This window comes from Streptomyces sp. NPDC005774, assembly GCF_042871645.1.
Taxonomy (GTDB): domain Bacteria; phylum Actinomycetota; class Actinomycetes; order Streptomycetales; family Streptomycetaceae; genus Streptomyces; species Streptomyces pratens.
Window position 1 is genome coordinate 1 of sequence record NZ_JBIAIV010000031.1, and the last position, 56,983, is coordinate 56,983.

General features: G+C 71.0%; 48 protein-coding genes and 5 pseudogenes (1 of these 53 cut by a window edge). 26 read left to right on the top strand and 27 right to left on the bottom strand.

The genetic code is table 11. The features are described from left to right. Positions 1–164: 164 nt before the first annotated feature. The 6 genes from ACFYQA_RS25025 to ACFYQA_RS25050 all read right to left on the bottom strand — a co-directional run bounded on the left by ACFYQA_RS25025 (position 165) and on the right by ACFYQA_RS25050 (position 4,930). Complete coding sequence (locus tag ACFYQA_RS25025) at positions 165–1,496, bottom strand: DUF692 domain-containing protein (RefSeq protein WP_388921903.1); 1,332 nt, start codon at positions 1,494–1,496, stop codon at positions 165–167. Positions 1,497–1,975: 479 nt separating this feature from the next. Continuing rightward, positions 1,976–2,452, bottom strand: a complete 477-nt coding sequence (locus ACFYQA_RS25030; protein ID WP_388921906.1) for a hypothetical protein — start codon at positions 2,450–2,452, stop codon at positions 1,976–1,978. Between the two features lie 157 nt (positions 2,453–2,609). Further along, the gene (locus tag ACFYQA_RS25035; RefSeq protein ID WP_388921909.1) at positions 2,610–3,008 is read right to left on the bottom strand and encodes a hypothetical protein; all 399 of its coding nucleotides are present in this window, start codon (positions 3,006–3,008) and stop codon (positions 2,610–2,612) included. Positions 3,009–3,067: 59 nt separating this feature from the next. Further along, on the bottom strand, positions 3,068–3,796 hold the full coding sequence (locus ACFYQA_RS25040; RefSeq protein WP_388921912.1) for a peptidyl-tRNA hydrolase: 729 nt from the start codon (positions 3,794–3,796) through the stop codon (positions 3,068–3,070). A 33-nt stretch (positions 3,797–3,829) separates the two neighbouring features. After that, complete coding sequence (locus tag ACFYQA_RS25045) at positions 3,830–4,027, bottom strand: hypothetical protein (protein WP_388921915.1); 198 nt, start codon at positions 4,025–4,027, stop codon at positions 3,830–3,832. A gap of 48 nt (positions 4,028–4,075) precedes the next feature. After that, positions 4,076–4,930 carry a polysaccharide deacetylase family protein gene (locus ACFYQA_RS25050; protein WP_388921918.1) on the bottom strand — a complete coding sequence of 285 codons (855 nt, stop codon included), beginning with the start codon at positions 4,928–4,930 and terminating at the stop codon, positions 4,076–4,078. Positions 4,931–5,076: 146 nt separating this feature from the next. Between ACFYQA_RS25050 and ACFYQA_RS25055 the strand changes: the two genes are divergently transcribed. Both ACFYQA_RS25055 and ACFYQA_RS25060 read left to right on the top strand, forming a co-directional pair. Then, the gene (locus tag ACFYQA_RS25055; RefSeq protein ID WP_388921921.1) at positions 5,077–5,463 is read left to right on the top strand and encodes an ArsR/SmtB family transcription factor; all 387 of its coding nucleotides are present in this window, start codon (positions 5,077–5,079) and stop codon (positions 5,461–5,463) included. Next, positions 5,460–5,954: an SRPBCC domain-containing protein gene (locus ACFYQA_RS25060; protein ID WP_388921924.1), complete on the top strand. Its 495-nt coding sequence runs from the start codon at positions 5,460–5,462 to the stop codon at positions 5,952–5,954. The genes ACFYQA_RS25055 and ACFYQA_RS25060 overlap by 4 nt, the downstream gene beginning before the upstream one ends. Before the next feature lie 57 nt (positions 5,955–6,011). Here the strand turns inward: ACFYQA_RS25060 and ACFYQA_RS25065 are convergent, their stop codons facing one another. The 3 genes from ACFYQA_RS25065 to zapE all read right to left on the bottom strand — a co-directional run bounded on the left by ACFYQA_RS25065 (position 6,012) and on the right by zapE (position 9,732). Then, a complete protein-coding gene (locus ACFYQA_RS25065) occupies positions 6,012–7,412 on the bottom strand; it encodes an alkaline phosphatase PhoX (protein WP_388921927.1) in 1,401 nt (466 codons plus the stop codon). Between the two features lie 105 nt (positions 7,413–7,517). Further along, complete coding sequence (locus tag ACFYQA_RS25070; protein WP_388921931.1) at positions 7,518–8,513, bottom strand: slipin family protein; 996 nt, start codon at positions 8,511–8,513, stop codon at positions 7,518–7,520. Between the two features lie 115 nt (positions 8,514–8,628). Next, positions 8,629–9,732 carry a cell division protein ZapE gene (gene zapE / locus ACFYQA_RS25075; protein ID WP_388921934.1) on the bottom strand — a complete coding sequence of 368 codons (1,104 nt, stop codon included), beginning with the start codon at positions 9,730–9,732 and terminating at the stop codon, positions 8,629–8,631. 37 nt (positions 9,733–9,769) lie between these two features. Between zapE and ACFYQA_RS25080 the strand changes: the two genes are divergently transcribed. The 4 genes from ACFYQA_RS25080 (at position 9,770) to msrB (ending at position 13,425) form a co-directional block, all read left to right on the top strand. After that, the gene (locus tag ACFYQA_RS25080; protein ID WP_388921937.1) at positions 9,770–10,660 is read left to right on the top strand and encodes a pyrimidine reductase family protein; all 891 of its coding nucleotides are present in this window, start codon (positions 9,770–9,772) and stop codon (positions 10,658–10,660) included. Between the two features lie 251 nt (positions 10,661–10,911). Beyond that, positions 10,912–11,385, top strand: coding sequence for an indole-3-glycerol phosphate synthase (locus tag ACFYQA_RS25085; RefSeq protein WP_388921940.1), 474 nt, complete (start codon positions 10,912–10,914; stop codon positions 11,383–11,385). Positions 11,386–11,504: 119 nt separating this feature from the next. Beyond that, the gene (gene murC / locus ACFYQA_RS25090; RefSeq protein ID WP_388921943.1) at positions 11,505–12,920 is read left to right on the top strand and encodes a UDP-N-acetylmuramate--L-alanine ligase; all 1,416 of its coding nucleotides are present in this window, start codon (positions 11,505–11,507) and stop codon (positions 12,918–12,920) included. 97 nt (positions 12,921–13,017) lie between these two features. Further along, positions 13,018–13,425 (top strand): peptide-methionine (R)-S-oxide reductase MsrB, encoded by a 408-nt coding sequence (gene msrB, locus ACFYQA_RS25095; RefSeq protein ID WP_388921945.1) that lies wholly within the window; start codon positions 13,018–13,020, stop codon positions 13,423–13,425. A gap of 165 nt (positions 13,426–13,590) precedes the next feature. On the opposite strand, the pseudogene ACFYQA_RS25100 reads toward msrB, so the two are convergent. Then, positions 13,591–13,902: pseudogene (locus ACFYQA_RS25100) on the bottom strand (sensor histidine kinase); the annotation flags it as partial. 2 nt (positions 13,903–13,904) lie between these two features. Continuing rightward, positions 13,905–14,279: pseudogene (locus ACFYQA_RS25105) on the bottom strand (response regulator); the annotation flags it as partial. A 288-nt stretch (positions 14,280–14,567) separates the two neighbouring features. On the opposite strand from ACFYQA_RS25105, the gene ACFYQA_RS25110 reads away from it, so the two are divergent. From ACFYQA_RS25110 to ACFYQA_RS25125, 4 genes are all read left to right on the top strand, one after another. Then, entirely contained in the window at positions 14,568–15,692 is a 1,125-nt protein-coding gene (locus ACFYQA_RS25110) for an ABC transporter ATP-binding protein (protein ID WP_386392477.1), read from the top strand. Next, positions 15,689–16,396, top strand: coding sequence for an ABC transporter permease (locus ACFYQA_RS25115; RefSeq protein ID WP_388921948.1), 708 nt, complete (start codon positions 15,689–15,691; stop codon positions 16,394–16,396). Before ACFYQA_RS25110 ends, ACFYQA_RS25115 begins: the two co-directional genes overlap by 4 nt. Continuing rightward, positions 16,393–17,058: an ABC transporter permease gene (locus ACFYQA_RS25120; protein WP_388921951.1), complete on the top strand. Its 666-nt coding sequence runs from the start codon at positions 16,393–16,395 to the stop codon at positions 17,056–17,058. Before ACFYQA_RS25115 ends, ACFYQA_RS25120 begins: the two co-directional genes overlap by 4 nt. Positions 17,059–17,188: 130 nt before the next feature. Then, positions 17,189–18,193 (top strand): ABC transporter substrate-binding protein, encoded by a 1,005-nt coding sequence (locus ACFYQA_RS25125; protein ID WP_388921955.1) that lies wholly within the window; start codon positions 17,189–17,191, stop codon positions 18,191–18,193. A gap of 130 nt (positions 18,194–18,323) precedes the next feature. Here ACFYQA_RS25125 and ACFYQA_RS25130 read toward each other — a convergent pair whose 3' ends face one another. The 5 genes from ACFYQA_RS25130 to ACFYQA_RS25150 all read right to left on the bottom strand — a co-directional run bounded on the left by ACFYQA_RS25130 (position 18,324) and on the right by ACFYQA_RS25150 (position 23,415). Continuing rightward, positions 18,324–18,920, bottom strand: a complete 597-nt coding sequence (locus ACFYQA_RS25130; RefSeq protein ID WP_388921958.1) for an ATP/GTP-binding protein — start codon at positions 18,918–18,920, stop codon at positions 18,324–18,326. Continuing rightward, positions 18,907–19,266 (bottom strand): DUF742 domain-containing protein, encoded by a 360-nt coding sequence (locus tag ACFYQA_RS25135; RefSeq protein ID WP_388921961.1) that lies wholly within the window; start codon positions 19,264–19,266, stop codon positions 18,907–18,909. Before ACFYQA_RS25135 ends, ACFYQA_RS25130 begins: the two co-directional genes overlap by 14 nt. Position 19,267: 1 nt before the next feature. Beyond that, the gene (locus ACFYQA_RS25140; RefSeq protein WP_388921964.1) at positions 19,268–19,696 is read right to left on the bottom strand and encodes a roadblock/LC7 domain-containing protein; all 429 of its coding nucleotides are present in this window, start codon (positions 19,694–19,696) and stop codon (positions 19,268–19,270) included. 50 nt (positions 19,697–19,746) lie between these two features. Continuing rightward, entirely contained in the window at positions 19,747–22,215 is a 2,469-nt protein-coding gene (locus tag ACFYQA_RS25145; RefSeq protein ID WP_388921967.1) for a nitrate- and nitrite sensing domain-containing protein, read from the bottom strand. 186 nt (positions 22,216–22,401) lie between these two features. Continuing rightward, complete coding sequence (locus tag ACFYQA_RS25150; RefSeq protein WP_388921970.1) at positions 22,402–23,415, bottom strand: substrate-binding domain-containing protein; 1,014 nt, start codon at positions 23,413–23,415, stop codon at positions 22,402–22,404. Positions 23,416–24,108: 693 nt separating this feature from the next. Between ACFYQA_RS25150 and ACFYQA_RS25155 the strand changes: the two genes are divergently transcribed. The 5 genes from ACFYQA_RS25155 (at position 24,109) to ACFYQA_RS25175 (ending at position 30,467) form a co-directional block, all read left to right on the top strand. After that, complete coding sequence (locus ACFYQA_RS25155) at positions 24,109–24,756, top strand: ScbR family autoregulator-binding transcription factor (RefSeq protein WP_388921973.1); 648 nt, start codon at positions 24,109–24,111, stop codon at positions 24,754–24,756. A gap of 128 nt (positions 24,757–24,884) precedes the next feature. Further along, positions 24,885–26,063, top strand: coding sequence for a damage-control phosphatase ARMT1 family protein (locus ACFYQA_RS25160; protein ID WP_388921976.1), 1,179 nt, complete (start codon positions 24,885–24,887; stop codon positions 26,061–26,063). Positions 26,064–26,233: 170 nt separating this feature from the next. Continuing rightward, entirely contained in the window at positions 26,234–28,396 is a 2,163-nt protein-coding gene (cyc2, locus tag ACFYQA_RS25165) for a germacradienol/geosmin synthase Cyc2 (protein ID WP_388921979.1), read from the top strand. 75 nt (positions 28,397–28,471) lie between these two features. After that, positions 28,472–29,134: a PDZ domain-containing protein gene (locus ACFYQA_RS25170; RefSeq protein ID WP_388921981.1), complete on the top strand. Its 663-nt coding sequence runs from the start codon at positions 28,472–28,474 to the stop codon at positions 29,132–29,134. A 388-nt stretch (positions 29,135–29,522) separates the two neighbouring features. Beyond that, a complete protein-coding gene (locus tag ACFYQA_RS25175; RefSeq protein ID WP_388921983.1) occupies positions 29,523–30,467 on the top strand; it encodes an aminoglycoside phosphotransferase family protein in 945 nt (314 codons plus the stop codon). An 85-nt stretch (positions 30,468–30,552) separates the two neighbouring features. Here ACFYQA_RS25175 and treZ read toward each other — a convergent pair whose 3' ends face one another. After that, on the bottom strand, positions 30,553–32,298 hold the full coding sequence (treZ, locus tag ACFYQA_RS25180) for a malto-oligosyltrehalose trehalohydrolase (RefSeq protein ID WP_388921985.1): 1,746 nt from the start codon (positions 32,296–32,298) through the stop codon (positions 30,553–30,555). A gap of 179 nt (positions 32,299–32,477) precedes the next feature. Between treZ and ACFYQA_RS25185 the strand changes: the two genes are divergently transcribed. The 3 genes from ACFYQA_RS25185 to ACFYQA_RS25195 all read left to right on the top strand — a co-directional run bounded on the left by ACFYQA_RS25185 (position 32,478) and on the right by ACFYQA_RS25195 (position 33,990). Further along, positions 32,478–33,029: an FHA domain-containing protein gene (locus ACFYQA_RS25185; protein WP_388921988.1), complete on the top strand. Its 552-nt coding sequence runs from the start codon at positions 32,478–32,480 to the stop codon at positions 33,027–33,029. A 239-nt stretch (positions 33,030–33,268) separates the two neighbouring features. Continuing rightward, on the top strand, positions 33,269–33,553 hold the full coding sequence (locus ACFYQA_RS25190) for a hypothetical protein (RefSeq protein WP_388921992.1): 285 nt from the start codon (positions 33,269–33,271) through the stop codon (positions 33,551–33,553). Beyond that, positions 33,550–33,990 (top strand): SSI family serine proteinase inhibitor, encoded by a 441-nt coding sequence (locus tag ACFYQA_RS25195; RefSeq protein WP_388921995.1) that lies wholly within the window; start codon positions 33,550–33,552, stop codon positions 33,988–33,990. Before ACFYQA_RS25190 ends, ACFYQA_RS25195 begins: the two co-directional genes overlap by 4 nt. Positions 33,991–34,009: 19 nt before the next feature. On the opposite strand, the gene ACFYQA_RS25200 is transcribed toward ACFYQA_RS25195, so the two are convergent. The 3 genes from ACFYQA_RS25200 to glgX all read right to left on the bottom strand — a co-directional run bounded on the left by ACFYQA_RS25200 (position 34,010) and on the right by glgX (position 40,189). Beyond that, a complete protein-coding gene (locus ACFYQA_RS25200; RefSeq protein ID WP_388921998.1) occupies positions 34,010–35,290 on the bottom strand; it encodes a M14 family zinc carboxypeptidase in 1,281 nt (426 codons plus the stop codon). A 143-nt stretch (positions 35,291–35,433) separates the two neighbouring features. Then, positions 35,434–37,851: a malto-oligosyltrehalose synthase gene (treY, locus tag ACFYQA_RS25205; protein WP_388922001.1), complete on the bottom strand. Its 2,418-nt coding sequence runs from the start codon at positions 37,849–37,851 to the stop codon at positions 35,434–35,436. Between the two features lie 103 nt (positions 37,852–37,954). After that, positions 37,955–40,189: a glycogen debranching protein GlgX gene (gene glgX / locus ACFYQA_RS25210; RefSeq protein ID WP_388922004.1), complete on the bottom strand. Its 2,235-nt coding sequence runs from the start codon at positions 40,187–40,189 to the stop codon at positions 37,955–37,957. Between the two features lie 367 nt (positions 40,190–40,556). Between glgX and ACFYQA_RS25215 the strand changes: the two genes are divergently transcribed. Together ACFYQA_RS25215 and ACFYQA_RS25220 are read left to right on the top strand one after the other, a co-directional pair. Continuing rightward, complete coding sequence (locus ACFYQA_RS25215) at positions 40,557–41,795, top strand: SAV2148 family HEPN domain-containing protein (RefSeq protein ID WP_388922115.1); 1,239 nt, start codon at positions 40,557–40,559, stop codon at positions 41,793–41,795. A 193-nt stretch (positions 41,796–41,988) separates the two neighbouring features. Then, on the top strand, positions 41,989–42,792 hold the full coding sequence (locus ACFYQA_RS25220) for a 3'-5' exonuclease (protein ID WP_388922007.1): 804 nt from the start codon (positions 41,989–41,991) through the stop codon (positions 42,790–42,792). Positions 42,793–43,036: 244 nt separating this feature from the next. On the opposite strand, the gene ACFYQA_RS25225 is transcribed toward ACFYQA_RS25220, so the two are convergent. Further along, positions 43,037–43,903 carry a phosphotransferase enzyme family protein gene (locus ACFYQA_RS25225; protein ID WP_388922010.1) on the bottom strand — a complete coding sequence of 289 codons (867 nt, stop codon included), beginning with the start codon at positions 43,901–43,903 and terminating at the stop codon, positions 43,037–43,039. A gap of 145 nt (positions 43,904–44,048) precedes the next feature. Here ACFYQA_RS25225 and mgt point away from each other — a divergent pair. The 4 genes and pseudogenes from mgt to ACFYQA_RS25245 all read left to right on the top strand — a co-directional run. Beyond that, positions 44,049–45,285, top strand: a pseudogene (gene mgt, locus ACFYQA_RS25230) (macrolide-inactivating glycosyltransferase). Positions 45,286–45,415: 130 nt separating this feature from the next. Continuing rightward, complete coding sequence (locus tag ACFYQA_RS25235; RefSeq protein WP_388922013.1) at positions 45,416–45,775, top strand: DUF4277 domain-containing protein; 360 nt, start codon at positions 45,416–45,418, stop codon at positions 45,773–45,775. Then, positions 45,696–47,123: pseudogene (locus ACFYQA_RS25240) on the top strand (IS1634 family transposase); the annotation flags it as partial. The gene ACFYQA_RS25235 and the pseudogene ACFYQA_RS25240, both read left to right, overlap by 80 nt. Positions 47,124–47,263: 140 nt before the next feature. Continuing rightward, a pseudogene (locus tag ACFYQA_RS25245) lies at positions 47,264–47,323 on the top strand (hypothetical protein); the annotation flags it as partial. Here the strand turns inward: ACFYQA_RS25245 and maeA are convergent. The 5 genes from maeA to ACFYQA_RS25270 all read right to left on the bottom strand — a co-directional run bounded on the left by maeA (position 47,307) and on the right by ACFYQA_RS25270 (position 55,552). After that, positions 47,307–48,884, bottom strand: coding sequence for an oxaloacetate-decarboxylating malate dehydrogenase (gene maeA, locus ACFYQA_RS25250; protein WP_388922016.1), 1,578 nt, complete (start codon positions 48,882–48,884; stop codon positions 47,307–47,309). The pseudogene ACFYQA_RS25245 and the gene maeA sit on opposite strands and share 17 nt — an antisense overlap. Before the next feature lie 550 nt (positions 48,885–49,434). Further along, complete coding sequence (locus ACFYQA_RS25255) at positions 49,435–50,490, bottom strand: alpha/beta fold hydrolase (protein WP_388922019.1); 1,056 nt, start codon at positions 50,488–50,490, stop codon at positions 49,435–49,437. Positions 50,491–51,550: 1,060 nt separating this feature from the next. Then, the gene (locus ACFYQA_RS25260; protein ID WP_388922022.1) at positions 51,551–52,417 is read right to left on the bottom strand and encodes an alpha/beta fold hydrolase; all 867 of its coding nucleotides are present in this window, start codon (positions 52,415–52,417) and stop codon (positions 51,551–51,553) included. A 166-nt stretch (positions 52,418–52,583) separates the two neighbouring features. After that, positions 52,584–52,661: a hypothetical protein gene (locus ACFYQA_RS25265; RefSeq protein ID WP_386401988.1), complete on the bottom strand. Its 78-nt coding sequence runs from the start codon at positions 52,659–52,661 to the stop codon at positions 52,584–52,586. Positions 52,662–53,266: 605 nt separating this feature from the next. Then, positions 53,267–55,552: an FUSC family protein gene (locus tag ACFYQA_RS25270; protein ID WP_388922025.1), complete on the bottom strand. Its 2,286-nt coding sequence runs from the start codon at positions 55,550–55,552 to the stop codon at positions 53,267–53,269. Positions 55,553–55,698: 146 nt separating this feature from the next. On the opposite strand from ACFYQA_RS25270, the gene ACFYQA_RS25275 reads away from it, so the two are divergent. Beyond that, positions 55,699–55,938, top strand: coding sequence for a hypothetical protein (locus ACFYQA_RS25275; RefSeq protein ID WP_388922028.1), 240 nt, complete (start codon positions 55,699–55,701; stop codon positions 55,936–55,938). A gap of 163 nt (positions 55,939–56,101) precedes the next feature. Here ACFYQA_RS25275 and ACFYQA_RS25280 read toward each other — a convergent pair whose 3' ends face one another. Then, positions 56,102–56,341: a hypothetical protein gene (locus ACFYQA_RS25280; RefSeq protein ID WP_388922031.1), complete on the bottom strand. Its 240-nt coding sequence runs from the start codon at positions 56,339–56,341 to the stop codon at positions 56,102–56,104. A gap of 411 nt (positions 56,342–56,752) precedes the next feature. Here ACFYQA_RS25280 and ACFYQA_RS25285 point away from each other — a divergent pair, with 411 nt between their 5' ends. Continuing rightward, on the top strand, positions 56,753–56,983 hold the start of the coding sequence (locus tag ACFYQA_RS25285) for an NAD(P)H-binding protein (RefSeq protein WP_388922033.1). It continues 675 nt past the right edge of the window; the window shows 231 of its 906 coding nt (coding positions 1–231); the start codon lies at positions 56,753–56,755; the stop codon falls past the right edge of the window.

Consider the following 56,983-nt stretch of genomic DNA (forward strand, 5'->3'; position numbering starts at 1 on the left):
AGCCGCCTGGATCAACAAGCCGGCACCGGACGGCCCACTGATCCCGGCACAACGTTAGAACGATCTACCTGCCTTGATCGCTTTGACAGGTTCCGGTTTGACGGGCCGGGTGCCGGGTGCCGGGTGCCGGAGACGGGTCCCGCTCCGACGCGCGTGCTCCGGCCTCAACGCCGCAGCAGCACCCGCCGCGTGGCGCGCGCCAGCCGCACCACGGGCCGACGTGACCGCGGCACCGGCCCGGACCGCTCGAGCCACCACTCCCGCAACTCCCGCAAGGTCACCTGCTCGTCCTGCCGCTCCCGCTGCCCGGAAGCGAGCAGAAACTGCTCGACGAAGTCCAGGGCGTCCTGCCGGTAACCCCCGGTCATCGGCCACTTCTGCGCATGGGCGAGGAAGGCCGCCCGGTACCGCCGGCCGAGCATCACCGGCAACTCGGGCGCCACCTTGGCGACGACATCCGCCCGCTTCGCGGCGAGCGCCCGCGCCTGCACGGCCATCCGCACCCGGTCGAACCCCTCGGGCACGGGCGTCCCGGCGACCAGCGAGGACAGCACCGCCGCCTGGGCGAGCGCGACCCGCTGCCGCGCGGGCTCGCAGGAGCCGGATTCCCTCACGGAGCCGGAGTGGGAAGGGGAGCCGGAGCTTTTCGCCTGTGCCGTGCTCCGCGCGGCCGCACCCTTCTCCACCGCCTCCCGAATGGACGTCAGCTCCCGCTCCAGCTCGCCCGGTTCGGGGAAGTTCTCGTCCCGTTCCAGGAGCACGCCGGGAGGGGAGACCCGGGAGGCGAGGTCGGTGAGGATGTCCAGTACCGGCCGGGGCACGGGGTGGGCGTGGCTGTCGTGCCAGACACCGTCCCGCTCGACGCCGCCCGCGACATGGACGTACGCGATGGCCTCCAGGGGAAGTTCGGCGAGCGCCTTCGCCGGGTCCTCACCGCGGTTGACGTGGTTGGTGTGCAGATTGGCCACGTCGATGAGCAGCCGTACGCCGGTGCGGTCGGCCAGGTCGTACAGGAACTGGCCCTCGGACATCTCTTCACCGGGCCAGGAGAACAGCGCCGCGATGTTCTCCACGGCGAGCGGTACGGGCAGGGCGTCCTGGGCGATCCGGACGTTCTCGCACAGCACGTCGAGCGCGTCCCTGGTACGCGGCACCGGCAGCAGGTGACCGGCCTCGAGCCGGGGGGAGGCGCTGAGCGGCCCACCCGCCCGCACGAACGCGATGTGCTCGGTGACCAGCGGCGACCGGAGCGCCGTGGCCCGCTCGGCGAGCGCCTCCAGCCGTCCCGCGTCCGGTCGCTCGGCCCCGCCGAGTCCGAGCGCGACCCCGTGCGGTACGACGGTCACCCCGCGGTCGCGCAGCCGCAGCAGCGACTGGGGGACATGCCCGGGACACACGTTCTCGGCCACCACCTCGACCCAGTCGATCCCCGGCATCCGCTCGATGTCCCTGGCGATCTCCGGCCGCCACCCGATCCCCGTCCCGAGTCGCTCCATGCCCCTGTCCCCCTTCTCGACCGGCCACCCCGTCGGCCCCCGTCGGCCCCCGTCGGGCGTCCGACGGGACGTGACAGGGGTATGGCCCCGAAGCCCACGCCCGAACCGTGCCACGGTCACCTTCAGAGCAACATTTGAGCTTCCGGGAAGAAGCCGCCGGACGGATTTCGGAGAGTACGAGCGGCGGTCGGCTCGGTCGCACGACTCGAAGTGCACCGAGGAGACCAGCGACGGGCTCGGGCGCCTGACCATGCCCGTCCGCATCATGTGGGGCGTGGAGGACCAGTGGCAGTCCCTCCACTGCGCGAAGCGGCTCAGCGACCGTATGCCCGGTGCCGAGTTCGTCGTCCCCGGGGCCGGCCACTTCCTCATGGAAGACGCCCGAACGTGTCGTCCCCGGCATCGGCGACTTCCCCACCGCCCCGTCCCGGTGTCCGCACGCCGGTGACGCCCCGGCGTGATCGTCTCTTCGGGCACCCCTAGCGATGGTCGTACAGGGGAAGGCCGGGCGCGAAGTGGGTCACGGCGGCCGTCAGCCGCCCCTGGTCGAGGCGCCACCCGGACACCGGCCGGGAGGTCATCGCGACATCGGCCGGAACCGGCACGAGATGCTCCAGGACGGCACGGGCCTTCGGGCCGTCGCCGGGCAGGGCCGGAGCGCCCTCCCGTCGGACGACCCCGACGTGGAGCAGGGAGGAGCGGCCCGTGGCCTGCCGCCAGAGCACCACGCCGGTGGTGTCGCCCCAGGGCACATGGGCGGTGGAGGCCCCGTACCGGGCGGGGTTTTTGCCGAGCAGCACACCCGTCTCGTCCACCCGGAACGCGACCTTGCCACTCAGCGCCACGTACGCCATGAACAGCCCGCCCACGCCGAAGAGCGGCGGACCCAGGACGCGCGTGTACAGAGGCATGTCGGAGAACAGCAGGAGCGTGGTGAAGACGGCGCAGACGGCCACGACTCCCGTGGTCCTGAGGTCCCAGCCGTAACGCGCCCGGTATATGGGTGAGGTGGTATCGGCCGTGGCCGAATCATGACAGTGCCCGTCTCCCGGAAAGGGGCCGGGGGCGGCGCCCCCGGCCGTCTCGGCCGGCCCACCGGGCAGGGCCGCCCGCTCAGGTGGGCTCCGGGAGCCGGCCCAGGTGCTTGGTGACGCGCTCGCGCAGCAGGAGGTACTCCTCCCAGCGGCGTGGCAGGGGTCCCGACGGACGCTCGACGACACGGGTGGCCGTGACGGTCTGTCCGCGCTGGAACTGCTCGCGGGTCAGGTCGAGTTCCACGCCGCTGGACAGGCGGTTCCACCAGTGGAAGCCGCGCTGGGCCCCCTCGAGGTACACCTCGCCGACCATGAGGTCGCCGCCGAAGACATCGTTGACGATCAGGGCCGTGATGTCACATTGTCCGCAGGCCGGGTTGGCCGGCTGCCAGTCGGCCATGTCGTCGGGCGAACAGGTGTCGGCGGCCCAGCTCGCCCGCAGGGCTCTGTCGAGATCGAGTAAGTTCCACGGAATCATGTCGGCAGCATCGCAGGCACCGCTGACACCGCAGTCACCGCTGACACCGGGCACGGGCGTCAGCGGAGGGCCGGGTGGTCCGCCACCACCGTGCTGGAGCCCGGGGCGATCTCCGTGAAGCCCGCGTCGCGGACCAGGGGGAGACCGCTGGTGACCAGGGCGGCCCAGTGGGACGGGACGGCGGGACGGACGGAGAGGGGGAAGCCGGCGTCGCGCCAAGCGGTGCGGTCCTTGTCGGACAGCTTCCACCAGGCCAGTTGGGCCGCGTGGCCCGCCTGAGCCATGGTTTTGCCGGCCGACATGTCGAGGTCGGGGTTCAACCAGAGGGCGGGGGCCGTGGGATCGGCCGGGGGCGGGGGTTCCGGGTCGTCCAGGTCGGTGCCGGAGACCTGGAGGCGGGCCAGGTCCTTGGGCCAGCCGTCCAGTGGGACGGGCGGGAAGACACGGACCTCCGCCGATGTGCCGGTGACCGTGATGCCGGGCAGGGCCTCCGCGCGGCGCCACTCCGCGCCGCGGGCCCTGCGCACCACCTTGCGGATGCGGGCGTCCTGCCAGTCGCGCATCACCCGCGCCCACTCGCCCTCGCCCACCGACCGCTCGTCCGACAGGATCGTCAGCACCGCGCGGGCCGCCGTCTCCAGCGCGTCCGTGCGGGCCGGGGGCACCGACTTCTCGATGCGCGCCACCAGGGGCAGCACGAACTGGGGGGCCTCGTCGCGGGCGCCGGGCTCGGAGCGGAAGGGGCTCGCGGCGGCGGATGTCCGGTCAGAGGTCTGATCGTTGTTCATCCCGGCAGTCTGCCAAGCCGTGCCGCGCTTACGTCAGCCCGAGCAGGCCGTGCGCTGTGCCTCCTGCCACTCACAGGCCGGACACATGGTGATCCCCTTGTGCGACTCCGGATACTCCGTGGGCTCCCGGCACAGCACGCACTCCGCGTACGGAGGTCCCTCGGCCCTGGGCGGCCTGGCCGTGTCGATCAGGCAGTAGTCCGTGTCGGTCCCGGTGTCGGTGTCGGTCATGCCTCCAGGGTAGGACCGTGTCCGGCGGAGTGCCGGGGCCCGGTTCCGTCAGCCCGGCAGCGGTGCCGTCGGCACGGTCGCGATCAGGTCGGAGACCTTCGTGAAGCGGTAGCCCTGGCGGCGCAGCTTCGGGACGATCGTCCGTACCGCGCGCTCGGTCGCCGGGGCCGCGCTGCGGGTGCAGTGCAGGACGACGACGGAACCCGGGCGCACTCCGTCCAGGACCTGCCGGGCCACCGCGTCGGCGTCCGTGGCGAAGGCGTCACCGCCGACCACGTCCCACTGCACGGCGGTGACACCGGCCGGGACGAGTGCCTTCAGCGCCTCGCGGTCGTAGCAGCCGCCGGGGAAGCGGAAGTACGGCATCGGGTGCGCCACCCCCACCTTGCGGAAGGCCGTGTATGCCCGTTCCACGTCCGCGCGCATCCGGTCCCGGCCGACGGTCGGCAGGCCGTAGCAGTCGTCCGTGAACGCGTAGTGGCTGTACGAGTGGTTGGCGACCTCGAAGAGCGGGTCCCGGCCGATGGAACGGGCCTGGCCCGGGTACTCCTCGGCCCAGCGCCCCGTTATGAACACGGTGGACGGCACCTTCAGTGCGCGCAGGGTGGCGATCAGCCGGGGATGGTCGAAGCGCTCGCCCGCCGCCGCACGCGGGCCCTGGTCGGCGGTCATGTCGGCGTCGAAGGTGAGGGCCACGGTCTTCCCGGCGCTTCGGGGGGCGTTCTCGAAGACCGGGGTCAGACCGGCCGGTCCCGGGGCCAGGGTGGGCAGGCGCGGGGCCGGTGTCGTGGGGGTGACGGAGGGGGTGGGGCGTGGCCGCTGCGGGGAGTGGGGGGCGGCGCAGGCGGCGAGCGCGAGGGTGAGGGCGCAGACGGCTGCTGCTCGGCGTACCGATGTGATCACTGTATGAAGATATGGGTGGTCTCGTGGCGTTCATCCGTGTTCGCGGGTGGGTGCGGTGCGGTGCCACCCGCGTGGCGGAGTCCTGGTGTGGCGCTTTCCCGCCCTCCGCTTGCGGCATGGGACGCGCGAGGCTAACGTGCAACCAAATGGTTGTAGATGGGTTGACCGACGAGACCGTGGACCGGCTGTTCCACGCCCTGGCCGACGCGACGCGTCGCGACATACTCCGTCGTTGTGTGCGGGGTGAGCTGTCCGTGTCACGTCTGGCCGAGGCGTACCCGATGAGCTTCGCCGCGGTGCAGAAACACGTCACGGTGCTGGAGCGGGCCGGTCTGGTCACCAAGCAGCGCCGCGGCCGGGAGCAGCTCGTGCGTACCGACCGCGACGCGGTGGGCAGGGCCCGCCAGGCCCTCGACGAGCTGGAGACGGCATGGAGGGCGCGCGTGGACCGGATGTCCGGTCTGCTGGCGGACGATGCCGGAACCGACGCCGGGTCCGGCGACAAGGAAACGACGGAAGGACAGGACCGATGACTGTCACGAACGTGGACAAGGATCTCGACCGGCTGACCCTCACCGTGATCGCGGACTTCGCCGCACCGATCGAGAGGGTGTGGCAGCTGTGGGCCGACCCGCGGCAGCTGGAGCGCTGGTGGGGGCCGCCGACCTACCCGGCGACCGTGGAGGAGCACGACCTCACCCCGGGCGGGGAGGTCACGTACTTCATGACCGGCCCGGAGGGCGAGAAGTTCGGCGGCTGGTGGCGGATCGCGACGGTCACGCCGCCCACCGCCCTCGAATTCACCGACGGCTTCTCCGGCCCGGACGGCAAACCGAACCCCGAGATGCCGACCACGATGGTGCGGATGACGCTCAGCGAGCGCGAGGGCGAGGGCGGGACCAGGATGGAACTGCGCTCGGTCTTCGACACCCGGGAGCAGATGGAGCAGCTGGCCGAGATGGGCATGGTCGAGGGGCTGCGGCAGTCGATCGGACAGATGGACGACCTGCTGGTGGCCGCCTGAGCCGCGTACGGACCGCCGGGCCGGCCGGGACACCCTGCTCCGGCCGGCCCCGTACCGTTACCGCCGCCAGGGCCCCGTGACCGCGAACGTCGTCCCGGGGTCGTAGCAGTTGACGTACATCGTCCGGCCGTCGGGGGAGAACGCGACCCCGGCGAATTCGCCGAAGTCCGGGCCCTCGGCAGTGCCCCGGTTCTGCCGGTTGCGGGCCACCTCGTACACCTCGCCGCGTCGGGTGACACCGTAGACGTGCTGCGCGCCGCCGCCGTCCTCGCAGACCATCAGGCCGCCGCTGGGGGCGAGGCAGATGTTGTCCGGTGACTCGCCGGGAAGCTGTACGTCGGTGTCCGGACCGAAGGCGATCACCAGCGTCAGCCGGCGCCGGTCCGGGTCGTAGCGCCAGATCTGCCCGTAGTGGTCACCGGCCGAACCCTCCGCGCTGCGGGCGAAGGACGACACGAAGTACGCCGACCGCCCGCCCCAGTAGCAGCCCTCCAGCTTCTGCGCGTGCGTGACGCCGCCGGTGCCGAAGTCCTGGAAACGGATGGGCGTCCCGGCGGCCAGCGGGTCCGGTACGTCCACCCACTCGATGCCGTCGAACCGGGCGCCCGTCTCCTGGACCGAGGACAGGTCCGGCACCCCGGGCACCCGCATCGCCTGGAGTCGGCCGCCCGCGCGCAGCGAGCCGGTGCCGCCCAGCGGTTTGTCGGGCAGGAACCGGTAGAAGAGGCCGAAGGGCCGTTCGAAGGCGTCCTCCGTCTCGTAGACGACGCCCCGTTTCGGGTCGACCGCGATCGCCTCGTGCTGGAAGCGGCCCATCGCGGTCAGCGGTACGGCGCCCGTGCGGCGCGGATCGGCGCCGTCGACCTCGAAGATGAAACCGTGGTCCTTGGTGTAGCCGTTGGTGCCCGCCTTGTCCTCGGTCTCCTCGCAGGTCAGCCAGGTGCCCCAAGGAGTCGGGCCGCCCGCGCAGTTGACGGCCGTACCGGCGATCGCGACCCGCTCCGAGCGTACCCGGCCGCGGGAGTCCAGGGTCAGCGACGTACAGCCGCCCTTGCCCTCCGGGTCGTAGGTCAGGCCCTTGACCACCGGGACCGGGATTCTGCCGTTGGCGCGGTTCTCGTGATTGCGGACCAGATGGACGCGGCCCTGCCCGCCCGCGAAGGCGGCCATGCCGTCATGGTTGGAGGGGACGGGACCCTCACCGGAGCGCAGTGCGTCGCCCTCGCGCGACAGCACCCGGTAGCGGAAACCTTTCGGCAGGTCGAGCAGCCCGTCGGGGTCGGGGACGAGGGGGCCGTAGTCGTGATGACCGAGGTGCTGCGCGGCGGCGGCAGCGGGGGTGAAGAGCTCGGAGAGGGCGCCGGAGAACGCGATGCCGATACCCAGAGCGCCGGAACGGGCGAGTAACTGGCGTCGTGTCGAGGACAGGGATCCGGTGTCGGACCCTGTTTCCGGCATGCCTGCTTCTGACATGGGGGAACCTTCCTGCTGGCGGACAGGAACTGTGGTCCCGCCGTGTCTATCACCTGCCGTGAGTCACGGGAACCACGCGCGGAGCACGTGTCACGCGTCTGTCCGTGGGCGGTCTCGCGTCACGGGCCCGGGGTCAGGTCGGGGGCCGGGGCCGGTATCGGGTTTCGTGTCCGTGTCCGTGGCCAGGCGCCCGAAGTCCGGGACCGGGCGATCGGTTTCCGGGGGACGGCTCCCGTCCTTGTCCCCGTCCACATTTCCGGCGGGGCCCCCGTCCCGGTCGGCCGACGGTCCGGGTTCCTCGAGAACGCGTTCCTGCTGTGCCGGTGGCTGGGCGGCCCGCTCCAGGAAGCGCAGCAGCTCGACGGGGAAGGGCAGTACCAGGGTGGAGTTCTTCTCGGCCGCGACCGCCACAATGGTCTGGAGCAGCCGCAGTTGCAGAGCGGAGGGCGTGTCCGCCATCTGCTGCGCCGCCTCGGCGAGCTTCTTCGACGCCTGGAATTCGGCGTCGGCGTTGATGACCCGGGCGCGGCGCTCGCGGTCGGCCTCCGCCTGGCGGGCCATGGACCGCTTCATGGTGTCGGGCAGTGAGACGTCCTTGATCTCGACCCGGTCGATCTGCACGCCCCAGCCGACCGCCGGGCTGTCGATCATCAGCTCCAGGCCCTGGTTCAGCATCTCCCGGTTGGACAGCAGGTCGTCGAGGTCGCTCTTGCCGATGATCGAACGCAGCGAGGTCTGAGCCATCTGGGAGACCGCGAACCGGTAGTCCTCGACGTTGATGAGCGCCGCGGCCGCGTCGACGACCTTGAAATACACCACCGCGTCCACCCGCACCGTCACGTTGTCCCGGGTGATGCCCTCCTGCGCGGGCACCGGCATCGTGACGATCTGCAGATTGACCTTGTGCAACCGCTCCACGAACGGAACGATCATGGTGAACCCGGGCTGACGCTCCTTGCGGTGCAGCCGGCCGAGGCGGAAGACCACTCCCCTCTCGTACTGCTTGACGACCCGCGCCGCCGCGGTGAGATAGACGACGCCCGCGGCACCGGTGGCGACGGCCGCGGTGAGCAGTTCCTCGACCATGACGACCTCCCGTCAGAGGTCTGCTTCACATGCTTACGGTCACTCCTGTCACGATATGCCCGCCGCCCCGGCCGGGGCCATGGGTGAGGCCATGCGGCCGGCAGGGAGGAAGTGGCTACGGTGTCCCCGTGAGTCGGCCCGCGTCCCGGGCCAGGGCGGTGAGGCGGGAGATGGCCCGGAAATACTTCTTCCGGTAGCCGCCCTCCAGCATCTCCTCGCTGAACAGCTGGTCGAACGGCAGTCCCGAGGCGAGTACGGGCACCTCGCGGTCGTAGAGGCGGTCGGCGAGGACGACGAGACGCAGTGCCGTCGACTGGTCCGGTACCGGCCGGACGTCGGTGAGGCACACGGCGGCGAGTCCGTCGGTCAGGGCGCCGTACCGGCTGGGGTGCACCTTCGCGAGGTGGTCCAGCAGGTCCGCGAAGCCGTCCAGGGAGGCGCCCTCGGTGGCGTACGCCGTCTTGGACACCAGCTCGTCGGTGTACGGCGGCGGTGCCTTCGGCAGGCCGCGGTGGCGGTAGTCCTCGCCGTCGATGCGCAGGGCGCGGAAGTGGGCCGACAGGCCCTGGATCTCGCGCAGGAAGTCGGCCGAGGCGAACCGGCCCTCGCCGAGCTTGCCCGGCAGTGTGTTGGAGGTGGCGGCGAGTGCGACGCCGGCCTCGACCAGCCTGCCGAGCAGGCTGGAGACGAGCACGGTGTCGCCGGGGTCGTCCAGCTCGAACTCGTCGATGCACAGGAGCCGGTGGCCGGAGAGGGTCCGCACCGTCTGCTGGAAGCCGAGGGCGCCGACCAGGTTGGTCAGCTCCACGAAGGTGCCGAACGCCTTCAGCGCGGGCTCGGCCGGGGTGGTGTGCCAGAGGGAGGCCAGCAGGTGGGTCTTCCCGACGCCGTACCCGCCGTCGAGGTAGACGCCGCGGGGGCCGGCCGGGGCGGGCTTCGCCGCCTTGCCGAAGCCGAACAGCCTGCGCTTGCCGGAACCGCCGGCCCCGGGTTCGCCGAGACCCGCCGCGAAGCCTTCGAGGGCGCGCACGGCCTCGGTCTGGCTGGGCTGGTTCGGGTCCGGTATGTACGTGCCGAAGCGGACCGCGTCGAACCGCGGCGGCGGCACCATCTCGGCGACGAGCCGGTCCGCGGGGACATACGGCTCACGGGCGCACAGGGACAGCGGGGCCGCTTCGGCCGTGGCACCGGGCCGGGAGGCGGGGGAGGAGGACGACACGCTTACTCATACTACGGGGCGTGGAACACTGCACGTCATGCGACGCCTGTTCCCTGTGACCGACGAAACAGCAGCTCCCGGCGGGAGGTCCGGTACCTCCGGAGGCGGCCGTGGTGGCCGTGGTGGCCCTGAAAGCGGTGGAGGCGAGGACGGAAACGGCCGGGAGTGGAGTCTGGCCGAGTTGGCGGCCGCGTACGCCTACCCGGAGGCGGAGGCGGAGGCGGAGGCAGGGGTAGAGGCAGGCTCGGGGCCAGGCGAGGGCCGGGTGCCGTGGCTGCGGGCCAACATGGTGTCCACGCTCGACGGTGCCGCCCAGCACGAAGGCCGCTCGCAGCCCATCTCCTGCCCCGCCGACATGCGGATCTTCGGCACGCTGCGGGCGCTGGCGGACGTCGTGCTCGTCGGTGCGGAAACGGTTCGGCAGGAGGGCTACCGGCCGGCACGCGCGCGTGCCGGGTTCGCGGCGGCGCGGGAGTCGGCCGGGCAGGGGCCGGCCGCGGCGATCGCGGTCGTGTCCGCGAGCCTGGACCTGGACTTCTCCCTGCCGCTGTTCACCTCCCCGCTGGTGCCCACCCTGATCCTGACCGGCTCCGCCGCGCCCCCGGCCAGGGTCGCGGCAGCCGAGGCGGCCGGGGCCCGGGTCGTGACCGCCGGGGAGGGAGCGGGTGTGGACCCGGGGCGTGCGGTCCGGGCCCTCGCGGAGCGGGGGTACACCCGGCTGCTGACCGAGGGCGGCCCGCGACTGCTGGGACAGCTGGTGGCGGCCGGGGTGCTGGACGAACTCTGCCTGACCGTCGCCCCGATGCTCACCGCGGGTGACGCTCAGCGCATCGCCGGGGGGCCCTCTGTGACACTTCCGCGGCGTTTCACGCTGAAGTCGATGCTGGAGGAGGACGGCTTTCTCTTCACGCGGTACGCACGGTCCTGACCCCGGTGTGGCCGGAGGGGGCCGGGCGTGGCCGGAAGTGGTCGGGCCACGTGACCGGAAATATACGGAAACGGGTTCGATGGTTACCGCTGGTCCGGTAATCGGCGGAATGTTCCGTTCCGCTTGATGTCGCGAGGGGCAGACTGAATTCGGCAGTGCCCGTGCGAACACGGGGCAGGATGGTTTCCGCAGGGCCTGGCTCGGCCCACGGGGAAGAGGGCCCGTGGCCCTCCGAGGAGAAGGGGCGCCTGGTGTTCACAAGCGTACTGATGATCGAGAAGGCCCTGACGTCCGCCGACGTGGACTTCGTCACCACCTTGCACGGCGACGAGCAGGTCACCTTCCAGGTGCTGCTCCAGCCGCGCGGAGAGCAGGCGGACCGGCTGCTGCGGGCCATCGACGACGTGGCCCTCGGCGAGCTCGACGACGCCGTCCGCGAGGGGGAGACCCCCGAGGGCGAGGAGGCCAAGACCGTGGGGGAGCGGGCCCTGGAGGTCTCCCTGCAGGCCCTGCACGCCGCCGGCCACGAGGCCGAGGGCCGGCTGATCGAGGACCACCCGCTGGACGCGCTGAGAACGATGGTCCAGGAGGCCGGGGCCGACGAGGTGATCGTGCTCACCGATCCGCACTACGTGGAGGAGTTCTTCCACCGTGACTGGGCCTCCCGGGCCCGGCACAAGGTGGGAGTCCCGGTGCTGAAACTGTTCTCGCACAGCAAGACATAGGCTGGGGCTGCGCCTTCGCACGAGGGCGCGGGGACCCTCGTCCCGCTCGTCGCACCACTTGTAGGACCCGCACCACTCGTACGATCCGCACCACTCGTCACCACTGGGGAGAAACACGCATGGCACCCGGCCTTCCTACCGCCATGGACCGACCGCACTTCATCGGCATCGGCGGCGCCGGGATGTCGGGCATCGCGAAAATCCTCGCGCAGCGCGGCGCCAAGGTGGCCGGCAGCGATGCCAAGGAGTCCGCCACCGCCGAGGCGCTGCGCGCGCTGGGTGCCACCGTGCACATCGGGCACGCCGCCGGTCACCTGGCCGACGACGCGAGCTGTGTGGTCGTGTCGTCGGCGATCCGCGAGGACAACCCGGAGCTGGTCCGCGCGGCCGAACTGGGCGTGCCCGTGGTCCACCGCTCCGACGCGCTGGCCGCCCTCATGGAGGGCCTGCGCCCGATCGCGGTGGCCGGCACCCACGGCAAGACCACGACCACCTCGATGCTGGCCGTCTCCCTGACCGAGCTGGGACGACGGCCGTCGTACGCCATCGGCGGCGACCTGGACGTGCCGGGTTCCAACGCGCTGCACGGCGACGGCGAGATCTTCGTCGCCGAGGCGGACGAGTCCGACCGCAGCTTTCACAAGTACGCGCCCGAGGTGGCGATCATCCTCAATGTGGAGCTGGACCACCACGCCAACTACGCGTCCATGGAGGAGATCCACGAATCCTTCGAGACGTTCGTCGGCCGGGTCGTACCCGGCGGCACGCTGGTGATCTCGTCGGACCACGAGGGTGCGCGGGAGCTGACCCGGCGCCTGCGCGACGCGGCGGGCTCCGCCGATGTCGCCGGTTCCGTGCGGACGGTGACGTACGGGGAGTCGCCGGACGCCGACGTGCGGGTGACGTCGGTCGTCCCGCAGGGCCTGAAGAGCGAGGTGACCGCCGAGTTCGAGGGCACCCCGCTCACCTTCACGGTGTCCGTCCCGGGCCGCCACTACGCGCACAACGCCGTGGCCGCGCTCGCCGCGGGCGCCGCACTCGGCATCCCGGCCACCGAACTGGCCCCGGCGCTGGCCGCGTACACCGGCGTGAACCGGCGCCTCCAGCTCAAGGGCGAGGCGGCGGGCGTCCAGGTCATCGACTCCTACGCGCACCACCCGACCGAGATGACCGCCGACCTGGAGGCGATGCGCGGCGCCGCGGGCGACGCCCGCATCCTGGTCGTCTTCCAGCCGCACCTTTTTTCCCGCACCCGGGAGCTGGGCAAGGAGATGGGCGAGGCCCTGGCCCTGGCCGACTCCTCGGTCGTCCTCGACATCTACCCGGCCCGCGAGGACCCGATCCCCGGCGTCACCAGCGAGCTGATCATCGACGCGGCGCGGGCGGCCGGCGCGGACGTGACGCCGGTGCACGACAGGACGGAGATCCCGGAGGCCGTCGCGGGAATGGCGAAGCCCGGTGATCTGGTTCTCACCATGGGAGCGGGCGACGTCACCGACCTCGGCCCGCTGATCCTGGACCGTCTGTCGAAGTAGCGGCGTCGACGCGGGAGCGCCGACGCAGGAACGTCGACGCAGGAACGTCGAAGACGTAAAGAGAAGCGGCAAGAAGAAGTGGAAAGGCTGGAGGCTCATGTCGTACGACGTGGAGAAGCCGGACGAGCAGTGGCGCGCGGAACTGTCGCCGTCCGAGTACGCCGTGCTGCGCCAGGCGGCCACGGAGCCGGCCTTCACCGGTGAGTACACCGACACCAAGGCCGAGGGCGTGTATGCGTGCCGCGCCTGCGGTGCCGAACTGTTCACCTCGAAGACCAAGTTCGAGTCGCACTGCGGCTGGCCCTCGTTCTACGACCCGCGGGACTCCGAAGCGGTCGAACTGATCCAGGACCGGTCGCACGGCATGGTGCGCACCGAGGTGCGCTGTTCCCGCTGCGGCTCACATCTCGGACACGTGTTCGATGGTGAGGGGTATGCGACGCCCACGGACCAGCGGTACTGCATCAACAGCATCTCGCTGAAGCTGCGGTCCGCCGAGGGCTGATCCGCACACCGCGCCGATACCGAAGGGCCGCCGGGGATTCGTCGTCCGCGGCGGCCCTTCGGCGTCTCCGTGCGTCCGTGTCTCCGTGCGTCCATAGGTCCGTAGGTCCGTAGGTCCGTGCGGGATACCGCCCGCCCCACCGGCCGGTGGGGCGTCGTGGTGTCCTCAACGGTTCGTGACGCCCTGCCCGTTGAGCGGGAGCCGTACGGTGAAGACCGTCGGTCCCGGCCCGCCGGTGCTCGGCTCGATGTCGCCGCCGTGCGCCCTGACCAGGGATCTGGCGACCGCGAGGCCGAGGCCGCTGCCGCCCCGGTCACGGCTGCGGGCCTTGTCGACCCGGTAGGACCGGTCGAACACCCGCTCCCGGTCCTCGGCCGGGATGCCGGGCCCGCCGTCGGCGACCCGTATCCGCGCGGCGGCGCCGGCGTCGGTCACGGTCACGGACACGTCGACGCGGGTGCCGGGCGGGCGGCGGACTCCGGGCCCGCGGTGCGCCGCAGCACCGTCCGCAGCCGTGCCATCAGTTCCTCCACGGCGAACGGCTTGATCAGGTAGTCGTCCCCGCCCCGGGTCAGCCCCGCCGCCCGGTCGGCGACCCCGTCACGGGCGGTGAGGAACACCACCGGCAGCATCGCCCGGGAGCCGCGCAGCCGGTCCAGCACGTCGAAGCCGTCGACATCGGGCAGCATCACGTCGAGCACCACGATGTCCGGCCGGAACGCGGCGGCTCGACGCAGCGCCTCCTCACCGGAGTGGGCGGTGACGGTCTCCCAGCCCTCGTACCGGGCAACGGTCGCCACCAGGTCGGCTACCGGTGGATCGTCGTCCACGACGAGCAGCCGCACTTTCTCCACCCGCCCATACTGAGGTATCCGGCCCCGGAGGTGTTTCGAACAGCGGGTTCACGTGAGGTTTCCCGTGGTGGGCGCGGGGCAGGCGGCGGCGTGGGGCGACCCAGTCGGGCGGCCGGGGCGGCCCGTCCGGCGGCCGGCCGTGCCGCAGACGAGGGGCACGGAGGCAGGGGAGGCGCGGACAACCCGTTCTCCGGGCGATGTCGGAGGTGCCGTCTAAACTCGACCGGCGGCAGACCCCGCGGCCGTCTCGGCCAGAAGTTTCCAGCCACCCGAAGGGCATCCGGCGTCTTGATACGGATCGAATCAGTCACGAAGCGCTATCCGGACGGCACGGTGGCGGTCGACCGGCTCTCCCTGGAGATTCCCGACCGCTCGATCACCGTCCTCGTCGGACCGTCGGGCTGCGGCAAGACGACCACCCTGCGCATGATCAACCGCATGGTCGAACCCACCGAGGGAACGATCCTGCTCGACGGTGCGGACATCCAGCGGCAGCCGGTCACCACCCTGCGCCGGTCCATGGGATACGTCATCCAGAACGCCGGACTGTTCCAGCACCGCACCATCGTCGACAACATCGCCACCGTGCCCCGCATGCTCGGCTGGGGCAAACAGCGGGCCCGGGAACGGGCGGCGGAGCTGATGGAGCGGGTGGGCCTCGACACCGCCATGGCCAAGCGGTACCCGTACCAGCTCTCCGGCGGCCAGCAGCAGCGCGTCGGGGTGGCGCGGGCGCTGGCCGCGGACCCGCCGGTGCTGCTGATGGACGAGCCGTTCTCGGCCGTCGACCCGGTGGTCCGCAAGGGCCTCCAGGACGAACTCCTGCGGATCCAGGAGGAGCTGGGCAAAACCATCGTCTTCGTCACGCACGACATCGACGAGGCGGTCAAACTCGGCACGATGGTCGCCGTCCTGCGCGAGGGCGGCCGGCTCGCCCAGTACGCGCCGCCCGCCGAGCTGCTCTCCGACCCCGCGGACGCGTTCGTCGAGGACTTCCTCGGCGCCGACCGGGGCATCCGGCGGCTCTCCTTCCTCACCACCACCGCACTGGAACTGGCCACCGACACCGTGATCCCGCCGGACGCCACCGCCGAGCGGATCGGCGCGGCCGACGCCGCCCACCTCCTGGTGACCGACGACGAGGGACGCCCGCTCGGCTGGTCCGAGCCGCGCCGGCTGACCGCCGGAGACATCCGGCCCGACCAGCTCCTGCCGTACGGGCGCCCGTTCGTGCCCGGGGTGGACTCGCTGCGGGTCGCACTCGACTGCGCCGTACTCTCCCCGACCGGCTGGGCCGTCGCCGTGGACGACGCCGGCCGGGTGCGGGGAGTCGTCTCCCAGCAGACCATCGGCGACGCCATCCGCACGGCGCACCGAGGCGGCCGCGCCGACGACGAGAAGGTCGCCGGATGAGCGGCCTCTTCGACATCCCCAGCGACCTCCAGCACAGCTGGGCCGGCCTGATCGGACTGCACCTGAGGGAGGCGCTGATCCCGGTCGCGGCCGGGCTGCTGCTCGCGCTGCCCATCGCCCAGCTGTGCGGCCGCTTCCGCTGGCTGTACCCGCCGGTGCTCGGCCTGACGACCGTGCTGTACGCCATCCCGTCACTGGCGTTCTTCGTCGTCCTCATCGACTACACCGGCCAGACCGAACTCACCGTGATGATCCCGCTGGCCCTGTACAGCCTGGTGGTGCTGATCCCGGCGATCGTCGACGGCGTGCGCTCGGTACCGGACGAGACCCTGGCCGCCGCCACCGCCATGGGCTTCGGCCCCGTACGGCGCTACACCCAGGTGCAGTTGCCGATCGCCGCGCCCGCCATCATCGCCGGCCTGCGGGTCGCCACCGCGTCCAGCATCTCCCTGGTCAGCGTCGGCGCCCTGATCGGCAACCAGGGTGCCCTCGGCAACCTGCTCGCGGCCGCGCAGAAGTACGACCGGCCCGAGCTCGCGGTCAACGCCGTGCTCACCATGGCCGTACTGGCGATCCTGTGCGACGTCCTGCTGGTCCTGCTCCGGGTCCTGCTCACGCCCTGGATGCCACGCGGTACACAGTCCGGGACCAGGTCCACCGTGGGTCCGGGGCGGTTCGAAGAAGCCGAGGTCGAGGCCCTGTGAACATCTTCGACTTCGCCCACGCGTTCTTCGGCGACAGCGCCAACTGGCAGGGCTACGACGGCATTCCGCAACGCTTCCTCGAACACCTCCAGTACTCGCTGCTGGCGCTCGCCGTCGCCGCCGCGATCGGCCTGCCCGTCGGCCTGCTGACCGGGCACACCGGCCGCGGCGGGAACGCGCTCGCCTTCATCGCCAACGCCGCCCGCGCCCTGCCCAGTTTCGGCCTGCTGGTGCTGGTGGTCCTGCTGATCGGCTTCGGCCTGCTGCCCGTGATGATCCCGCTGGTCGTCCTGGCCGTCCCGCCGATCCTGGTGACCACCTACGAGGCCGTCCGCACCGTGGACCCCTCCCCGGTGGACGCGGCACGCGGCATGGGCATGCCCGAGTCGCGGATCCTCTTCCAGGTCGAGGTGCCGGTGGCGCTACCGCTCATCCTCAGCGGACTGCGCTCGGCGGCCATCCAGATCGTGTCCACGGCCACCATCGCCGCGTACGTCAGTCTCGGCGGCCTCGGCCGGTACATCATCGACGGGCTCTACCAGCGCGACTACGAGAAGGTGGTCGGCGGCGCCACCCTGGTGGCGGTCCTGGCGCTCGTCACGCTCGTGCTGTTCTGGGCGGCGGGACGATTCGTGGTGTCACCCGGGGTGCGCAGGCGATAGCAGCGGAAGGGCCGAGGGAAGAACCCCGCGCACGGCCCGCCGAGTGACAACCGTGATCCAGCCGCGCTTGACGGAGAGTGAAGCGGCTGGATTGGATCGGTGGATGACTTCTACCGCTAGGGTCTTTCGTTTGGATCAGGCCGGATCAGGCACCGGGCCCCGCGAGCCCGGCCCGATCCAAACGAGAGGCCCCAAGAACAGCTGGTCCAGGACGAGGCACACCGGTGCGGCGGCCGTCGCGCTCGCCGCCGCGACGGCCCTGCTCGCGGGCTGTTCGTCCGGCGACACCTCCGACAACCCCCTGGAGGGGGAGAAGGCGGAAGCCGGCACCGTCGTCGTCGGTTCCAACAATTTCGCCGAGAGCACCCTGCTCGCCGACATCTACGGCGAAGCACTCAGGGCCAAGGGCCTCAAGGTCACCTACAAGCACAACATCGGCAGCCGGGAGACGACCTACGGTCTGATGAAGAACGGCTCCATCACTGTTCTGCCCGAGTACAACGGCTCCCTGCTCGCCTACCTCGACCCCGGGACCGAGCAGGAGTCCCCCGAGGCCGTCAATACCGCAGTCAAGGCCAAGCTCGACAAGAAGCTGACGCTGCTGGACCCGTCGCCGGCCGAGGACAAGGACTCCGTCAGCGTCAACGCCGAGACGGCGAAGAAGTACAAGCTCACCGCGTCGTCCACCCTCGCCGACCTCAAGGACGTCGCACCGGAGCTGGTGATCGGCGGCTCGCCCGAGTTCCAGACCCGGCGCCAGGGACTGGAGGGCCTGAAGTCCGTCTACGGACTGGAATTCAAGTCGTTCAAGGCGCTGGACGCGGGCGGTCCGCTGACCCAGGCGGCGCTCACTCAGAACGAGGTGCAGGCGGCGGACATCTTCACCACGGACCCGACGATCGTGAAGGAGAAGTTCGTCGTCCTCGGGGACCCGGAGAACCTCTTCGGTTTCGCCAACGTGACCCCGCTGGTCCACAAGGACGCTCTCTCCCCGGAGGGTGTCGACGCGCTCAACAAGGTCTCCGCCAAGCTGGACACCGAGACCCTGCTCGACCTGGACGCCCAGGTCCAGCTGGACAAGAAGGACCCGCTGGACGTGGCGAAGGCCTGGCTGGAGTCGGCCGGACTGGTCTGACGGTTCGTCCCCCGGACGCCCCGTCAGTCGGGAGTCCCTCCGGCGTAACGATTCTTCCCCGAGGGGGTGGGGCGCGGCCCGCGGTGGGCCGCGCCCCACCTGCGTTCCTCCCGCGCCCCGACCGCGCGCCTCACCCCGTCGGCGCGGCGGCGGCGATCAGCCGGTCCAGCAGGGCGATCAGCACATTCCTGGACGACGTCCGGTCCCGTGCGTCGCACAGCAGCACCGGGACGCCCTCGGGCAGCGTCAGCGACTCCCGGATGTCCTCGACCGGGTACGGGTGCTTCCCGTGGAAGCCGTTCACGGCGATGACGAACGGGATGCCCCGGCGCTCGAAGAAGTCGACCGCGGCGAAGCTCGACTCGGGCCTGCGCACATCGATCAGGACCACCGCGCCCAGCGCGCCGAGGGACAGGTCGTTCCACATGAACCAGAACCGCTGCTGGCCCGGCGTGCCGAACAGATACAGCACGAGGTCGTCGGAGACGGTGATCCGGCCGAAGTCCAGTGCCACGGTGGTGGCACGTTTCTCCTCGATGCCGTCGAGGTCGTCGACGCCCAGGCCCGCCATGGTCAGCGGTTCCTCGGTGCGCAGCGGGGCGATCTCGCTGACCGAGCCGACCATGGTGGTCTTGCCCACGCCGAAGCCCCCGGCGATCAGGATCTTGACCGTGTCGGGTGCCGGACGCTCGGTGGGCGCCGGAGCGGTGATGTCAGAGCCGGCCAAGGCCGTCCCTCACTTTCTGCAGCAGATCCAGGTCCGGTGTGGTGCAGGTGACGTGATGCGGCGGGCGGACGGTGATCCGGCCCGCTTCCAGCAGGTCGCAGAGCATGATCACGACCACGCTCACCGGGAAGTCGAGGCGCGCCGCGAGTTCCGCCACCGCGACGGGCTCCGTGCACAGCCGCAGGATGCGTGTGTGCTCGGGCTGGGGCCGGGCGGCCTCCACGGGCTGGGGCTCGACCGTCGTCACCATCGTGATGAGCGTGAAGTCGGCGCGGCTCGGCCGTGTCCGCCCACCGGTCAGCGTGAACGGTCGGACGAGCCGGCCCGCGACATCGCCTCCGTCCACCTCACGCGCCGGAGCCGGAGGGGTCTGCCGTGCCCCGGGGTGCCGCGCTGAGGTGCTCACCGATCTTCTTCACCAGCATGTTCATCTGGTAAGCGACCACACCGACGTCCGCACCCGGGCCGGTGAGCACCACGAGATGGGCGCCGGGCCCGGCCGAGGTGAGGATCAGGTAGCTGTTGGCCATCTCGATGAGCGCCTGGCGCACCGGGCCGCCGCGGAAGTCCATGCTGACGCCCTTGCTGAGACTCATCAGCCCGGACGCGGTGGCCGCCAGACGTTCCGCGTCGTCGCGCAGGAAACCGGTGGACTTGCTGACCACCAGCCCGTCCTCGGACAGGACCACGGCCTGGTTCACGTCGGCGACCCGCTCCACGAGTCCGGTCAGCAGCTGATCGAGCTGGGTGTGAGTGGCGGGTATGGGGCGTGTCATGACTGTGTTCCTTCTTCGGTGTTCGGTGTTCGGTGTTCGGTGTTCGGCGTTCAGCGGTCGGCGGGCGGTGTCGAGAGCTCTCGGGAGGCGGCCGATACCTCGGCGGGCACTTCTGTGGGTACCCCGGAGGACGCCGTCGTGTCGTCATCGGCGGCCGGCCGCACGGCATCGTTGTCGGCCCCGGCGTCGTCACGTGCCTCGAACGTGCCGCGCTGGAAGCCGGCGAGGGAGGAGGCGGCGTGCTCCGCCGTGAAGTCCTCGGCGTCGTCCTCGACGTCCGGCGTCGCCACCTCCTCACGGAGTTCGGCGGCCAGGCTGGTCTGCGGCACGCGGCGGGGGAGCGGGGTGAGTCCGTTCGGCCGGGACGCGGGGGCGGCGGTGTCCGGGCGGGCGGCGGCCCCGGAGCGGGACGGCAGCGGCGGCGGCACGTCCGGGGTGCCCGGGGCGTCCGGGACGGATGCCCCGTCGGCGCTGTCGGCCCCGGCCGCCGTGTTCGCCTCGCTCGTGGCGTGTGTGACGTGTGCCGGCTCACGGTCCGTGACGCCGACGGCCTCGTCGGCGAGGGCGGGCGTGGCCTCCTGGGGGGCGGGCGCGGCGTTCCGCACCACGATCGCGTGCGGGATCAGCACGATCGCCGCCGTTCCGCCGTACGGCGACGGGCGCAGGGTGACGGTGATGCCGTGCCGGTGGGCCAGCTGGGAGATCACGAACATGCCGAGCCGGAGGTCGTCGGCGAGCGCCACCACGTCGAACTGCGGGGGACTGGCCAACTGGGTGTTGATCGAGGCGTAGTCCTCCTGCGACATGCCCAGGCCCCGGTCCTCGATCTCGACGGCGAGGCCCTTGGCCACCACCGCGGCGCGTACCCCGACGGGGCTCGGCGCCGGCGAGTACACCGTCGCGTTGTCGATCAGCTCGGCCAGCAGGTGGATGACGTCGGCCACCGCGGGCGGAGCCAGCGCGACCTCCTCGTCGGTGTGCACGTCCACCCGCTGGTACTCGGCGACTTCACCGACGGCGCTGCGCAGGATGTCGATCAGCGCGACCGGCTCGCTCCACGAACGGCCGGGCCGCTCGCCGCTGATGATGACGAGGTTCTCCTCGTAGCGGCGCAACTGGCTGGCCGTGGAGTCGAGTTCGTACAGTCCCTTGAGGACCTCGGGGTCGGTGTGCGTGCGTTCCAGCAGGTCGAGCTTGCTGAGCTGGAGGTTGACCAGGTTCTGGCTCTGGCGGGCGATGCCCAGGATGACCTTCTGGAAACCGCGCCGGGTGTCGGCGAGTTCGACCGCCGTGTGCACGGCGGTGCGCTGCGCCGTGTTGAACGCCTGGGCGACCTGGCCGAGTTCGTCGTGGCCGTAGTCGAGGGGCGTGATCGCCGACTCGGCGTCGACCTTCTCGCCCCGTTCCAGCCGCGCCACCACGTCGGGCAGCCGCTCCTCGGCCAGGCTGAGGGTGGCCATGCGCAGCCCGCGCAGCCTGAGGGACAGGGAGCGGGTGATCCGCCACGACATGCCGACGCTGAGCAGCAGGGCGATCAGTCCGCCGGCGCTGAGCGAGGCCGCGGTCAGCAGCATGCTGCGGGCCTCGTCGGCGCTGCGGGTGAGCAGCGCGCCGGTCTGTTCCTCGATCAGGGCGGCGTACTGGGGTGCGACCTTGTCCAGAGCGGCGTCCCACCGCTTCTGTGCGTCCGGCAGGCTGATCCTCCGGTCCTCGGCCGTGGGACGGGAGTCGCGTACCTCGTCCTCGACCTCCTGCAGGGTCCGCCACTCGGGGCTCTGCAGGATCTGCTCGGCCTGTGTCTTGGTGCTGCCGCGCAGGAACGGCACGATCTGGGCCTCGACCAGCCAGCGGCGGGTGGTGACCAGCTCCGCGAAGGTGGCCCAGGACTCGTCCTCGAGCTTTCCGGACGGCCAGGCCAGGGTGAGGTGCGCGTTCTCCTGGGAGAGCACCTCCGCCGCCTGCTCCAGCGAGACCAGCGGTCCGGCCTGGGAGGTCAGGTCGCCGTCGTCGACCTGCGACAGCTGCTGGAAGGCGTGGATCTGGTCCTGGATGATCGAGGAGTAGTGGTCGAGCGCCTGCTCGGCGGTGATGTCGCTCGGCTTGTCCACCTGGTTCCGGTAGTACTCCAGGCTGCCCACCGAACCCAGCACCGAGTACAGCGGGTCCGACACGCGGGCCGGTGCCTCGGCGATCGCGTCGGCCTGTCCGACCAGTCTCGCCACCGCGGCGTCGGTCTTCTCGCGCTGCGCGTCGAGGGCGGCCCGGGAGTCCTTCGGCGAGGCCAGCCAGGCGGCGGTCAGCCCGCGCTCCCGCTGCAACGCCAGGGTCGCGTCGGTGCCCATCGCGCCGGTCGACCGGCTCAGCTCCGTCTGGGAGCGGAGCCGCAGTCCCTCCGAGAACATCTGGATCGTCGTCACGCCCCACATGGCGGTGAGGGTGACGGTGGGAACCAGTGCCAGGAGGACCAGCGAGAGACGTATGGAGCCGAGACGGCGCCGGGCACCTGTCCGTGGAGACATCGTCGTCCTAGAGCGGTCGGATCATCGGAAATGCGGGCAGAGGGCAGGAGGGGGACGGGCTGCGGACGCGTGCGGAGGGCGTACGTCCGGTACGTCACAGGTGATGCGCAGGATGCTATCCGCACAAGTGACCGTACGGTCCGTTCGTAACCGAATCCTTGGGTACGTCCTCACCGGATGTGTCCGTCACCGGGTGCCGTTGGCGGCGAACTCCGCGACCGAGGCCGCGTTGTTCTTCGTGACGAACGCCGGCCCGGTGAGCACGGGCGACACCCCGCCGCCGCTGATGTTGCCGTTGGTCCGGTACAACCACAGCGCGTCCACGGAGAGATAGCCCTGGAGGTAGGGCTGCTGGTCGACGGCGAACTGGACGTCACCGCCGCGGACGGCGTCCACCAGCTCCTCGGTGAGGTCGAAGGAGGCGACCCGCGCCCCGGTGTCCGCCTTCTTGGCGGCCTCGGCCACGAGGAGGCCGTACTGCGCGCCGTTGGCGACGACCTCGTCGATGGTCGGGTCCTGCCGCAGCGTCGCGGTGACGATGCCGGAGACGGCGCGCTCGTCGGAGCCGTCCACGTAGAGATTCTCGAACTTGCCGTCGAACGTCTTCCGCATGCCGGCGCAGCGCGCCTCCAGTCCGACATTGCCCCGCTCGTGGATGACGCAGAGGGCGTTCTTGGCCTTCAGCTCGTTGAGCTTGTTGCCCACGGCCTGGCCCGCGACGCCGTCGTCCTGGCCGAAGTACTCCAGCAGCCCCGACGACTTCCAGGCGTCGATACCGGAGTTGAGCCCGACGACGGGGATGCCCGCCTTGCGTGCCTCCTCCACCGGCCCCTTCATCGCCTGCGGCTTGGCCAGCGTCAGGGCGATGCCGTCCACCTTGTCGCGGACGGCGTTGCGCACGAGCTCGGCCTGGCCCTCCGGGTCCGCGTCGCTCACATACGTGAGGTTGATGCCGTCCTTCGCGGCGGCGGCTTCGGCGCCCTTCTTCACCCGGTCCCAGAAGATGTCCCTCTCACCGCCGTGCGTGACCATCACGATGCTCATCCCGTCGCCGGCCGCGCCCGCGCTCTTCGCATCCGAGGAGTCGTCGGCCGTGTCGAAGACGGAACAGCCGGTCGCCATCAGGACGACGGCTGCCGCCAGGGCTGTGAGGCGAACGGGCCGTCTCGGGAAACCGTGGGCCGGGGGACGAGTGTTCATGAGGGAGCGGACCTCGCTGTACGCCGAGCTGGAGGAGAGGGGAGGGGACGTGAACAGGGGACGTGAGCAGGGGCGGAGCCGCGGCGTGTACGCCGATTGGGTGACTCCCGCTGGGACGGGAGCCAATCGCGTCTTGCTACTGGTAGTCAAGTGACCAGCCACGTGAAGTGAGACGATGCTGCCGCATTGTGATGAACGGTGAGGTCTGAGGCGACAGGGGCGGAAGGGGCTCCTTTGCATCGAACCGCGTGGACGGTACGGAACCTGCTCCGCGGCGCCCGGACGGCCGACCTCCAATCAACTTCCCCCGAATTCCTGGTTGTTCACGGGCCTTCATGGGTGTGCGCGGGCGGCATGCGGCACTCGGGCGGCCGGGTCTCTTCGCGCGGGCACCAGGCGGCTCCGCACCTTCCCGTTCCCCCGGCCCACCGGGCGCCGGCCATCGGGAACAGCCCTTTCGGCGGGGGGCGAGTTCCCCTTGAGGCCGCTCACCGTTCTCTTTCGCCCGCACACCTGCCACACTCAGATACCGGACGCGCTGTTTTCTTTCCGCGCCCGTAGCTGATTTGCCGGATGTATGCCGCGTCACGGGGTGAACCGGTGTGATGAGCGCAGTCGCAGGGTGAGTTATTGTGTACGCGCGGTAAAAACAAACAGCATGACCCGTTCCTTTTCGGCCCAGGAGTTCAGCCCATGGCGAGGCAGGTACGCGCCGAGCAGACCCGCGCGACGATCATTACGGCCGCCGCCGATCTGTTCGACCGGCAGGGCTATGAATCGACCAGTCTCAGCGACATCGTCGAGCATGCCCAAGTCACCAAGGGAGCCCTTTACTTCCACTTCGCGGCGAAGGAGGACCTGGCCCACGCGATCCTGGAGCTCCAGTCCGCCACCTCCCGCAAACTGGCCAGGGACACCGAGACCCGGGGCCACACCTCACTGGAGGCGCTGATGCGCCTCACCTTCGGCATAGCCCGCCAGTCGGCCGAGGACCCCGTCCTGAGGGCCGGGCTCCGCCTCGCCACCGGGGGCACCCGGCCGCGTCCGCCGCTCAGTCACCCGTTCACCGAGTGGACGGACATCGTCACCGCCCGACTCGTCGGCGCGGTCAAGGAGTCCGACGTCCATCCCGACGTCGACATCGACGTCGTGGCTCACTCCCTCGTCTGCTTCTTCATCGGCACCCGCGTTGTGGGCCGCTCCCGGGAACCCGTCGCCCGGCAGCCCCGCCGCACCGCGGAGATGTGGCAGATCCTCATCCGGGGCCTGGTCCCGGTGACCCGCAGGGCCCGCTACCTCAGCCTGGCCGCACGGCTGGAGCGGGAGATCGCCCCCGTCTGACCCCCGTCTGACCCCGTCTGCCGCTTCCGCCGGGCCGCTGGGCCCCCGGCTGGGGCGGTTCCAGGGCCCCTCCGTCCCGTCGGTGGGGCCGATCCCGCGGCCCGGCGCCGCGCGTTACGGTGAGCCGCATGCCCGACACCCCCACCGCCCCCGTGCTCCTCGGCAACCGGCCCGGATCGTTCCCGCACAGCGTGCTCACCGAGCGGCACCCCGCGATCATCCGGCAGGTACGCGACGCCTTCCCGTACGAACCCGAGCAACAGCACGCCCTCGACGCCCTGCTGGCCAACTGCACCGAGGGCACGATCGAACCCCTCCCCGCCGACGCCCACGACCGGGAGCGCTGGGCGGCCTGGGGGATGGACGCGTACGCCGGACAGTCCTGGCACGACGTGCCCTGGCTGTGGTCCGAGAGTTGGTTCTACCGCCGACTGCTGCAAGCAGTCGGCTACTTCGGCCCCGGCCCCTGGAAGGGCATCGACCCCTTCCGACCCTCCAAGCGCGCCGAACTCGACTCATCCGCGACGGACGACGAACTCGCCGCGCTCGACGGCCTCGCCGGCCGGCCCGCGGACGAACAGGGGCAGGCCCTGCTGCACGGCTCCCTGTGGGGCAACCGCGCCGACCTCGGCTTCCGGCTCTCCGCCGAGGGGACCGACCTCGCGGCAGCCGTCCCCGCGCTGGTCGCCGACGACAGCGAGAGGCTGTGGTCGCTGCTGGACGCCTCCCCCGCGGGCACCCTCGTCCTGGTCGCCGACAACGCCGGACGCGAACTCGTCCCCGATCTCCTGCTCATCGCCCACCTGCTGGACCACGGAACCATCGGCCGGGCGGTGTTGCACGTCAAGCCGTACCCGTACTACGTCTCCGACGCCACGACCGCCGACGTCGTCGACGCGCTGCGCCGACTGGTCGAGGCCCAGGGAGCGGCGGCCGGTTACGGGCGCAGGCTCTGGGATGCCCTGTCCGACGGACGGCTCACCCTCCGCGCCCACCCGTTCTCCTGCTCCCCGCTGCCGTACGAGGAGATGCCCGACGACCTCCGCGCCGACTTCGCCCCGGCCGCGGTCACCCTCGTCAAGGGTGATCTCAACTACCGCCGCCTGGTGGGCGACCGTACCTGGCCCCCCACCACACCCTTCGCCGACGTCACCGGTTATTTCCCCGGACCGGTCGCCGCCCTGCGCACCCTGAAGTCCGACGTCGTCACCGGCCTGGCTCCCGCAACGGAGAAGGCACTGGTCGCGGCTGAGGAACAGCGCTGGCGCACCGGCGGCACCCACGCGCTGATCCAGGTACGGGCGTAGCGATCCGCGCTCCCGTACCGGTACGGCGGTCTCGCGTACTCGGCACTCGCGTACTCGCGTACTCGGCATTCCCGCACCGGCATTTCGACATTTCGGCGAGGGTTCACGCGATGGTGTGATCATGTCCGGGCCGGTGGATGCCGCCACGGGTCCACGGGTAGTGCCGGGCCATGACCCAGCCGTTCGTACTTCCGCACTTCTACCTGCCGCACCCCGCGCGGCTGAACCCGCATCTCGAGGAGGCCCGCGCCCACTCGTCGGTGTGGGCGCGCGAGATGGGCATGCTGGAGGGATCCGGAGTCTGGGAGCAGGCCGATCTCGACGCGCACGACTACGGCCTGCTCTGCGCCTACACCCACCCCGACTGCGACGGGCCCGCCCTCTCCCTGATCACCGACTGGTACGTGTGGGTCTTCTTCTTCGACGACCACTTCCTGGAACTGTTCAAACGCAGCCAGGACCGCGAAGGCGGCAAGGCCCACCTGGACCGGCTGCCGCTGTTCATGCCGCTGGACCCGGCGACCCCGGTGCCCGAGCCGCACAACCCGGTCGAGGCGGGCCTCGCCGACCTGTGGGCGCGCACCGTGCCCGCGATGTCCGAGGACTGGCGCGCCCGGTTCGCCGTCGCCACGGAGCACCTTCTCAACGAGTCGTTGTGGGAGCTGTCCAACATCAACGAGGGGCGGATCGCCAACCCCGTCGAATACATCGAGATGCGCCGCAAGGTGGGCGGCGCCCCGTGGTCGGCGGGGCTCGTCGAGTACGCGACCGCCGAAGTGTCCGCCACCGTCGCCGGAACCAGGCCGCTCAGGGTGCTGATGGAGACGTTCTCCGACGCCGTGCACCTGCGCAACGACCTGTTCTCCTACCAGCGCGAGGTCGAGGACGAGGGTGAGAACAGCAACGGCGTCCTCGTCCTGGAGACCTTCTTCGGCTGCACCACCCAGCAGGCCGCCGACACCGTCAACGACATCCTCACCTCGCGGCTGCACCAGTTCGAGCACACCGCGTTCACCGAAGTCCCCGCGGTCGCCCTGGAGAAGGGCCTCGCCCCGCACGAGGTCGCGGCCGTCGCGGCGTACGCGAAGGGGCTGCAGGACTGGCAGTCCGGCGGCCACGAATGGCACATGCGCTCCAGCCGGTACATGAACGAGGGCGCACGGCAGGCCAACCCTTGGGAGGTCCCGACCGGGCCGGGGACCTCGGCCGTCGACGTACGCGGCCTGCTCGCCGCCGCGGGCGCGGCGAGGCTGCGGGCGCACGCCCATGTGCCGTACCAGAAGGTCGGCCCGTCGCTGATCCCCGATCTTCGGATGCCGTTCCCGCTGGAGCTCAGCCCGCACCTCGACGCCTCGCGGAGCACCCTCGTCGACTGGTGCCACCGGACGGGCATCCTGAGCGAAGGCGTGTGGGACGAGGACAAGCTGGACGCCTACGATCTTGCGCTGTGCTCCGCCGGAATCGACCCGGACGCCACCCCCGCCGCCCTCGACCTCAGCGCGCAGTGGCTCGCCTGGGGCACCTATGGCGACGATTACTACCCGCTCGTCTACGGCCATCGCCGTGACCTCGTCACCGCCCGGCTGACCACGGCCCGCCTGTCCGACTGCATGCCCGTCGACGGTGAACCGGTGCCCCCGGCGACCAACGCCATGGAGCGGGCCCTGACCGACCTGTGGGCCCGCACCACTGCGGCCATGACCCCTGAGGAACGGGTGCCGCTGAAGAACGCCGTGAACGTCATGACCGAGAGCTGGCTGTGGGAACTGGGCAACCAGATCGTGCACCGCGTGCCCGACCCGGTCGACTACCTGGAGATGCGCCGGCAGACCTTCGGCTCCGACCTCACCCTCGGCCTGTGCCGGGCGGGCCACGGCCCCGCCGTCCCGCCGGAGGTCTACCGAAGCGGCCCGGTCCGTTCCCTGGAGAACGCGGCGATCGACTACGCCTGCCTCCTCAACGACGTCTTCTCGTACCAGAAGGAGATCGAGTTCGAGGGCGAGATCCACAACGCGATCCTCGTCGTGCAGAACTTCTTCGGCTGCGACTACCCGACGGCGCTCGGCATCGTCCATGACCTGATGAGCCGTCGCCTGGACCAGTTCGAGCATGTCGTGGCACACGAGCTGCCCGTGCTGTACGAGGACTTCGGACTGTCCCGGGAGGCACGCGCGATCATGCGGGACTATGTGCTGGATCTGCAGAACTGGATGGCGGGCATCCTGCACTGGCACCGCAGCGTGGACCGCTACAAGGACGCGTGGCTCTCGGGCCGGGCCCACGGCTTCCTGCCGGACCGCACACCCGCGGTACCCATGACTACCCGTATCTGAGGGAAAGTCAGTCTCACTCTTTCGTGGCTCGTCGGCCTCCGCCGGTCCGGGTAGCACTCCAGGCGGAGGCGATCCATGGAACAGACGGCGTTGCGACCCAAGCCGATGCCCGGCCGTGAGACGGCCGGGGCCGGAGACACGGGTGGGGGTGCGGACAGGGATGGAAACGGGAGGGGGGAGGGACGTGGGGGTGGGGCCGGGTCCGGGGCCCGGCGCGGTTCCGGCCGGCCGCGTCCGCATGCCGCGCGGCGGCGGCGGGGGCGGCGGCTGAGGACCACACTGTTCGCGATGTTCCTCGGCACCGTCCTGGTGCTGTCCGGGGTGGGCGTCGGGGCGATGGGTGCCACGGTCGTCGGCGCGGACGGACTGGCCGAGTTGCAGCGCCAGGCGGGATTCGTGGGCGCTGCCGGGCCGTCCGCGCGGTCCGGGCCGTCGGCGTCGGGGGCCTTCCCCTCCCCGTTGTCCGCGCCCGTCGTCGCCAGGCTCGGCGTGGAGGTCGTGGACGACAGCGGGCCGGGAGCCCTGGTGGTGGGCGTGCATGTGCCGGGTCCGGGGTTCGCGGCGGGCCTGGTGCGGGGCGATGTGCTCCTCGCCTTCGGCGGCACCCGGATCGACACGGCCGCCGACCTGGTGGGCGCGGTCGTCCGGGCGAGACCGGGTGCCGGGGCGACCCTCACGGTGCGCCACCGCGGCGGCGACTTCCAGCAGCTCACGGCCGTCCCCGGCCTTGTCACCTGAGCACCGGGGGAGGGGGGTCGCCGGAGCCGGCGCGCCCCAGGGGGCCGCATCCGGAGGGGCACGTCAGTGCGGCATGGCCGGCTCGTGTGCGAGCGGAGCCACTCCCCGGGAGTACCGGACGCGGTGACATGCCGGACGGACACGGCACACCGGCTCGCGCCGCCCCCGCCCGCCGGGCAGGATGCTGTCCATAGCCCCTGCCACTGCCCCGGGAGGTCCGGATGACCGGCAGTACGTCCGCGTCCTGCACCACGCCCGGTGCCGCGTCCTGCACCGCCGCCGACGACGGGTCCCGGACCCGTACGGAGCGTGCGGCGGGGGAGACGGTCATAGTGGACTGAACGGCCCCACTTCCCCTCCCCGCCCACCGAACGACAGCGGCGCGACCATGACCCAGGCACCGACACCCACCGCGGACACCGTCCGCCGGCTGGCCCGCACCCTCCTCAAGGACGAGGGGGACGGTGAGAGCGCCGACGTACCGGAGGTGCGGCCCGTCGGCGAGGGCGCCGGGCCCGCCACCTGGTGGGTCGGCACCCGGCAGGTGCTGCGCCTCGCACTCGACCGGGAGATGAGCACACGCCGGCGCCGCGAGCTGAGGCTGCGGGAACTCGTCCGCCCGCACATCCCGGTCGCGGTGCCGTCGAGCCTGGCGCACGGCGAGTGGGCACCAGGCCTGATCTGCACCCTGGAAACCCGGCTGTCCGGCGGGTCGGCCGAGGAGCACCGGGTGTCCGCCGTCGGGGAGACCGATCTGGCCGGGCTGCTCACCGGGCTGCGCGAGGTACCGGCGCGGCAGGCGGAGACGCTCGGCGTGCCGCGTGTCCCCCCACGTTCCCTGGAGTCCCTGCGCCGGGCCGCCGGAGAAGCCGCCGAACGGCTGGCCGCCGCCGACGAGTTCGCCCCGCACCGCATGCGGCAGCTCACCCCCTCCGCCGCAGTCCAGCTCAGGGCCCAGTCCGGCTCGCCGGTCCTCGTCCATCACGGCCTCACGGGCGCGCATCTCGTGGTCAGCGCCGACGGCCGGGTGCGTGGGGTCCTCGGCTGGGCCGGGGCGGCGGTCGGCGACCCCGCCGAGGACATCGCGGGCCTGGCGCTCGCCGTGGGCTCCCCGGCCGCCGTACGCGCCGCCACCCTCGCCGGCTACGGCGCCCGCCCCTGTCTGCGCGGCCTGTGGCTGGCCCGCTGCGACGCGGTCCTGCACCTCGCCGAGGCGCTGGGCGGCGGGGGCACCGGACCGCTGCCGCCGCTGCGCGTCCGGCTGCGCCGGGCCTGGGAGGCGATCCTGCTGGAGCGGGTGACGGACCTCCGCAGCACCGACGACATGCCATAGCCGCGCGCCCGAGCCGCGCGCCCCGGCGGACGGGATCCGGCGGACGTGCCCGCGGCCGGGTGCCGCGGGCCGGCGCCCCGGGCACTCAGTGCTGCAGGAGCACCACCGCGGACTCGCCGGGCAGGTGCAGCACTCCGTCCGCGCCCGGTACCCCGACGGGCTCCCAGGCGGCGAGTACGCGCGCGTGCGGGACGCCCAGCGCGATCGCGGCCGGTTCACCGGACAGGTTCACGGCCACCAGCACGTCCCCGCGCCGGAAGGCGAGCCAGCGCCGGTCCTCGTCGAAGACCACCTTGGTGTCGGCGAGGTCGGGGTCGGTGAGGTCCGGCTGCGCGTGACGCAGCGCGACGAGCTGCCGGTACCAGGCCAGCATGCGCGCGTGGGGCTCGTGTCCCGGCTCCGACCAGTCCAGGCAGGAACGGTCGCGGGTGGCCGGGTCCTGCGGGTCGGGCACGTCCGCCGCGGCCCAGCCGTGCGCCGTGAACTCCCGCCGTCTGCCGTCGCGCACGGCCTTGGCGAGTTCGGCGTCGGTGTGGTCGGTGAAGAACTGCCAGGGCGTGCCCGCCGCCCACTCCTCGCCCATGAACAGCATCGGCGTGAACGGAGCGGTCAGCGTGAGGACCGCCGCACAGGCCAGCGCGCCGGGGGAGACCAGCGAGGCCAGCCGGTCGCCCCGGGCCCGGTTGCCGATCTGGTCGTGGGTCTGGCTGTAGCCGAGGAGCCGGTGCCCGGCGATGCGCGTACGGTCCAGGGGCCGCCCGTGCCGCCGGCCGCGGAACGAGGAGTACGTGCCGTCGTGGAAGAAGCCGCCGGAGAGCGTCTTGGCGACCGCCGCGAGCGGGGCGCGCGCGAAGTCGGCGTAGTAGCCCTGCGACTCACCGGTCAGCGCGGCGTGCAGGGCGTGGTGGAAGTCGTCGTTCCACTGGGCGTGCAGTCCGTGACCGCCGTCCGCGCGGGGCGTGACGTACCGGGGATCGTTCCGGTCCGACTCGGCGATCAGGAACAGCGGCCGTCCGGTGTCGGCCGACAGGGCGTCCACGGCCGCCGCCAGCTCCTCCAGGAAGGGGAGGGCGCGGGTGTCCGCCAGCGCGTGCACCGCGTCCAGCCGCAGCCCGTCGATCCGGTAGTCCCGCAGCCACGCCAGCGCGCTCCGGACGAGATACGTCCGCACCTCGTCCGAACCGGGGGCGTCCAGGTTGACGGCGGCGCCCCACGGAGTGTGATGGGTGTCGGTGAAGTACGGGCCGAACCGCGGAAGATAATTCCCGGACGGCCCCAGATGGTTGTGCACCACGTCGAGGACGACGCCCAGACCCAGGGAGTGCGCCCGGTCGACGAACCGTTTCAGCGCCTCGGGGCCCCCGTACGGCTCGTGCACCGCCCACAGCGAGACCCCCTCGTACCCCCATCCGTGACGGCCGGGGAAGGGACACACCGGCATCAGCTCCACATGGGTGACGCCCAGCCCGGCGAGATGCTCCAGCCGCTCGGCGGCGGCGTCGAACGTGCCCTCGCGCGTGTACGTGCCCACGTGCAGCTCGTACAGGACGGCGCCGGGCAGCGGACGCCCCTCCCAGGCCGCGCGCCAGGCGAACGCGTCGTGGTCGACGACGGCGCTCTCCCCGTCGGGTCCGTCCGGCTGCCGGCGCGAGCGCGGATCGGGCAGGACCGGCCCGCCGTCCAGCGCGAAGCCGTACCGGGAGCCGTCCCGCGCGTCCGCCTCACCCCGCCACCATCCCTCCTGCTGCGGATCGCGCGTCATAGCGCGCGTGACGCCGTCGCACCGGAGCGTCACGTCATCGGCCTGCGGTGCCCACACCTCGAACTGCACGGACGGTTCCCCTTCGTCTGCTCACCGTGATGTAGCTCGTCCATGGTGCTGCATCGGAGATCGATCCGCCGGTGAATGTTCCCTTTGCGGTGGTGTCGCCGCCTCGGGAGCGGAGCGGCCTTACGGTGCTTCTGTCGTCTCCTGGACAGTGCGGCCCATGCTGGCCGACAATCAGCAGTGTGACGTCGTCATTCGAGTTCAACACGTACCCCGCGCGGCTCTCCGACGTGGAGCGCGACAAGGCGCTGAAGGTACTGCGGGACGGCGCCGCGGTGGGGCGGCTGTCCCACGACACGTTCATCCGGCGCATGGAACTGGCGCTCGCGGCCCGGTGCCCCGACGAACTCGTCCCGCTCACCGCCGACCTGCCCACCGAGGGCCGCGTCTCGCGTCTGCTGTTCTCCTCCGTGGAGGCGGTCTCCGGGTTCACGGTACGGCTGCGCGGGGCCTGGCGGGCCGAGCGGCTGCCGAAGCTGCTGCTGCCCCATCCGGCGACCACCCACCCGCTGCGCATAGGGCGCGACCCCGCCAACGGGCTGAGGCTCAACCACGAAACGGTCTCCCGTGTGCACGCGGAACTCCGTCAGCAGGGCGGCCTGTGGGTGCTGCGCGACCTCGGGTCCACCAATGGCACGACGGTGAACGGGCGTCGGGTGGTCGGCGCGGCCGTCGTCCGGGAGGGCGACCAGATCGGCTTCGGACGGATGACGTACCGGCTCACGGCGAACTGACCGCCCACGCACGGCCGGACGGCGTCCGAGTACGGCGCCGGACAGCGACTGCGTCCAGCCGGACCGTGTCCGCCTGCGGACGGACGGCCGCGGCGTCCATGGGCGCGACAGAAGTTCGCCGAACTCCCTTTGTCCTCTATGGTGTTGATGTATCCCCCGAAATCATGACTCACTGTGGGTGTCTCGTGCACTCCTCGTGGGAGGTGAATTGACGAACCGACGGCGCCACTTCGTGGAGAGTGTGCCCTGCCACCCTCCTGCGCCACCGGCTGGTCACGACCGCCGGCCGTGATCCGGCGGGGGTGCCGCCGGAACTGGAACCGGACCGGCTCATCGACGCGCGGTGCGCCGACTACCACGACACTTACGGGACACGCCGGATCCCGGTCGCACGTCAGGTCGAGTACCAGGCGCGGGTCGTGGCTGCCGTGTTCGAGCCGGCCGTGCGACGCCCGGGCGCACCTTCCCGTTCGGGTGAGCCGGGCTGGGGTTCCGGCACCGTCGTGCCGATGTATCCGGAATGACGTACACCTCACTGAAAGCGGTACGGGGCGCGCTGCTGGCGGCGACCGCCCTCCTCGCCTGCCTCGTACCCACCCCCGCGCAGGCGGACCCGGGCCCCCGGGGCGCCGACACCTCCGACAACTGGCTCGTCCTCGGCGTCGACCAGGGCGAGACCCGGACCGGCACGGCACCCGGCAACCTGCTCCTCTGCGACCCGCCCCAGGGCCACCCGCGGGCGGCCGACGCCTGTGCGGAACTCGACGCGGTGAACGGGCGCATCTCCGGCATCCCGGCCCGGGACACGTACTGTCCGATGCTCTACGCCCCGGTGACGGCACACGCGCACGGGCAGTGGCGGGGACAGCGGGTCGAGTACACGGAGACCTTCTCGAACCGGTGCGCGATGGAGGCCCGGACCGGCTCCGTGTTCGCCCTGGGCGGGCCACAGCCCTCATGAGGCCTCGGGAGCGGGCGGGTCAGCCCGTTCCCGCTCCCGTACCCGTACCCGCGCGGGCGTGCAGTGCCGCCGCCACGACGGTACGGACCTGATGCTCCACCTGGTGCGCCACGGGCACCCAGCGGGCCCGGAAGTGCACGGCGAACGAGTCGCTCCACAGGGCGACCAGGTGCTCGAGCTGTGCCGCCGCGTGCGGGTCGCTCTCCCGCAGCTCCCGCAGCAGCATGGCCGCCGCCCGCAGCGGCACCCGGCGCGTGAACGCGTCCACGCTGCCCACGTACGCCCTGGTGCCGTCGGGCGGCCGGGTGCGGACCAGGTCTCCGGCCAGCCCCGGGACCAGCTCCAGCCCCCAGGTGGCCGCCCGCAGCAGCGGACCGCCGGCGGTACCGGCGTCCTCCATGGCCCCGGGCCGGGCCTCCTCCAGCACCTTTCGCACCTCGCGCGCGTCCCGCAGCAGCCGGTCCGCGAGATGCCGCAGCGCCTCGGCCGGAGCCGGGTGCGGCTCCGGATCGTCCACCAGGCCGCCGGCCCACATCGGTACCTCGACGACCGCGGTCAGGCCGCCGTACCGGTGGGGGCGGTACCAGGTGCTGTGCCGCGCGTCGTCCGGCAGGCTCGGATACACCGGCCCGGCCTCCGCCGCGGGCATCACCCGCACCCCGGGACCGGACACCGGCCAGCCCGCCGCGTCCGAGGCGCCCGTCTCCACCGGGATGTGCAGTTCCGCGGCGGACTTGCCGAACGGCTCGGCGAGCCCCGGCACGTCCCTCGTCAACTGGACCCAGCTGCCGCCCAGATCGGTCCCGTGCAGCGACACCTGGAGGTAGGGCCGCAGCTCGTCGATGACCCCGGTCAGGGCCAGGGTCTCGGGCGGCAGCCGGTCGGGCGGCAGGACCGACGGGGCCCACTCGGGCTGTTCCCGGCCGGCGGGACGGAAGAAGCCCAAGTGGTAGTCGTACAGGCTGTCCGGTTCCGTCGCCGTGTGGAGGCTCGCCCCGTCGGGGTCCGCGCACAGCAGGAAGTGCCAGGACATGTCGTCCCGCAGCTCCCGCTCCACCACGACCCGCCGGGCCAGCGCGAGCAGTGTGCCCCCGCCGGCCGGCTCGTTGGCATGGGCGCCCGCGACCACCAGCACGGCACGCCGGGCGTGGCCCACGGACAGCAGGTGCAGCGGCCGCCCCGCGCGGGAGAGTCCCACCTGCCGCAGGACGCACAGGCCGGGCCGCCGGGCCGTCAGCGCGCGGGAGGAGGAAACGAGTTCGGCCACCGTCGGGTAGCGCAGCTCCGGCAGGAGACCCACCCCCCGTCAACCACCCGTCGTCGCACATCGCAGTACCCCACGGGCACGGACCGGTGTCAAGGGTGCGACGGGGGAGGCCCCGGGGGGCGTCCGCGGTCCATATGACCGGCACCTGCGCCGCCCTGTCCCACCCGGGCGGGTTCTTACGCCACGTCCGGCTCCTCTGCGCGCTCCAGCAGTGCCACCGGTGACCGCTCGAACAGCTCCGCCACGCGCGCGTGCCCGGTGAACTCCCGTCCGGGCTCCAGCACGTCGGCCCACCGGCCCGGTGGCAGCGCCAGCCGGGTCTCCCGCCAGCCACCTGCCTCCGTCAGCCGCAGCGACAGCCGGGTCACGGCGGTCAGCACCGCACCGGACCGTACGAACGCCACGCAGTGCGCCGCCCCGGGGCCCTCGGCGGCCAGCGGCTCGCACGACGCCGTGTCACCGAACACCCCGGGCCGCCGTCCCCGCAACCGCAACGCGGCCCGCGTCACCGCCGCCTTGCCGCTGCCGCTGCCGCTGCCGCTGCCGTGCTCCGCGTTGTCCGCGTCGCCCTCACCGTCCGTTTTCCCGGCCGGGAAGTCCACCGTCCGCCGGTTGTCCGGGTCCACCAGAGCCCGGTACTCGAACTCGGTGCCCTGGTAGACGTCGGGCACACCCGGCATCGTCAGATGGACCAGGGCGGCGCCCAGCACGTTCGCGCGGATGTACGGCTCCAACGAGGCCCGGAACTGCGCGACCCGTTCGCCCGTGTCCCCGCACGGCCCCGCCGCCACGAACCGGGCCACCGCCTCCTCGTACGCCGGTTCCTGCTCCGTCCAGCTCGTGTGCAAGCCTGCCTCGCGCACATGCTTGAGCAGTGACCCCGTCACCCGCTCAGGGTCCGCCGGGCCCAGTCCGAACACCGTCTGCCAGGCCGCCCACGCCAGCTGCGGGTCCGGTACGCCCTCGCCGACGTGGGTCACCTCCGCCAGGACGTCCGCCCACCGTCCGGGGCACTCGGTGAGCACATGGAGCGCGGCCCGCACATCGGCGCTGCGCTTGGTGTCGTGCGTGGAGACGACGGTGCCGGTCGCCGGCCAGTCGCGCTGCACGCGCGCGCAGTACGCGTGGAACCGCCCCGGGGACAGCGCCGGAGCGCCCGGGTTCTGGCCCACCTCCGTCGCCGACAGCAGCGGCATGTAGCGGTAGAACGCCGTGTCCTCCACCGATTTGGCCCGCAGCGCCGACGCGGTCTGCGCGAACCGCGTACGGAACTCCACCTGTCCCGGCCCGTCGCCGTACCGCCCGAGCACCAGATCCCGTACGACGTCCACCGCCCCGGCCTCCTCGGGGACGGCGAAGGCGCGCCGGGCGTCGGCCGCGGCCTCCTCGGTGACCACAGCGGCCGGGTCCACGGAGGCATAGGGCCGGTACACCTCGAGCCGGACCAGTAGCTCCTCGAGCGCGGTGCGCAGCGCCCAGGGCGCGCGGTCGCGCAGCGCGGGCTCGGGCGAGGCCGCGCACACGCGGTGAGCCACCCGGGTCAGCCGGTCGACCTCGGTGGCCAGTTCGTGCGTGAGCACCTTGTACGCGGCCCGCCGCACCGTGGCCTCCCACTCGCCGCCCCGGTCCGGCTGCGGCGCCGCGAACCGCCGGTACTGGCCGAGCAGTTCCCCGGCCCCCGCCGGGTCCGTGAACAGGCCGTCCACGTGCCGCAGGGCGTCGTACCCGGTGGTGCCCGCGACCGGCCAGGAGGCGGGAAGCGGCTCGCCGTCGGCGAGGATCTTCTCCACGACGGTCCAGCGGCCCTCGGTCGACTCGTGCAGCCGCCGCAGATACCCGTCCGGGTCGGCGAGCCCGTCCGGGTGATCGACCCGCAGTCCGTCGACGACCCCCTCGCGCAGCAGCTGGAGGATTTTGGCGTGGGTGGCCTCGAACACCTCGGGGTCCTCCACGCGCACGCCGATCAGCTCGGAGATGCTGAAGAACCGGCGGTAGTTGAGCTCGGTGCGGGCCAGCCGCCACCACACCGGGCGGTACCACTGGGCGTCCAGGAGCTGCGGCAGCGGAAGGTGGGCGGTGCCCTCGCGCAGCGGGAACGCGTGGTCGTGGTAGCGCAGCACATCGCCGTCCACCTTCAGACGGTCGAGCTCCGCGCCGAGCGGTCCGCCCAGCACCGGCAGCAGCACCTGGCCGCCCTGCGCCTCCCAGTCGATGTCGAACCACCGTGCGTGGCGCGACGAGGGGCCCTCGCGCAGCACCTCCCACAGGACCCGGTTGTGACGTGGGGACATCGCCATGTGGTTGGGCACGATGTCCACGACCAGGCCGAGACCGTGCTCCCGCGCGGTGCGCGCCAGGCCCCGCAGTGCCTGCTCGCCGCCCAGTTCCCCGCGAACGCGCGCGTGGTCCACCACGTCGTAGCCGTGCCGCGAGCCCGGCACCGTCTCCAGGACCGGCGACAGGTGCAGATGGGACACTCCGAGCGAGGCCAGGTACGGCACGGTGGCCGCCGCGGCGGCGAACGGGAAGTCGGGCTGCAACTGCAGCCGGTACGTGGCGGTGGGCACCGCGGGCTCAGGTCGCTCAGGAGTCATGCAGACCACGTACCCGCCCTGGCGCCCTTCCTGTCAACAGTCCCTCCGCTGCCGCACCACCGTCCGCGTCGCCCCTCCCCGACTCCCTCCACGCCGCTGTCCGTCACACCGGCCGCTGGAGCACCGTCAGGCTCCGGTCCTTCAGGGTCAACCGGGTGCCGGCCCGTACCTCCGGTCCGGTGCCCGGAGGTATGCCGTCCTCGCGTGCGGTGTCGACGACCACCTGCCACTGCCGGCCGTGGTCGACGGGCACCACGAACTCCAGCGGGCCGGGGGAGGCGTTGAACATCAGCAGGAACGAGTCGTCCGTGATCCGCTCCCCGCGCCGGTCGGGCTCCGAGATCGCGTTGCCGTTGAGGAACACCGTCAGCGCCGAGGCGCGCGCCCGGTCCCAGTCCCGCTGGTTCATCTCCGTCCCCTCGGGGGTGAACCAGGCGATGTCGGACAGGTCGTCGTGGGTGCCCTCGACCGGCCGTCCGTGGAAGAAGCGGCGCCTGCGGAAGACCGGGTGGTTCTTGCGCAGCCACACCATCGCGCGCGTGAAGGCCAGCATCCGCAGGCGGGCATCGTCACCGCCGTCCCCGCCGGTGTCACCGTCGCCGTCCCCGCCGGTGTCACCGTCCCCGCCGGTGTCGCCGGCGTGCGTCTCCCGCTCGTCCCGGCTCTTCCGGCGCCGCTGCCCCTCCCGCTCCGAGGGCCAGTCGAGCCAGGCCAGCTCGTTGTCCTGGCAGTAGGCGTTGTTGTTGCCGCCCTGGGTGCGGGCGACCTCGTCGCCGTGGCTGATCATCGGCACGCCCTGGGACAGCATCAGCGTCGCGATGAAGTTCCGCATCTGACGGTCCCGCAGCCGTAGCACGTCCGGGTCGTCGGTCTCGCCCTCGACGCCGCTGTTCCAGGAGCGGTTGTGGCTCTCGCCGTCCCGGTTGTCCTCGCCGTTGGCGGTGTTGTGCTTGTCGTCGTACGAGACCAGGTCGTGCAGGGTGAAGCCGTCGTGACAGGTCACGAAGTTGATCGAAGCCAGCGGGCGCCGCCCGTCGTCCTGGTACAGGTCGGACGAGCCGGTCAGCCGGGACGCGAACTCCGCGAGCGTGCGCGGCTCGCCCCGCCACAGGTCCCGCACGGTGTCCCGGTACTTGCCGTTCCACTCGGTCCACAGCGGCGGGAAGTTGCCCACCTGGTAGCCGCCCTCGCCCACGTCCCACGGCTCGGCGATCAGTTTCACCTGGGAGACCACCGGGTCCTGCTGCACCAGGTCGAAGAACGACGACAGCCGGTCCACCTCGTGGAACTGCCGCGCCAGGGTCGCCGCGAGATCGAAGCGGAACCCGTCGACGTGCATCTCGGTGACCCAGTACCGCAGCGAGTCCATGATCATCTGGAGGACGTGCGGGGACCGCATGAGCAGGGAGTTCCCGGTACCCGTCGTGTCCATGTAGGAGCGGGGGTCGTCGGTCAGCCGGTAGTACGAGGGGTTGTCGATGCCTTTGAAGGACAGCGTCGGACCCAGGTGGTTGCCCTCGGCGGTGTGGTTGTAGACGACGTCGAGGATGACCTCGATCCCGGCCTCGTGCAGCGCCTTCACCGCCGACTTGAACTCCAGCACCTGCTGACCGCGGTCGCCCCAGGACGCGTAGGAGTTGTGCGGGGCGAAGAATCCGATGGTGTTGTAGCCCCAGTAGTTGTTCAGGCCCATGTCCGCCAGGCGGTGGTCGTTGACGAACTGGTGAACCGGCATCAGCTCCAGTGCCGTCACACCGAGTTCGGTCAGGTGCTCGATCACCGCCGGGTGCGCGAGGCCCGCGTAGGTGCCGCGCAGCTCCTCGGAGAGTCCCGGATGGCGCATGGTGAGACCCTTGACGTGTGCCTCGTAGATCACCGTGTGGTGGTACTCCGTCCGGGGCGGGCGGTCGTCGCCCCAGTCGAAGTACGGGTTGACCACGACCGACGTCATCGTGTGCGGCGCGGAGTCCAGGTCGTTGCGCCGTTCGGGCGCGTCGAAGTGGTAGCCGTACACCTCCTCGCCCCACCGGACCGACCCGCTGATCGCACGCGCGTACGGGTCGAGCAGCAGCTTCGCCGAGTTGCAGCGCAGCCCCCGTTCGGGGGCGTACGGCCCGTGGACGCGGAAGCCGTACCGCTGTCCCGGCATGATGCCGGGCAGGTACGCGTGCCGTACGAACGCGTCGCTCTCGCGCAGTTCGACCGCAGTCTCGGAGCCGTCGTCGTGCAACAGACACAGCTCCACTCGGTCCGCGGCCTCCGTGAAGACCGCGAAATTCGTGCCGGCGCCGTCGTACGTGGCACCGAGGGGATACGCCTCGCCAGGCCAGACCTGCATGGACACGACTCTTCCAGGTGCACGGCTCCGGTGGGGGCGCCTTGGCCCGGAGCGTTGGCGTGTCGTCCTGTCGCGGTGCTCCTGTCGTACCGTTTGCCGGGCCGGTGGCCGTGCCGTCGCCGCGCCGCTGCCGACGCGCCCTCCCCGAGGGGGATTCCGGCTCTCCGCGAGTGCGCCGGGGCCGCAACATCTGTGCGTGTCCTGTGACTTCGTCCACTTCCGGCAGACATGCATACCAGAACAGTGGTGTGGAAGGCGGAAGTTGAGAAACGACACCGCCATCAGGCTGCACCGCACACCACAAGCGGAGTACTCTCCTTGATCGTTGGGGCTGGGAGTGCTCGGGGGAGTGGAAGGCGGTGCGCGGGTGGGCTCGGGAGGGCTGGAGCTGCCCCCTGGTGGCGAGGGTCACGAGGGGAACTCCACGGACGTCCCGCCCGGTGCGGTGTCCTTGGCGCGGCCGATGGACGCGGGCTCGATCGGGCCGGACCTGGACTGGGGCGTCGACGCCTGGCGCGAGGTGCGGACCCGTGCGCAGCGGGCAGGTCGCGCCTACATATGGCTGAACCTGGTCGAGCAGCGGCTGCGCTCGGTCGTGGCCGCCGTGCTGCGGCCCGTCTACGAGCCCGTCCACGGCGACGAATGGGTGATCGCCGCCGCCGGACCCGCCGGACAGGAGTGGGTGCAGCGCGCGGTCGCGGTGCGCGAGGTCAGCCGCCGCAAGGGCTATCTGCTCGACCCGGCCGACGACAACGTCCTCTCCTTCCTCACGCTTCCGCAACTGCGCGAGCTGATGGTCCAGCACTGGCCCTGTTTCGAGCCGTACTTCGACGATCGCCGGGACGTCGAGCTCGCCCTGGACGAGCTCGAGGTGACCCGCAACGTCGTCTCCCGCAACCGGGCACTGTCCGAGGCGGTGCTGAACCAGGCCGAGCGGGCCTCCGCGCGGCTGCTGGAGATGCTCGGCGCGGACGGGGACGTGCCGTCCGCCCGCCGGCTGCCCGTCGACGCGGTGGAGGACCTGGTCGGCGACCGGTACGCGGACGTGGTCGCCGTCCACCCCGACCGGGTGCGACTGCTGCGCCAGTTCCCGGCCGAGGACATCTTCGGCGGCGCCCGCCGCCTGGACGCCATCGGCATAGGCCTCAACCTGCTGGTGCAGAACTTCTCCGGGCGCCGCCTGGTGCGGCTCGCCGAGGCCGGCTGCCGGGTGCGGTTGCTGTTCCTGAACCCGGCCTCCAGCGCGGTCAAGCGCCGCGAGCGCGAACTCGGTCTCAAGCGCGGGGAGCTGGGCCGCGCGGTCGAGATGAACATCCTCCACATGCGCCGGGTGCGCTCCCGGCTGCGCGACCCGGGTGCCTTCGAGATCCAGGTGTACGACGAGACGCCCCGCTGTACGGCGTACCTCGTCGACGGGGACGGCGCCGACGGCGTCGGCGTGGTGCAGAACCATCTGCGCCGGGCCCGGGGGATGGAGGCGCCGGTGCTGGTGCTGCGCAACGGCAACAAGGTGGTCAAACCGGGCGAGGTCGAAGAAGGTGGACTGTTTCCCACGTACCGTGAGGAGTTCGAGCAGATGTGGGTGGATTCGCGCCCGGTGTCGTGAACTGTCCGTGATCGCGAACGGAACGCGGCTCTCGGGTTGTCAGTGGTGCGTGCGAAGGTAAGAACCACTGGGGGAACGCACCGCACAGAAGGGGGCCACCCATGGGCTGGCACCGGGAGCCACTGATCGGCTTCGGCCTGGAGGCGACGGGCACCGACCCGCGCGAGGCACGCATCGTCACGGGAGCCGTGTGATGAGCTGGATCACCGGGCCCTTGGTGGCCTTCGACCTGGAGACCACGGGTACGGACATCGAGACCGACCGCATCGTCACCGCGGCGGTCGTGCGACTGGAGCAGGACGGGGCCATCTCGGAGGAGCGGGCCTGGCTGCTCGATCCCGGGGTGGCGATACCCGAGCAGGCTTCGGCGATACATGGCATCTCGACGGACCATGCCCGCGAGCACGGAGTCCCGCCCTCGTCAGCGGTCGAGGACATCACCCGGGCCGTCGCCGAGGTCCTGCGCTCAGGGACACCCCTGGTCGTGATGAACGCGCGCTACGACCTGTCCTTGCTGGACCGCGAGTGCCGGCGGTACGGGCTGGAGTCGATCACTGAGCGACTGGGGGGCGTGCCCTCGCCGGTCATTGATCCCCTGGTGCTCGACAAGCACGTCGACAAGTACCGGAAGGGAAAGCGTGCCCTGCACGCGTTGTGCGCGCACTACGGAGTGTCGCTCGACGACGCACACGATGCGAGGGCGGACGCGGTGGCTGCCGCCCGTGTGGTGCGACGCATGGGCGAGAAGTACCAGCGCGTCGGGACGATGTCCTTGACGGACCTGCATGAGCTCCAGGTGCGCGCGGCCGCCGAGCAGTCCGCCTCCCTGCAGGCGTACCTGCGGCGGACCACGAACCCGACGGCAGTCGTCGAGCCGGCTTGGCCGGTCATCGCGCGGAGCCGGCGATCCGGGCCGGCCGAGGCCCGCCGTGAGCGGGAGCCCGACGGCCGGGCGGCTGCGCCGCTGTCCAGGACCGCCCCCGGGCAAGTGCATTAGGAACCGTCCGGCGGATCATGCCGGAGACGCGAGGGCCGGCACGCCCTCCTCCGCCTGCGACTGTACGCGCCGGCCCCCGCTCACCCCGGCTGGACGGAAACCGTCATTACCTCCGACGTGATCCGCCGGACGGGCCCCGGGGAGAGCGCGGAGCCGTCTTCGTTGGTGGCTTTTCCCACCGCGCGGTTCCGCGCACGGGCACCCGCCTGCCGGCCGTACTCCGGATTCCGTGTTCCGGACCGGATCAGAAGGGGTACCAGCGGACCGTCGGGTCGCCCTCGCGCAGGGATGCCACGCGGCGCTCGAACTCGGCCAGGGCCTTCGGGTTGCTCGGGGCGTGCTGGGCGACCCAGGCGCAGCTGGCCGTCTCCCGCGCGCCGCGCAGCACCGCGCAGCCCTCCCACTCGCGCACGTCCCAGCCGTAGGTCTCGGTGAAGGACGTGTACGCCCGCGCCGGCAGCCCGTAGCGGTCGTGGGAGAGGGCCATGACCACCAGGTCGTGCTCGCGCAGATCCGCGGAGAAGGTCTCCAGGTCGACCAGGACCGGCCCGTCCGGCCCGACGTGCACGTTCCGGGGCAGCGCGTCACCGTGGATCGGGCCCGGCGGCAGGTGGGGCGTCAGGGCCGCGGCGGCCGCCGCGAAACCGTCCCGCCGCTCACGCAGATACGCCGCGTCCTTCGGGGCGATCACCTCGCCCGCGAGCCGCAGCCAGCGCTCCACGCCGCCCAGCAGCTCGCGGGGCGGCAGCCCGAAGGCGGGAGCGGGAAGGGCGTGGACCACCCGCAGCAGTGCGGCCAGGTCGCGGGGTTCGGCGGGCCGCACCGGTTCGGGCAGCCGGTGCCAGACCGTCACCGGGTGGCCATCGACGAGCAGTGCCCGCGATTCAGCGGCCCGCACCGCCGGCACGCCCTCCTCCGCGAGCCACAGCGCGATCGCCAGCTCCCGGCGGGCGCGCTCCAGCAGGCCGCTGTCGCGGCCGACCTTGACGACCAGGTCGCCGGCGGCGAACACCGCGTTCTCGCCCAGGGCGAGCAGCCGCGCGTCCCCGGCCGCGCGTCCCGGCAGCACGTCCGCCGCCGCCAGGACGCCCCGCGCCCGTGCCTCGTCCATCCGCCCGCCTCCGTGGCTGTGCCTGTGCTCATGTGTGCCGTCGGTCAGTGTCCCATTCGCACAGGTCGGCGATGTGCGCGGTGCCCGCCGGTGGCGGGCCGCGGGCGGGGGGCTGTTGCGGGAGCCGTCGTACCTCTCCTATCGATTGCACGAGACGTATCGTCTCGCCTAAGGTTCGAGACATGACCAGTCCCGCTCACATCGCCATGTTCTCCGTCGCCGCCCACGGCCACGTGAACCCGAGCCTCGAAGTGATCCGCGAGCTCGTGGCGCGCGGCCACCGGGTGACGTACGCGATCCCCCCGGTCCTCGCGGGCAAGGTCGCCGGGACCGGCGCCGAGGTGAAGCTCTGGAACTCCACCCTCCCCGGGCCCGACGACGACCCAAAGGCCTGGGGCACCACCCTGCTGGACAACGTCGAACCGTTCCTCGACGACGCCATCCAGGCCCTCCCGCAGCTGACGAAGGCATACGAGGGGGACACCCCCGACCTGGTGCTGCACGACATCACCTCGTACCTGGCGCGCGTGCTCGGCCACCGCTGGGGCGTGCCCGTGGTCTCCCTCTCGCCGAACCTCGTCGCCTGGGAGGGGTACGAGAAGGAGGTCGGCGAGCCGATGTGGGAGGAGCCGCTCAGAACCGAGCGCGGTCAGGCCTACTACGCCCGCTTCCACACCTGGCTGGAGGAGAACGGGATCACCGAACACCCCGACCCGTTCGTCGGCCGCCCCGCCCGGTCCCTCGTCCTGATCCCCAAGGCGCTCCAGCCGAACGCGGACCGGGTCGACGAGAGCGCGTACACGTTCGTCGGCGCCTGCCAGGGCGACCGCGGCGCGGAGGGGGAATGGCAGCGTCCGGCCGGTGCGCGGAAGGTCGTCCTGGTGTCGCTCGGATCGTCGTTCACCAAGCAGCCCGGCTTCTACCGGGAGTGCGTCAAGGCGTTCGGCGACCTGCCCGGGTGGCACCTGGTGCTCCAGATCGGCAAGCACGTCGACCCTGCCGAGCTGGGTGCCGTACCGGCGAACGTCGAGGTGCGGTCCTGGGTGCCGCAGCTCGCGGTCCTGAAGCAGGCCGACCTGTTCGTCACCCACGCGGGCGCCGGCGGCAGCCAGGAAGGGCTGGCCACGGCCACGCCGATGATCGCCGTACCGCAGGCCGTGGACCAGTTCGGCAACGCGGACATGCTCCAGGCCCTCGGCGTCGCCCGGCACCTCCCGACCGAGGAGGCCACCGCAGAGGCTCTTCGCACGGCCGCCCTCGACCTCACCGGCGACCCGGAAGCCGCCCGCCGGCTGAAGGAGATCCAGGCCGGAATGGCCCAGGAGGGCGGCACCCGCAGGGCGGCCGACCTCATAGAGGCGGAGCTGCCGCAGCGGAGCTAGCTCCGTGCTTCGCGGGTGACTGAATCGGCTGGTTCGGGGCCTGTGAGAGTGTCTGTTGGAGTCGTGGCCGCGTTGGTGGGATGTGACGAAGTCTTCCCGGTCCCCGCGGCCACGGACGGTGCGTCCGCGCGTGGAACGCGTGGTCAGCGCCGTGGTGGAGAAGCGTCTGGGCGCGCTGCCTGTCGCTGCCGAGTTTCTGCGCCGGCTGGATGTGGCCGGGGCCGTCGACCGGTTGTGCCCGGGCCGGGACATCGCCCACCTGACGCACGGCCAGGTCATCGAGACGCTGGTGGCCAACCGACTGACCGCGCCTGCCCCGCTGTGGCGGGTGGACGACTGGGCGCGTGAGTGGGCGGTGGAGGAGGTCTTCGGCATCGAGCCGGAGCTGCTCAACGACGACCGGCTGGGCCGTGCTGGACGCCATCGCCCCGCACCTGACGGAGCTGACCGACAGGATCGGGGTCTGCGCGATCGGCGAGTTCGGCATTGATGTGTCGAGATGCCACTGGGACATGACGTCCATGTCGCTGCACGGCGCTTACCCGGCCGATGACCAGGACGAGGACTATCCCCGCATCAGGCACGGGCATCCCAAGGACCGCCGCTACGACCTCAAGCAGATCCGGACCGGCCTCGCGGTGACCGGCGACGGCGGCATCCCGCCGCTGTCCCGCGTCATCGACGGCGGAGCCGCGGAGATCTCCCAGATCACCGGCACGATGAACGCCCTGCGCGCGATGGCCGGTCCCAAGGAGTTCCTGCTGGTCGCGGACTCCAAGCTGGTCTCGTACCGCAACGTCACCGCGCTGATCGAGGCCGGATGCGACTTCATCGCTCCGGCTCCCGCTTCCGCGGTCGACGACGCGGTCTGTGCCGCCCTCGACGTGGACGCCGCCACCATCGTGGACTACGCCCCTGCCCGGGACGAGAACACCCCGGCCGAGCGGCGCGAGACCTACCGCGTGCTGGAGGACACCCACGTCCTGTCCGGACCGCGCAAGCGTGATCCGCGGGTGGAAGTGCGCCGGACCCTGGTGCACTCCACCGGCAACGCCAAGGGGCAGCAGCGGGCATGTGAGAAACGCCTGGCCAAGGCCCGAGAGGAGCTCGACAAGCTGCAGCGCGGGGCCGGCCGCTACTACAACACCCCGGAGAAGAGCGCCCAACGTATCGGCGTGATCGCCACAACCCGCCGGGTCACCGGCTGCCTGTGCACCTCCATCGCCATCGCCGGCACCGGACGCCCTGCCCTGGACTGGCACTTCGACCAGGACGTGCTCCAGGCCGAGGCGGCCGTCGACGGCTGGTACGCGCTGCCGACCACCCTCACCCCCGAGCAGGCCGACGCCGCCGAGGTGCTGCGGCGCCACAAGGGTCAGCAGGGCACGGTCGAGCGCCGCTACAGCGACTTCAAGGGCCCCCTGGCCGTCACCCCCGTCTTCGTACAGGACAACAAGCGGGTCTGTATGGTCGAGCGCCTCATGCGCCAGGCCGGCCTGCGCGGCGTGATCCGGACCAGGAGCCCGCGCACCACCCGCCCCGCACCAGAGACCGCCCGCCCGTCTGACCTGGTCAAACGCGATTTCACCGCCCCGGCGCCGAACACCTTGCGGGTGGCCGACATCACCTACGTCCGCACGTTCTCCGGCTGGGTGTACGCCGCGTTCGTCATCGACGTGTTCTCCCGCATGGTCGTCGGCAGGCAGGTCGCCACCAGCCTCTACACCGATCTCGCCCTCGACGCCCTGGAGATGACCCTGTGGCGCCGCCGACGCGCAGGCGCCGACCTGGCCGGCCTCACACACCACTCCGACCGCGGCGTGCAAAACCGGGCCATCCGCTACACCGAACGCCCGGACCAGGCCGCGGCCGTGGCCTCGGTCGGCTCACACGGCGATTCCTACGACACCGCCCTCGCCGAAGCGTTCAACGGTTTGTTCAAAGCCGAGCTGATCCGCAACAAGGGCCCTGAACCGGCATCACCGGCGTCGAGGTCGCCGTCGCCGAGTACATCGACTGGTTCAACCAGCGCAGGCTCCACGGCGAGCTCGGCCACGCCCCACCTGCTGAGTTCGAAGCCCACCACGCAACGACCGCCACCCCAGCCGCCCCCACCGAAACCAGCTAACCGACTCTCCACCAAACCCGGGACTTGACACTTGGGACGCCCCGGACATGATCGTGCCCAGGCCCAGTCCGGGGTAGAGCAGCGCGTTGTTGGCCTGCCCGATCTGGTAGGTCACGCCCTCGTACGCCACGGGCGGGACGGGGACGCCGGTGGCCACGAGGGCCTTTCCCCCGGACCAGGCGATGACGTCGGCGGGCATGGCCTCGATCCGGGAGGTGGGGTTGGAGATCGGGAAGATGATCAGCCGCTCGCTGCCCTCGGACGTGGCTTCGACGACCTCGCGCGTGAACGCCCCGTGCACGGTGGAGGTGCCCAGCAGGAGCGTCGGCTCGACCCGGCGAACCGTTTCCCGTAGCGGGATCGTGCCGTTGTCCCTCGACCAGTCCGCGGCCTCGGCCGGATCGCGCGCGTAGGTCTGCTGGAAGTCGCGCAGGTCGGCCATGTCCCGGGTGAGCAGCCCCTGCTTGTCGATGAGCCATACCCGGGCGGTGGCCTGCTCCGGATCCGCGCCGTCGCGGACCATCGCGTCGCGCAGCTGGTCGGCGATGCCCACTCCGCCCACTCCGGCGGTCCCGGCGCCGAAGACGACCAGCTTCTGGTCCCGCATCCGCACACCGCTGACCTTGACGGCGGACAGGGCGGCGGACAGCACGATGGCACCGGTGCCCTGCATGTCGTCGTTGAAGATCCGATAGCGGCCGCCGTAGTGCTCCAGGATCCGCCGTGCGTTGCTGGGACCGAAGTCCTCGAAGTGCAAGAGCGCGTCGGGGAACGTGGACGATGCCGTCTCCAGGTACCCCTCGATGAACGCGTCGTAGTCGGCACCGCGGACGCGGGGGTGCCGGTTGCCCGGATACAGCGGGGCCTCCAGCAGCGCTGCGCGGTCCGTGCCCACGTCCAGCGACACGGGAACGACGCGGCGCGGGTCGATGCCGGCGGCCGCGGTGTGGACGGCGAGCTTGCCGACCGAGATCTGGATCCCTCCCCCACCCCAGTCCCCGATGCCCAGGATCTCCTCCGCGTCGGTGCACACGATCAGGTCGACGTCCTCGGGCCCGAGCTGAAGCGTGGCGAAGGCCTTCTCCATGTCGTCGGGCCGGTCGATGGACAAGAAGACGCCGCGTGGGCGCCGGTACTCGTGGGAGTACTCCTCGATCGCCTCGCCCACCGTCGGGTCGTAGACGATCGGCAGCAGCTCTTCGAGGTGCTCGGTGAGGAGCTTGAAGTACAGGGCTTCGTTGCGGTCGTGCAGCTGTTCCAGGTAGACGTTCTTGGCCAGGTCGCTCCCCTGGGCCTGCATCTGCCGGTAGGCGCGCCGGCCCTGCCGCTCCAGGGTCAGCACTCCGGAGGGCAGGCGTCCGGTCAGGTCGAGGGCCTCGCGTTCCTCCCGTGTGAAGGTCACGCCGCGATTACGCAGCGGATCCACCAGCACGCTGGGGATGGCTGGGGTCCGAGTGCTCCTCTCGGTCATGAGAGTCTCCCGTAGTCGGATTGCCGTGTCGCCGGCCCCGATCGTGATCGGAGGTGGCCACGCGGACAGGCGCTGTGCCACGGCCGCGAAAGTTCGTCGGTGATGACAACCTCTCGACACCCATGGAGACAACGGGGCTTGGCGAAGCCGCCGTGGCCGGACAGGTCGGCGTTGCACCCCTCGAGCAAGCGCCGGACCGGTTCGCCGTCCAGAGGCTCCACATTGCCTTCGCAGGCCGGAACGACGCCGAGATCGTCTACAGTCCCAGAGCCGACACCGTATGACGGCGTATGAGGTATGTGGCTGCGAGTAGGTCGGCCCCTGCGCGGGAACGCCGCACATCGGGCGTTACCACCCACATGGCCGCGGCGCCTCACCGATGCCGCAGTATGAGTTCAGGCCAACCACCGGCGGACATGTAGCGCGACTTCAGCCAGGCACGCTTTGTGCGGCGCCCTGCCGTCGGCGGCGGCCGCGCCAGAACAGTTGCCGGAGTTCTACTTCCCCCGCATGCCGGCTATGGGGTCCATGTGCTTGGCAGTGACATCACTCAAAAACCGTCGACATCGACGACAGCTTGGGCGAAGCCTTGAGGAGCTTCCTGCGGAACGTTGTGGCCAACCTTCAGAGTGCGGTGCTCGTATTTGCCCGAGAACTTCTTACGATAAATCGACCCCCTCCCAGGAGGCGTAAACGGATCATGTTCGCCATCGATAGTGATCGTCGGCACTGCGATGACCGGACCTACGGCAAGCCGACTTTCGATCCCGTTATAACCCGGGTCTCCCTTGGCCAGACCCAGCCGCCAACGGTAATTATCGATCACGATACTGACGTAATCAGGATTGTTGAAAGCAGCCGCAGTGCGATCGAACGTCGCTTCACTGAAATTCCATGTCGGAGAGTTGAACTTCCAGACGAGTCGAGCCAAATCGCGCCGATATTTCTCCAGCCCGAGCTCACCCCTTTCCGTTGCGAAGTAGTACTGATACCACCATGCCCATTCTTCCTTGGGCGGCGACGGCAACTTGTTCGCCTCAGGGTTCGTGATCAGATATCCGGTCACGGAGAGCAGCGCCTTGCAGCGCTCCGGCCAGAGCGCTGCGACGATGTCGGCCGTGCGGGACCCCCAGTCGTACCCTGCAAGGATCGCTCTTTCGATCTTGAGAGCATCCATCAAGGCGATGAGGTCGAGGGCGAACACCGACTGCTGGGCGTTCCTGGGCGTACTGCTCGAAAGGAATCTGGTTGTGCCATGGCCACGCAGATAAGGGACGATCACCCGGTACCCTTTGGCAGCGAGCAGAGGCGCTACGTCGACGTAGCTGTGAATGTCGTAGGGCCAGCCATGCAGAAGAATGACCACACGACCGTCGACGGGTCCGGCTTCGACGTATCCTACGTTCAGGATGCCGGCCTTGATCTGCTTCAGTGAACCGAAGGAAGTATGCACCCGGGGTGCAGCCGAGGCACGAGCCGACAGGTTGCCCCGGTTGGCTTTCGCTTGCCCGGAATAGGTGATGCCGAACTGCGCTGCTACGGCTGCCGCGGCCGCAACTTTGACGAAGTGACGGCGGGTGGGCTGTATTCCTTCAGGCTTTTCCATGGCCAAATCTCCTTGGCTCAGGCGGGCTCGGCACAGGAGGGCGACGGAAGCACTGTCCGGAATCACGCTCGTCGTGCGGTGGATACGTCTGTCCGAAATCCCGTCATGTACCCCCGGTGGGTGCCGGTCAGGCGCATGTCGTCCACTCAGGACAGTGAAGACGTTGAGCGACAGTGCAGGTATTAGAGGATCCGGCTGGACGCTCACCCAATCCAAACAACCGGCAGAATGATTGCGCAACAGCGGCAACCCAGAGATTGAGCCACCCGAGTGATTCAACCTGCGCCAAACCTGTCACGACCCCGCGCTCAGGGGCTTTGAGGGGTGTGAGGGGCCGCTGGTGGTCGCGGCCGGCTCGGCGGAGGGCCGCGGCAACGTTGGTGTGGCCGTCCTGGCAGTGGACGCCGATGGTGAGATTGCGCAGGCCGGTCATGATGCGGGGCAGGTGCCGGGTGCGGATCTTTGAGGTGTCCTTGCGGAAGGCGCGGTCCCGGACGTGGTGCAGCTGGTTCTCGATGTGCCAGTGGCCGCGGAACCCTCACCGTCACGACCACGAGGTCGACTTCCTCACAGCGGGTCGGCTCCTGCGCACTGCTGAAGGACAACAGCACCGCGTACTTCCCGCCGGCCGCACGCGCCGACTCGGTGCTGCCGGCGCTCAGGGCCCGCAACACGTATCCGTCGAGCCCCGCAAGGGCCGGCACATGGGCGGTCGCCGCCCATCTCCCTCAGTCCCTGTCGCAGGGGACGCCCGTTGTGGCGCATGTCGGACCAATGCCCGATGGCCCGGCGGATCCCGCGCTGAAGGGTGTCCTCTTATCCGCTGTCCGGCGACATCGTGGCGTGTCACGTCCTTGATCGTCATGCCCGCCATCCTGTCAACGGCCACCGACAGCGCCGTGCGCGGCCGCTGATCCGATGCTGGACGCGGACTGTCCGCCCGGCGCGTACGAGCGGCTGCCGGACGGTCGGCACGTACCCGACCACGGAAGCAACTCCGCAGGGGTGGGCTCGGGGGAGTATCGGAAATCGGAAAGGTAGCTGGTGGAGTCAGCACGGATCAGCGCGTTCTGGGATCGGCCGCGGCGGTCGTCGCGGTTGCGGTGGCGGCCTGGAGGATCAGGTCGGCGACGGCGTCGGGGCGGGCGATCAGGGATACGTGGCAGGTATTGATCTCCACGGTGTGGGAGTGGGCGCGCTTGGCCTCGAAGCGTTCCTGGTCCGGGTTGATGGTCATGTCCTGCCGGCCGACGAGGGCCCATGAGGGGATGTTCTTCCACGCTGCGACCTTGGCCTTCTCCGAGAAGGCGGTGGTCGCTGCGGGCCGCTGGGTAACCGCCAGCAGGTTCGCCTCACTCGCCGGCAGGCAGGCCGCGAAGACCGGATGCACTTTGTCGCGCTTGAGGTACAGGTCGGTTCCGCTGACGCCGTCGGCCTGGTACGGCACGGACGTGGTGGCGGTGCCGAGGGCGCTGGGGAACCGGGCGGACAACGACATGCCGCTCTCACCGACGTCGGGCATCAGCGCCGAGATGTACACCAGGGACTTGACCTGGGGATTTCCTGCCGCGGCCGTGCTGATCACTGCTCCGCCGTAGGAGTGGCCGGCCAACACGATGGGCCCCTTGATGCTCTTCAGCACGGAGGCGATGTAGGTGGAGTCGCTGTACAGCCCGCGCAGCGGGTTGGCCGGGGCCATGACCGTGTAGCCGCGGCGTTCGAGCCGTTCGATCACTCTGTTCCAGCTCGAGCCGTCGGCGAAGGCGCCGTGCACCAGCACGATGGTGGGCTTGGCGCCGCCCGCTCCACGGTCCGTGAGGGCCGGGGACGCCGGGGCCGTGCACAGGGCGGCGACGGCGCACCCCGCCGCCGTGACGTGGAGACGTCGTGTGCGTCGTCGTATGCCATGGACCGCAGATGCCACCATGCTGTACTCCCTTTCCACCGGGGGCATGGCACATCAGCGTTCACGCATCGATGCCGTCGCGCCCGCCCATCCAGTGCAATCAGGTGAAAAAGAGACAGAACCCAGCCATCCAGGCAGTCGAGTGCAGCGTCGGGCCGGTCGGGTCCGCGCGCGTCGACGCCCTCGGTCAGCGCCTGCAGGGCGACATCTCGCGGTACGCCTTTCCAGGGCGTTTGCCGGCCATGTGGCAGCCTCCGACGTGCACAGCGGCGGGCGGTGAGCCGCGGTTGAGGCCGCTTTCGAGGATCCAGTCGGGTATGGGCGGCCGGGTCTACTCTCTCCGCTGCCGCTGCCGCTCCTGCTTGCGGCGTTCGGCTGTGGCGATCTGCTGCCGTACCTGTTCGAGGGCGAGGACGAGTCAGGTCTCCAGGGTGCGGAGGCGGGGCGGGTCAGGTGGCAGATCGGTCTCATGTCCGACTCTGCGTTCGGGGTGGAAGACAGCAATCCAGGGGGCCGGAGATGCTGCACCGCCTCGCCGTGGACCCCGCCGACCTGACCCCGGCGCCACCCCGTCAGGTCCACCGGGAGGCAGCAGCCCGTGCCGGGCCGTGCGACGGGCATTATCGGACATCCCCGGCTAAGGCCGCCGATGGCTCCCATGCGTCCGTTCGCCGAAGCGCCTGCGCAGGGAGGGACAGGGGCAAGCCGATGTGGTCCCTCATGAACAGCACGCTCATCTCCGGCGCGCACGACACCGTCCTGGTGGACACGACCGTCACCTTTGGCCAGGCCGGCCGATTGGGCCGAGGGCCACTCCGCCCGTCAGGCCCTGGCCGAGCGCGACTGAGTGGGTTGTCGGCACCTGCGGAGTCAAACTGATCCCATCACGGCAGCGCGCGCGTCGGCGTGACCGGCTGCCGCCGCGATGGGCGACTGGAGCCGCCGCACTGCTTCCAGATGGTCGCCGGTCCAGATGATGCGGATGCCGGTCCCCGACGCCCGCCCGTCCGCATCACGCAGGTCCCGACGGACCGCCTCGACCAGCCGGGCGTTGTGCTCCCGGTCGGACTCCAGCGGCTCCGGTACCGGCCCTTCGCTCTCCAGCCCCTCGGCCAGGGTCTCGTACCACCGGAAGACCCGTTCCGCCATGACCAGCAGCTCCCTCTGCGCGGCGGCGCGGTCCTCGAGCTGTCGGCCGTCCGGGGCCCGCCGCCACAGCTCCAGGACCGCGTCGGCGGCCAGACGGAGCCCTACGACACCGGTGATCAGAGTCGTCGTCTGGCACAACGAGACGTCCTTTGCTCCGCGCTCGGCCAGGTAGGTCCTGAAGGCGTCGTCCAGTCGGCGCGCCGCGGCCGCCGCCCGGCGGCCCTCCTGCGGGCGCTCGATGGTTTCGGGCCTGAGAGCACAGCAGGACACCGCATAGCCCACTGCCCCGAGCACATAGCGCGCGCTGTCGACATACGCCTCCGCCAACGCCCTGGCGAGGGCGGCGGACGCGCCGCGCGGCCAGAAGAGCAGGCCGACGACCAGGCTCACCGCACAGCCGAGCGCGATGTCCTCGATACGGAACAGGATGACCGACAGGTCCGCCGGCTGGGCGATGTCGAACAGGATTACCAGGGTAAGCGTGAAGGCCGCCTGCCCGGCGGCGAACGAGATCGCGGCCGGGACGACGCCCGCGGCCATCACTGCGACGGGCAGCAGGATCCACAGCACGGGCGTGTTGTGTCCGATGAGCTGGAGCAGACCGGCGCCCAGGATCGAGCCGACCAGGGTGCCGCCGAGGGCGCGGAAGACGTTCTGTCCGGTGCTGAGAGCGTTGGAACGCAGCACCGACAGGGTGCCCAGCGTGATCCAGAAGCCGTGCTGGACGCCGGTCACGTCGGCCAGTGCGATGCCGATGCCCAGGCCGATGGCGCCGCGGATGCTGTTGTGCAGCCATACGGAGTGCGGCTCGACATGCGCGGCGGCGCGTTCCGTGGCGCTGGTCAGGCGACTGGTCGGGGATCCGGGCTCGCGGCCGAGCAGGCGGTCCGGCCAGCTGCGGTGATCGGCGGTCCGGGCGATGTCGACGTTCCGGGCGATCTGCAGGACGACGAAGGCCACCTCCTGAGCCCGGAAGGTGACGTCGAGGCTGTCGACCAAGGTGTCGAGGCCACGCCTGCCACCGGAGCCGCCGCCCGGCATCGGCAGCCGGTTGACTGCCCCGTCCTCCAGCGTGGTCAATGCATGACGGAGCTCCTCCACCCCGGCGCGCAGGCGGTCCGGCGTGCTGCGCGGATCATCGAGCATCTCCGCCGCCAGTTCCAGTACGGCGGCAGCGGCCCTGCGCACCACTGAGGACTGCCGGGTGCCCGTCGAACCGTCCTCGACGTCGGGGGCGGCCTCCGCGAGGATCGCGCTCAGCCAGGTCAGCTCGTCGATCAGGCGGACCAGTGCCCGGGACCCGGTGGACAGGCTGGTGGGCCGGTAGGGGGTGGCGGTGAACGCCTGCTGCAGCTGCTGTGTGCTCGACCTGGTCTCCTGGGCGCAGGCACGACACTCCCCGAAGGCGGGGCCGGCGGCACGGCCCGTGAAGTAGTCCGCATCGGTGCGCAACTGCACCGCCGCAGCCCGGCAGACCCGAGCCGCCGGCGCGCTGAGCGGATCGGCCTGCGTCCTCGCCCACAACAGCCAGACCGCGATCGCGGACGTCCCGGCCGCCAGCAGCACGCCGATCAGCCGGTCGGGCAGCTGGGTCAGGGGAGCGGGCGAAGATACCGGCAGGATGAACGCCAACAGCAGCGATGTCGTGGCGCCGGCCAGGACCGAGCTGACCACGCCCGAGAAGAGCACGACGAAGCCCACCACCAGCGTTGCAGCAGTCGCGATCCAGACCGACCGCGACGCGAGGGTGCCCAGTGAGACCAGCACCAGCCAGGCCGCGCCGAGCGCCGCATGCGCACGCAGCCGCTGCCCCACGGGGCCGGTGTATTCGACCAGCAAGAGCATCGCGAACGCGCCGAACGCGGCGAAGGTGCCCATGACCGGCGCGTGGAAGACCTGGGTGCACAGCGCGAAGAGGGACGGCATCACCACCGCGGTCCTGGCCGCCCGCCGCATGGCGGCGAGGCCCGGATCCCGGCGGCGCAACCACGTGGTGAACTGACGCATCTGAATCATCATCATCGCAATCCGCCTCGGCGAGGTGGTGGCACGGCAACCAAGTAGTGTCTTCCATCCATCCTGGGCCGCGATGCGCCGCAGTAGGGCGAGAACCTCGGGGCGACGCCACAGGCAGCGGCCACGGAGTGTCCGTCTTGACAGACGGACAGGGCGCTGGCGGCAGAGTCGTAAATGAGACGGGTGCCGTTGTCGGCCATCTGCTGGACAAGGAACGCCGCAGGACGGGAGATGCGCCGGCATCCGGCAGGAACCGGACCAGCTCCCCGGAGACGGACGGGATGTCGACGGGCAGCCGAAGCCGGCAGCAGACATTCGGCTGCCCGACCGAGGTGCAGTCCAGGGTCGTCTACAAGATCCGTACCGGGATCTCCTGACGCGACCTGCCGGAACGCTACGGGCCGTGGCAGACGGTGTCCACCTGCTTCCGCCGCTATGCCTTGGACGGCGTGTTCACCTGAGGGCGCTGCCACGTTGTTGGGTGTGTGAGTGTCTGATGGCGCCGTCGGGGCGTGATGGGCTTGCGCTTCGGGCCTGGGGTCAGGCCGTGGTGGACCGGTCGGCAGCGCCGGTGATCTGGTCCCAGACGGCGAAGCGAACGGTCATCTCGGCTCGGTCTCCGCAGTCTGCGGCCACCCGCCTGCGTCCTGCGGAACACTCCCGCGTCGGTGGGGAGGGCAGCTTGCAGTACCGCTGCGCCTCCTTGGCCATCGGCACGATCGCCGCGGCCATCGACGGTCCCGTTCTGGGGGTGATTCCCGCCCCGGTCATTCCGCTCATGCCGGCCCTGACCCTGCCGGCAACCGCGGCCGCCTTCACCACCAAGCTGCTCGGCACCCACCTCAGCCCCGCCGGACTTCCCGTCGCCACCTCCTGCTGCTCACCGTCGGCAACGCCACCAGCGGTGCCACGATCGGCGCCGACCTGCTGCCCTCCGCGGCCCGAGCCGTCTCCGCGCTGCTGCCCCCGGCGCCGCCGTTCGCATCATCACCGATCTGAGCTACTTCGACGGCGCGCATGCAGCAGGCCCCGTTGTCACACTGGCGCTGTGGGCCGTCGGCGCCGCGCTGCTGCTCGGCCTGTGCGGCAGTCCACCGCGGCGGCGCACGACGACCGCCGCCTGACGCGTGCACCCGAGCTGCACCAGATGCTCCCGCTCCGCTACTCAGCTGCTCCCGAGGAGATCGCCCAATGGCTGCCAGCAACCTTGTTCTCATCGCCAACGCCGGTGGCGTCGGCCGTACGGTCCTCGAGCAGTTGCGCGGGCAAGACGTGCCGGTACGTGCCTTGGTTCACCACGACGACGATCGTGCGGCCGGGTTGCGGGTGTTCGGCGCGGAAGTCGTCGTCGGCGATCTGACCCGACCCGAATCAGTCGCGGCCGCGCTGCAGGGCGTCCGGCGGGTGTACTTCGCCCTGCCG

What these genes read in the sequence shown, in the direction of transcription:
- ACFYQA_RS25025 (WP_388921903.1), bottom strand. Translation starts at nt 1,496, where the DNA reads ATGGAGCGACTCGGGACGGGGATCGGGTGGCGGCCGGAGATCGCCAGG.
- ACFYQA_RS25080 (WP_388921937.1), top strand. Translation starts at nt 9,770, where the DNA reads ATGCGACGCCTGTTCCCTGTGACCGACGAAACAGCAGCTCCCGGCGGG.
- murC (WP_388921943.1), top strand. Translation starts at nt 11,505, where the DNA reads ATGGCACCCGGCCTTCCTACCGCCATGGACCGACCGCACTTCATCGGC.
- ACFYQA_RS25060 (WP_388921924.1), top strand. Translation starts at nt 5,460, where the DNA reads ATGACTGTCACGAACGTGGACAAGGATCTCGACCGGCTGACCCTCACC.
- ACFYQA_RS25260 (WP_388922022.1), bottom strand. Translation starts at nt 52,417, where the DNA reads ATGGTGGCATCTGCGGTCCATGGCATACGACGACGCACACGACGTCTC.
- ACFYQA_RS25055 (WP_388921921.1), top strand. Translation starts at nt 5,077, where the DNA reads ATGGTTGTAGATGGGTTGACCGACGAGACCGTGGACCGGCTGTTCCAC.
- ACFYQA_RS25170 (WP_388921981.1), top strand. Translation starts at nt 28,472, where the DNA reads ATGGAACAGACGGCGTTGCGACCCAAGCCGATGCCCGGCCGTGAGACG.
- ACFYQA_RS25070 (WP_388921931.1), bottom strand. Translation starts at nt 8,513, where the DNA reads ATGGTCGAGGAACTGCTCACCGCGGCCGTCGCCACCGGTGCCGCGGGC.
- ACFYQA_RS25195 (WP_388921995.1), top strand. Translation starts at nt 33,550, where the DNA reads ATGACGTACACCTCACTGAAAGCGGTACGGGGCGCGCTGCTGGCGGCG.
- ACFYQA_RS25220 (WP_388922007.1), top strand. Translation starts at nt 41,989, where the DNA reads ATGAGCTGGATCACCGGGCCCTTGGTGGCCTTCGACCTGGAGACCACG.
- maeA (WP_388922016.1), bottom strand. Translation starts at nt 48,884, where the DNA reads ATGACCGAGAGGAGCACTCGGACCCCAGCCATCCCCAGCGTGCTGGTG.
- ACFYQA_RS25115 (WP_388921948.1), top strand. Translation starts at nt 15,689, where the DNA reads ATGAGCGGCCTCTTCGACATCCCCAGCGACCTCCAGCACAGCTGGGCC.
- msrB (WP_388921945.1), top strand. Translation starts at nt 13,018, where the DNA reads ATGTCGTACGACGTGGAGAAGCCGGACGAGCAGTGGCGCGCGGAACTG.
- cyc2 (WP_388921979.1), top strand. Translation starts at nt 26,234, where the DNA reads ATGACCCAGCCGTTCGTACTTCCGCACTTCTACCTGCCGCACCCCGCG.
- treY (WP_388922001.1), bottom strand. Translation starts at nt 37,851, where the DNA reads ATGACTCCTGAGCGACCTGAGCCCGCGGTGCCCACCGCCACGTACCGG.
- ACFYQA_RS25150 (WP_388921970.1), bottom strand. Translation starts at nt 23,415, where the DNA reads ATGAACACTCGTCCCCCGGCCCACGGTTTCCCGAGACGGCCCGTTCGC.
- ACFYQA_RS25160 (WP_388921976.1), top strand. Translation starts at nt 24,885, where the DNA reads ATGCCCGACACCCCCACCGCCCCCGTGCTCCTCGGCAACCGGCCCGGA.
- ACFYQA_RS25140 (WP_388921964.1), bottom strand. Translation starts at nt 19,696, where the DNA reads ATGACACGCCCCATACCCGCCACTCACACCCAGCTCGATCAGCTGCTG.
- ACFYQA_RS25040 (WP_388921912.1), bottom strand. Translation starts at nt 3,796, where the DNA reads ATGAACAACGATCAGACCTCTGACCGGACATCCGCCGCCGCGAGCCCC.
- ACFYQA_RS25280 (WP_388922031.1), bottom strand. Translation starts at nt 56,341, where the DNA reads ATGAGCGGAATGACCGGGGCGGGAATCACCCCCAGAACGGGACCGTCG.
- ACFYQA_RS25045 (WP_388921915.1), bottom strand. Translation starts at nt 4,027, where the DNA reads ATGACCGACACCGACACCGGGACCGACACGGACTACTGCCTGATCGAC.
- ACFYQA_RS25270 (WP_388922025.1), bottom strand. Translation starts at nt 55,552, where the DNA reads ATGCGTCAGTTCACCACGTGGTTGCGCCGCCGGGATCCGGGCCTCGCC.
- ACFYQA_RS25255 (WP_388922019.1), bottom strand. Translation starts at nt 50,490, where the DNA reads ATGGAAAAGCCTGAAGGAATACAGCCCACCCGCCGTCACTTCGTCAAA.
- ACFYQA_RS25225 (WP_388922010.1), bottom strand. Translation starts at nt 43,903, where the DNA reads ATGGACGAGGCACGGGCGCGGGGCGTCCTGGCGGCGGCGGACGTGCTG.
- glgX (WP_388922004.1), bottom strand. Translation starts at nt 40,189, where the DNA reads ATGCAGGTCTGGCCTGGCGAGGCGTATCCCCTCGGTGCCACGTACGAC.
- ACFYQA_RS25155 (WP_388921973.1), top strand. Translation starts at nt 24,109, where the DNA reads ATGGCGAGGCAGGTACGCGCCGAGCAGACCCGCGCGACGATCATTACG.
- ACFYQA_RS25035 (WP_388921909.1), bottom strand. Translation starts at nt 3,008, where the DNA reads ATGATTCCGTGGAACTTACTCGATCTCGACAGAGCCCTGCGGGCGAGC.
- ACFYQA_RS25065 (WP_388921927.1), bottom strand. Translation starts at nt 7,412, where the DNA reads ATGCCGGAAACAGGGTCCGACACCGGATCCCTGTCCTCGACACGACGC.
- ACFYQA_RS25145 (WP_388921967.1), bottom strand. Translation starts at nt 22,215, where the DNA reads ATGTCTCCACGGACAGGTGCCCGGCGCCGTCTCGGCTCCATACGTCTC.
- ACFYQA_RS25175 (WP_388921983.1), top strand. Translation starts at nt 29,523, where the DNA reads ATGACCCAGGCACCGACACCCACCGCGGACACCGTCCGCCGGCTGGCC.